Consider the following 54,892-nt stretch of genomic DNA (forward strand, 5'->3'; position numbering starts at 1 on the left):
GAGGATATAACGAGCGTCCTCGTTGGGAACACCCATTGTCTGTAACTCTTTATAATTGGGGGCAACAAACGTAGTCATATAATCCTTGTAGTGGTCAAGCTCCTCGTCCTTCTCAATGCTCGGAGGAGTCACAAACCCGAACCCGTCCTCGGAGCAGTACCGCTGACTGCGCTGAGTGAAGCTACAGTGCCTATGCCGCACGAGCTGGTGAGAACAGGCACGAGAAATACCCTCGATTTTGAAGGTGAAGTAGATATGCTCAAACACGCTATGGTGTCCGTTTCGGTACAGGTGCTTTACCAGCCCCATAGGGTTTTTCAGGTCGCTGTCGTAGCAGATACTCGCTATGAGAGCGATAGTCTCAATGGGGTTCGGTGTCGCTTGAATCAAAGTCACGTTCATTTCTTAATCCTCCTATCAGGTCTTTACCAACATTCTGTCAAGCAGTTGCTCATACAGGGTCTTGTATAGGTTTCTTTCTGTCTCAATGGTCTGCGTAGATTCCTGAGTCCCCCCCCGATTGCTTTCGGGGCTTCCATTCCAAGTGAAATCAGCAGGGCATTGTCAATCTTCTTCATTTCTGAGGTGGTGCAGGAGCGGATAAAGTCACCAAGCCGTTCCTTTGCCACGGTCTGAATGTTCTCACAGAGGGCAGTGGAGGGTACTTTGCAGACCACTTCAACGTGTGTGGGAAGGGGCTTCTTCTCCTGTGAAGTCAGGAACACGACTTCCACGTTGGGAGAGTGCTTGTTTGCGGTGTCGTTGGAGACGATAATGCCGGGTCTTCCGGCTTTCTGCTCTGAACCGACATAACCGCCAGTAGCTATGTAGAAAATGTCCCCTCTGTAAACTTCGGTGTCTCTCTGAAATGTCATGGTTATGACCTCCTTATCGTTTGTATCGGGTGACGCTGTTTACGATGGTGCGTATCTCGCTCCTGTCGATAGGCGGGTCACAGGCAACAGCGTTGCAGTAAACCAGCTCGTCATATATCTGCCCCTTGCTGTAGCCCTGATTGTGGAGCATACCAGCGAGAGAGGTGAGACAGATGTTGCGGCTTCCGTCAGGTATTCTCGGATATACAGGACGGAGCTTGATACGGTTGTTTTCGGGTAGCTCCCAAGCGGGAGAGTAAATGCGGCTTCCGTAGTCGGGAGAGTCCTTTTTCTGCCGGGTCTTCGGGAAATACTTCTCCACGACATAATCAATGGCTTCCTGATTTTCCTCAATGGTGCGGTAGAGGAGGGTGTTGCCCGTCATGATGAAGTATCGTGCGGACTTGTATATCTCCACCCCGGCGAGGTTGTTCTTGCCCTTAAAGGGGAGCGTACCTCTCAGGAGGATATGGAAACCTCTGCCGCTCTTGGATTTCTCCGTGTAGCTCTTGCACTTTCCGATGATGTCTGCGGCAGTCTGTGAGAGAAATCCGTCTTGGTCATAACCCGTGTCGATGTCTATACCAACGTAGCCGTTGTCGGCAAACACAAAGCCGCAGTAGTCGTAGAACCCCTTCGACACAGCGTTGTTCGCTATGTCGAAGGTAGCCCACGTCTGAGGATTGGTCGATGAAGCGGCTTCGTTCTCAAATGCTTTCATCGGCACTTTGCTGTCGCTACGAGTACAGACCCACTGATTTAGCCTTTTCAATTCAACGGGAATGTTTTCGTAGTGAATCACACCAGTTTCCTCCTTTTCGCAACCTTGCGTTCCAGCTCATTGATGAGCTTCCAAATGAAATCCTGCTTGATGTCGAGAGCCACAGACAGGTTGTAGACGTTATCGGGAATGGTATCGCCCTCCCTGTAGACCGTCAGAAGGATTTCCTGCTCCTTGTCTGTAAAGCCCTTCATGGCGTTGTCACAGGCGTACCAGTTCAGTTTGTCAGCGTCACTCCGAAACTTCGGGTTTGGGTGTCTCGCATAAAACCTCATGCAGTGTTGCACGTATTCGGAGTAAAAGGTTTTCATTCAGCGTCCTCCTCTGCCTTGGGTGCGGGGGTCTTGCAAATCTCGCCCTCGAAATACCACTTGTTGTCTACGTTGATGGGGTAGCCCTCCTTGGTGGACTTCTTGAGCTTACCCGTGTCAATGATGTGTTGTGCAGACGCAACCGACATCTGATTTTTTACGAAATCCTTGCCCGTGTGGAGCAGGAAAGTAACCTTGCCGTCCTTGCTTTTGAGCTTGTAATTCATGATTTTTCCTCCTATTTCTTCTTTTCGAGTTTGATTCCAGCTTCTTCCCATAAGCACTCTGCCAAATCGTCAAGCGATACGTACCCTTGATTGAAGGACTCGTACAGGTCGATACAGAGGTCGGCAAAGCGTTCCTCCCTCGACTTACCATCTACCACCCTCCTCATAATCTGCGGGTACTTGTCGTGTATGACCATGACAGGGATAGCCAGCATGAGGAAAAATGCTATGTCAGCGGCAGTGTGGGTAGCGTCCTCTTTTATCTGTTGAATGTCACTCGCCTTAACATTCAACACGGGTTCTTTGACAGCGGGAAGACCCTGTTTTTGTCTCCGTCTGCGTTCCGCTCTGTTCATGGTCAGATACCGCAGACATGAGAAGCGAGCATATCTGCATGGTGCGTCCAAAGGACGTTTGCATAGCGGTGTACAGCGTTGGTGTAGTCACTCCACTCGTCTTTCTCTGTGAAAGCTCCCATGTGGTATCGAATACACATGACTTCCTCCTCCGTCAGCTTCATGTGCTGACACAAGAGAAGAATGGATTTATCGCCGTGACCCTTGAAATCGGTGTTGGTACGGTGCTCATAGCGGGTCGCTTCACCTACAGTGTAGGGTTCGCTGTTGTCAATACGGTACTGGTCGATTTTACAAAGGTCATGGAACATACCCACGATGAAGGGGCTTTCCGCTCTCTGCCATTTGAGATTGTTTTTCGCTGACAACTCCACAAGAATGTTCATCACCGTAAAGGAGTGGTCGAACAAACCTCCCTCATAATTACCGTGATACTTTGTGCTTGCCGGAGCGGAGAAAAACCCGTTTGCCAACAGATAGGTCTCAAACTCCTTGTCAACGAACTTCCCAATCCCCGTACCCATAAAAAGGTCATGTCGTTCTTTCTCTGTCATGGTCTACCTCCTCACTGAATGGTAAATCGCAGAACTCCGGGAGATTGTTGTGCGTCCAAACCGCTCCAAGCATATTCCACAGGAAAGCCCTGTCATGGGGTTCATCGGTATCGCCCCTTTTCCACTTGATGTAGTGCCTTACGCCGCTGTCGATGTAGCAGTGAAGGGGGATTCCTTTTTCCCAATTCCTCTCGCCATATTTCTGACAGCCGTCCTCATAGTGCTTGGAGACCTCCAACATAGCTGTTGCGAGGTTGCCGTACTGCAACGCTGAGAACTCTTTGACGGCTTCAACGATGAACATTTTCTGCCCTGTGCGAATATACTTGTTGATAGCGGTCAGGATAGGACTGTCATACAGCTCTCCAAGGACATCGAGGGGAAGGAGGTCGCACCTCCCTTTACCCTCGTTGATGTCCCTTACAGCCCCGGAAGAAAACTCTCTGCGATTGCCGCTGTCTTTAAGCTCCATCTTGTTTCCTCCTTAAAGGTCTCCCAACAGTGCGTTCAAATCGAGACCCTTCTTAGGTTCTGTCGCAGGAGCAGGAGCAGGAGCGGTAGCGGGAGCGGCGGGTGCTTTCGGAGCGGGAGCAGTGCCGCTCTCCTTGCCAATCGTCAAAGCCCTTGCCACGGGGTCAGTGTCGAAATACTCCGCAGGGGACTTGTCCCCAAGGTTGGCGAAAGTGACCGTCTTGTTCGGGTCTTTGTTGGACGGGAGCTTGGTATGGACAACCTCTGCACAGATAAAATGGTCGATAAGCTCCTCCGGGTCGATGTCCTCCAAGGTGAAATCGCCCATAGCGGTCTTTGCAAAATACGAGAACGCATTGAGAGCCTTTTCGTTGAGTTCATCGTTTTTGTCCTTAATCGAGAAGCGTTCCGTGTGGGTCATGCCAGCCGCATTGACCAGCTTGATTTCGATTTTGCCGAACTCCTCATCGTATTTTGCGTCATAGATACGGAACACGTATGTTCCTTCGGGAATGAGAGTGAAACCACTCGTCATAGGGATTCTTGCCATTGTCTTTTTCCTCCTAATTACTTTTTGGTGGTGTTGAAGATTGCTACGCCTATGAGGATTACCAGCTCTACCATGATGGTAGCCAGCACTCCTGCGACAAATGGGTTAATGTACATATTTGCCACCTCACTCCTCGTAATCAGTCGGGAAAATCAGACCGACAACTTCCTCGTCAGAAGTAAAATCGGAAGGACGCTTGATAACAAGAGCTTTCCCTTCGCTGGTCTCATCGTCAGAATTGTACTTGCAGAACATTTCCACGATGTCCTTACGCTCGATGAGCGCATAGGAACTGTTGTCGATAGCTACCGTATTCAGTGCGTTTTCCGTAGCATAGATACGCACACAGTCTTTAATGACTCCATCGGCATAAGGCATGACCGCCTTGTGAAGCTCACAAGGGTCAGTGAAGCGGTCGAAGTTGATAATGCCCTCTACAGAGTCAGTGAAGCTGTCGAAGTTGATAATGCCCTCTACAGAGTCAGGCATATCCGTAATCTCCGAAGCGGTGATACTGCGAATGTCTTCCGGGATTTTCATAAACACCCTGTCGGAAGCAAGCCAGCGTTCGCCGTTCTTGCGGTTGAACACGATACCGTCAGAGCCAATAGCCTTTACAAACTTCTGAAATTTCATAATCCAAATCCTCCTTATTTCACAGTCATGCGGAACTGCTCAGATTTCTTCTGATACTTCTCAAGCAGACCGTCTGCTTCCAATGCCTTTTTGTCGATTGTGGTGGTCTCAGAGCGGGAGATAGACCATGTGTAGGTCGCTCCCTTGACCTCAACCTTCTTATCGCCGGGACGGAACTGCTTCATGGCGTGTTCCTTGATAATGTCGTTGATTTCATCGAGCCGCTTTTTTTATCGGCAATTGCAGAAACGGCAGTGTCAACTTCCTTTTTGAGACCTTCTGCTTCGGAAATGAGAGCGTTGATGTCGGTGTCGGGAGTGAGGTTGTGGGTGCGGAGAGCGGCAAGAATGTCAGCGTCCTTCTTCTCGTCATACACAGGGGAGATACCGCCTGTCACATACTCTCCCCACCAAGACGTGACCTCTGCAATCATTCTCTCGAAATCGGGGTAACGCTCACTGACCTTGAACTCTACCGTAATCGTGTTCTTCACGTTTGGCGTGAACTTGGAGGGGTCAGCGTAGTCCTTTTCTTCGAGAAAGGAAGCTACCATTACTACGTTGTCCACACCAAGAAGATAAGCGTAGAGAGCCGCCTGTAGTGCGTAGTATTCGGGTACATCGTCCTGCCAGTCCTCAATGCGCTTGGTGGTCTTCATTTCGAGTACGGTGTCTACAACGCCGTTCTCATCTATCCCAAGGTAGTCCCACATACCGCCGAAGTACGGGTTTTCCGGGAAGAAGTCACCCCACGTTTTGTTGAAGTAATCTGCGCCGTAGCGGTCGGTAGGACTGATTAAATCCATACCGTAAGACTTCTTCATGTAGTCAGCCTGTTTGGGTTCGATGGTCTTACCAGCGATTGTGTAAATCGTGTCCTCAAACGGGGTTTCGTAGGTCTTTGTGATAGCGCACCACATTTCAAACGGGGTAGACCACGGGTTCAGACCAAGGATTGTCGCAAAGCGAGTGCCTGTGATTTTCTTGGTGCGCTTGGGGGGTGTAATTTTAAGCTGATTGCTGTCAAGCCATTCCATTACTCGTCACTCCCTTCCAGCATGGTCGTAATACGGGTGATAAGGGTCTCGCAGTCGGACTTGCTGATAACGGTAAACCCTTCGGTCTGCACCGCAATCTGAGCAATCATTTCCTCCTTGGAGGGGTCAGCGTCCTTGAGCTTTTTCAGCACCGCTTTCAGCCCCTTAATCTGTAGCGGGGTAGCGTTGTCAGCCGGAGCGGTGAGTTCCTGCTTCACTTCCTGCCGCTGTTCGGGAGTAGCCGGGGCAGTGTGAGCGGTCTGAGGTGCGGCAACAGGCTTTCCGACATTTGCGTCAATACTGTCGCTCTCGCAGATGTCGAGGGCAATCATGTACAGGTAGCGGCGCATATAGGTGATGGAAGAACCAAGGGCTTGCATTTCGTTGGTAGCCTGTTTGCCCGTGTTGCTCACGATAGGAGCGATTTGATTGAAGGGAGCTTCAAACTTAATGCACTCGTCCCACGGATTGTCGGTGTTGACAATGTTCATGGTGGCGGTGTCAGAAGTGAAGTTCACGATGGCGATAAGCCCTACCTCACTGAAAATGCGAGTGGCAACAGGGACAATATCGTCCAGCTCGAAGTACTTGAAGGACAAGTGCATATTCTTTCCCGTCTTCTGCACGTCCGTCTCAAGGAACTTCGCTCTTGCAACGAGTAGCTTCTGATACACGTTGAGGGTCTTGTTTGTGGTTTCGTCTTTCTTAGCTGTGGTAGCCATTTTCTTACGTCCTCCTTTTTTCTTTTCGGGCTTGATACCCAAGAAGTCATTGATACGCTTCTTTGCCATTTCGATGTAGAAGGTCTTGTCCACATCGTCAATGCTGAGTTTGTTGTCGTTGTCGATAATGCAGTGTTCCGGGAGCATTTCAATCTTGGCGGTGGAGTCGTTTTCGGCTTTCACCTTGAACAGCTTCCCGTACCGTGTGTCCTTGGTGGCGTACACCCGGTTTACCTTCTGCACAGGTACTTTCTCACCATCGACAAGGTGATAGGCTTCACGGTACTTTACGCCAGCCTTTGCTATGAGCTGGAACTGGAATATATCGTCACAGGCGTTTATGGTCTTCTCTACAGGTGTGCCGTGTACGAAATACTCTCGCAAGGCGGTGGCAACGATACAGGCGTTGTTGTTGATGTTGAAAGCTCCTGCCGGGGCGATACCCCTCACCAAGCAGCCGCCTTTGGTCTTTACCGCTCCGCTTGGCTGAACCTCCACATAGTTGTTTACGTCCTTCTGAGCAATCATGGAAACGGAGTCTTCCTCAAGCTCAAAGCCCGTCCGGGATTGCCACTCGTTCACGATTTCAAGTACCTCGTCATACTGGTCTTCGTAGAACTCAATCATGACACCATCGGTGTTGAGCTGGACGATTCTCAAATCCTCCACGTTCTGATAGAGGTTCTGAGCCATTTCCAATAGGAACAACTGCCCTGTGATACATACAGACCGCCCCATGAGAGGGTCATACAGGTCGTTGTACTGGTTCAGCATAGCCCCGTAGGTGGTGTTCACAACGAGCTTCAATGCGTTTGCTGTGACCTTATCTCCTGCGGCTTTAGCTTTCATTCTCCGTTCCAGTACGTTCTCAAACACGTCCGGGGAAGGAATGTTGCGGGAGGTGTACCCGCATATCGTCATGAGGTGAGGGTAGTAGCTTGCTACATCGAAGTTCTTTATGATTCGTTTTCGCATGAGCTTTCCTCCCTCCACATATAATTGGGTATCGCTCCGTGAATACCGCCGTAGCCTATCGTCACAGGACACTCACCGATGGAGATTTCGATTTTGGAGGAGAACACCTCTTTATCGCTCAGTTCGGGGTTCTTCATGCGGTCAAAGAAATCGAACACCTCCTGCGGGATAAGCTCACGTTTGAGGTTTGACGGGTACTGGTACTGTCGCTCATCGTCATGGGGCTTTTTCGAGCTTTGGAGCAGAGCGGCAGTCAGCTTGGCGTTGGTCATTCCCATAGCCTTGACCTCATCAATCCCGGCGAGTTTCCCGATGTCGATTTTGGATTTAAGGTAGTTCTTCCGTAGCTCAATGAGCTTTTCCGTAGTGTCAACATCGTGCTTGCAGTAGAACACGGTCTCTCTCAACTCGTCTTCTGTGAGAGGACGGTCGATGTCAAAGGGTACGGAGGTTTCCTCCACAGACATTCCCAAATGTCCTTCGATAGCTTTTAGGGACAAGCCCATCTGCATATCGTCCTTAATGTCCACATTGTTGAAACGGAAGTATATACCCTTCAAAGGAGGGTAGTCCCAACCTTGACCGCCGCCAATGATGTAGTCATTGACCTCTTTGACTTCCCTCGGAGTGAAGTCGCTCCATATTGCCTTGATGATGAACTGGTCGTAGTGCTTCGATTTAAAGCCTACGTAGATGCACTCCTCAGACAGAGAGACTTTCAGTTCATCTATGTCGTTGTGGATTACGGTGTACTGCTTTGTCTCGATGTCCTTGAATATGACTAACCAATCATCACTGAACACCTCCACGTCATACACAATCAGTCTCATTTCTACATCACCTCGTCTTCTGGAAACTTCATGTAGCAAAGCCAGTGTGTATTGTTGTGTTTTCCGCTTCTGTGGCCAAACAATGGTTCACGACCAACGGCTTTCAATACCTCTCTCAAAGGTATTTGAACCTCAGACCACTTGAATATCAGCACCCCGTAATTATCCAAAACTCTCATACATTCTTGAAACCCATCGTGAATCATCTGTGGCCAGTTTTCTTCTAACCGACCATATTTCAACGCCATCCACGAGGACGGGCCAGCCCATGTTAGGTGAGGAGGGTCAAAAACTACGAGTTTATAGGTCTTGTCTTCAAACGGCAATTGAGTGAAATCGCAAAGCACATCGGGTTTTATTTCGATATGTCTTCCCGGATAATACTCGTGATACGGAACTTCTCTCTTGTCGCAAAAGACCACGTTTGGATTTTCTTTATCAAACCAAAACATACGGCTTCCGCAACAAGCATCTAATATTGGTTTGTTCATTTCTGCACCTCCTCAATGAAGTAGCAACCGTTCTTCCTGTAGGTCGTACAGCGTTTCTTGTAGGACTTCACGAGATAGGCGATATTGTCTACGAAGTCATAAGCGATAGGTTCTGCTTTACCCTCGCAAACACGAGCGATTCTGCCGATACTCTGCGTCACCACTGCGTAATCCTTCTGAGGGGTCGTGAGGAACAAACGCTCCAAGCATGGAATGTCGAGACCTTCCTTTGCCAGTGCGTAGGTTGCAAACAGGTATTTCTTCTTGCCCGACCGCATATCCTCAATTGCTTTCTCCCGGTCAGCCTTGCCTTTTTTGCTGGTCATTTTGCCGCTCACCATGACTGCTTTTTCTCTCATGAAGTCAGGCAACGTGTTCATAAGGAACTCCAAGTGTTCCAGCCTGTCCGAAAGAATGAGACACGAGTGACGGAACTCACTGACGATACAAGCCCGGATAGCGTCATTCCGTATCTTGCAGTTACACAGGTAGGAAATGAGTTTGGTGTAATTGAGAGTACCATCTGTATTGAGACAGCTTCGGTCTATCTCAACCCCTGTACCGACAGGGAGAATACCTACTTTCATGATTTTGTCTCCAACGGCTTCATCGGGTACGGTGTAGACCACATGACCAAGCAGAGCGTAGGTGGCTTCAATCATGCCGTCTGACCTGTGTACCGTTGCTGAGAGACCTATCTTGTGCCGAGCCGCCAAGTTATTCAGAACCTTGTAGAACTGCGTCATGGCTGTCGGTGTCCCGGAACAACGATGACATTCGTCCACAATGATTACGTCCCATAAATCCCTGTACCTTGGCAAATCCAGCTTGCACATGGTCTGAATGGTGGCGAAGGTGATACCCTTGCCGATATTGACCTTGCCCTCTGTCACCGTCCCGATAAGGGATTTATCCACATAGCGTTCTGCACGTTCTTTGCTCTGTCGCAAGAGGTCAAGCGTGTGGGTGAGCCACAAAGCACGTTTCCAGTATTTCTTGACCAACGCTATTCCCATCTGTGTCTTGCCGCTCCCGGCAGGGCTTTGGAGAATACCGTACTGTGCCTTGTACACGGCTTCTACAGCGTCTTTTTGGTAGTCATAGAGTGGAACATCAACCCCGCCGTAATCAACGCTCACAGGGGCAGGAAACGAGCTTGTAAAGGTGCTTTCTTTGGCGATACAATCCGGCAACGTCCTCAGTGTCCCGAAGGGGAGTATCAGATTGTTTCCCTCCTGCTCGTAGAGGGAGAGCTTTGACGGTGTATCCCCTACCCAAAAGTGCATACGCACCTTCTTGGCATACTCCGGGTTTGCAATCGTGAGGTTATTTTTGCACCACATCAAGGCTTCCTGTGTTGGGTTTTCGATTGTGAGAGTGTTCGATACGAGTACATTCATTCCAGCCACTCTCCAATCAATGTGCCGAAGTTCTTGATGTCAGCTTCGCTCATGTAGGACTGTCGGTTCTTGAAGCACTTCACAACGGAGTGCTTTATCATATAAACCTGACCGCCTATAAGCACTGCAAACCAACCTTCGCCATTTCCGCAGGATTTCCACAGCTCCATAGACAGGTCTTGGTTTTCCTCCATACGAGCCATCGAAAACCTGTTGGTACGGCAGACCTTACAGTCAATGAGGTACGATGTTCCGTTCTTGACGGCAATCACGTCCGCTGGTTGACCGCTTGCGTTCTGCGCCAAGTTATGCGCCCAATAGCCATGCTCATAGAGCAGTTCGCAAAGGTCAGACTCAAAGGTGTTGCCGATTTTTCTATTCGGGGTAATCATCGTACACCTCCCTATACCATTTCAGCTCCTTTACCAGCTCTCGGAAGTAATCAGCGGCTTCGTAACCCATGTGCTGTTCAATGAGATAGGCAAAATCTCTTTCATCGAAAATGGTCTCGACCTTGCCGCCTTTAAGCTCAATCACCTGTGGCATTGTTCAGCACCTCCTCATATTCCCCCATGAGGGAGAGAATTGCTTTGGTATAAGAGGTCTCTGTCACTCCGTTTTCCCACGCTTTCCTTGCACCATAGTCACCCATGTTGTACGCCATGAGAGCTTTCTGTAAGTCTCCTTCGTATCTTTCAAGGTAGCTCCCGATGATTTTCACGCCGCAGAACACGTTCTGATAAGGGTCAAGCATATCTGCACAGCGGTAATCTTCTTCAAGCCATTCGTGATTGACCACGTTAATCTGCATGAGACCGCAATCGTCAGTAGAACTCACCGCTTCGGGGTTAAATCTGCTCTCGTGTTCAATCATGGCGTATGCCAGCGTAACCGGGACGTTCTCATCTGCACAAATCTCATAGAGGTATCTCTGCAAAGAATCTGAGAGAGGTACGTCAAAGAGAAACACGTCTTTCGTCTCTACCAATTTGTCTGTCACAAGAGCAGGAACTTCCACTGTTTCGGTGATGGTCACGGTTTTGGACGGGGTAGTGATTTTTCCGATGGTCATACCCGCCGCAAAACCAATGGCCGTAACCACCAGCAGGGCAACGAATAATCTCACGAGCCTTTTGTTTGATTTCTGTTTTCTTCTACACTCAGTAGCCATTTCTGAAAGTCCTCCTCATTCTTCGGGTCTTGGTAAAATGCTTCCAAGATACCCATTAACGGTCTTGCGAGGTCTGATATTTGTGAGTCCTCAAGACTCACGCTCATATTCGCTAAGAATCCTGTCACACTCGTCAAGCACCCTTTTTGCCTTGGGATAGGTGTTGACACCACGAATAATGCTCGACATTTCGGGTGGCTGAACTACGATACCTCGCTTACGCAGTTCAATAATCAGGTCTACTTGCTTGATGTCGAGCTGTTTCATTCGCTCTTGAATCTGACTCATCATTTTTCCTCCTTTCCACAGTTCTGAAAATCGGAATTTACCTTGACAAATAGGCGAATTATTGTTATTATTCTTATAGGAGTTTTCGCCACTCAACTTCTCGAAACGGCAATTTCGAGAGGTCGGTTTCTTATTGCCAATTCGTGATTTCCGAACTTCTTGATCTTATTATAGTTCTTCTTTCACGAATTGTCAATAGGGAAATTTATATTTTCCGAATTTTAATTCTCGAAGGAGGAATCAGACTTGGCTTTCAAGGAAAACATCAATCGCATTTGTGCCGAGAGAGGTACGAACCTGACCGCCATCGTCAAAGCCGTCAAAGGGTCAAGCTCGTTTGCTACCAGTATCAATAACGGGTCTCTGCCAAAAGAACATGAAATGGTGGAAATGGCAAAGCTGTTGAATTGCTCTGTAATCGACTTCTTTTTGGACGAGGAGGACTTTGCCCCCGCAGAAGGTGAGGACGAGGACGAGCAGGACATTTTAAGAGTGTTCCGCTCCCTGTCCCGCAGAACTCGTCACGAGTTCATGAGCATGGTGTATGAGTTCGAGAACCGAGAGGAGTTACAGGGGGATAAAGAAGATACTACGGCAGTCTAAGCTAATTTCCATAGACTTGCTCAGACGCAAGAAACACTTGGAGGTGATACTACGAAAGCTGTGATATACGCACGATACTCAAGCCATAGCCAGCGAGAAGAATCAATAGAGGGACAGCTTCGGGAGTGTCATGAGTTCGCATTGAAAAACGGTTTTACCATCATCAACGAATACTGCGATAGAGCCATATCGGGTAAGACCGACAACCGTCCGAGCTTTCAGCGACTCATCAAGGACAGCGAGAAGGGACAGTTTGAAGCGGTAATCATGTACACCCTTGACCGCTTTGCCCGAAACCGCTATGACTCTGCCATCTACAAAGCCAAGCTCAAAAAGAACGGTGTCCGGGTTTTTTACGCTAAACAGCCCATGCCTGACACCCCGGAGGGAATTATCCTTGAGTCAGTGCTGGAAGGGTATGCTGAGTATTATTCAGAAAACCTGTCCAGGAACATCAAGAGGGGCATGAAAGAAAATGCCCTACAGTGCGTTGCCAACGGTGGAGCTGGAATGGCGTTGGGTTACACTGTAGGGGAAGATAGGCGATATGTAATTGAACCTGTCGGTGCGAAAATCGTACAGGAGATTTTTCAGATGTATGCCGATGGAATGTCGGCAACCCAAATCATCAACTACTGCAACGAGCGAGGGTATAAGACATCGAGAGGAAACGCATTTAACAAAAACAGTCTGCGGACGATGTTAAAGAACGATAAATATATTGGCGTGTACCGCTTTATGGACGTTGTTGTCCCCGATGGTGTCCCGCCAATCATCGACAAGTCACTGTTCGAGAAGGTGCAAACCATGCTCTCACACAACGCAAAAGCACGAGCAAGGACGAAAGCCAAGGAGGATTACCTACTCACTACCAAGCTGTTCTGCGGTCACTGTGGGTCTGCTATGGTGGGAGAAAGCGGTACGTCCAAATCAGGAAAGCTCCATTACTACTACAAGTGCATTGACAGAAAAAGAAATCGGAAATGTACCAAAAAGGTAGAGAAGAAAGAGTGGATTGAAGAACTCGTTACCCGGTTCACGGTTGAGCGTGTACTGACCGATGAAAACATAGAGCTTATCGCAACACGAGCTATGGAGATAATCGAGAAGGAGTCAGCCGACACGAGCTATGTTGATGGACTGAGGGAACAGGTCAAGGACATAAAGAAGAAAATCCGAAACCTCATGACCGCTATCGAGCAAGGCATCATCACTTCCACCACCAAAGAGCGGCTTGAGGAATTGGAGACTCAGAAAAACGAGGTGGAGGGGCAGATTGCCCGTGAAGAAATGAAAAAACCACTCCTGACGAAAGAGCGCATAATGTATTGGCTACTTTCGTTCAAGAGTGGTGATGTTACCAACCGAGAGTATCAACGTAGGGTCATTGATACCTTGGTCAACTCTGTGTATGTGTACGATGAAGGGAACAAGGGGAGAAGAATCGTCTTTACCTTCAACATTTCAGGACAGAACACGGCTACGCTTTCGTGTTCGGATATTGCGTGTTCCGCTCCACCAAAAAGTGCAAATCCGAACGTCGAGAGGTGTTCGGATTTTGCTTATTCCGCTCCACCACGTAAAATCCCTGCAAGCCGGCTTCATAAGCTCGTTTGCAGGGATTTTTTTGTTTTCGCTTTGAGCACAGCAATACCCCGCGTCCGCCGCTTTACAAATCAGGCTGGAAGTCATATAATAACAATAAATAATTGTTTAATGGAAAATTTGAGGTGGTGAGACCTGTGCAAACAAAACATCGACGAGGCTTTACCCTGATCGAGATGGTGGTCGTCATCGCCATCATCGGCGTGCTCCTGGCCCTCACCGCTCCCTTGTTCTCCTCCTTTTTGGAGTCCGCCCGGAAAACCGCCTGCATGGCAAACCTCACCACGGCCACCCGAACGCTCGAATTCTATGAGGTCGTCGAGAATCGTACGCTCACTCCGGATGTGATCGACACGATCATGAAGGATTCCATGGGCGCCGATCCCACTTCTTCCGGTTATCGCGGGATCTGCCCCTCAGGAGGCTTTTACAACGTTACCGTCGGCGCCAACGGCGATATCAAGGTCCGCTGCTCCAAGCACGGGATGACGGCGGTGGAGACGATCAACTCCGATAATAAGAATATCCTCGACCTGCTCCAGCTGGCCATAGAGAGCTACTTCGAAAAACGTCCGGGAAACACCCTCAATTCCACCGGGCCGAATTTCGGCGATGATATCAAGGAGCGTCTCGCCGCATCCCTGAAGATCTCCACGGATTTCGATTTTCGAATCTATAAGGTCAACAACAACGAATACAAGGTTTACATCTCCGACCCGCTGAAGGATGTGAACGTGTCGGACCAGGTGACGGTCACGGGCTACCAGATCAAAAACGGCTGGGTCGCCGGGACCGGAACGAGCCAGCTGATCTCGGTGGGAACGGAATCGGTCGACGGGGTCCCCATCAAGATCATTTCCGCCGCCGAATACCGATGGGACTGAACCGCGAAAAGGCCCCGCCCTGATGGGCGGGGCCTTTTCTATTTTTGCGTCGGACCTCATTGTCCCCCTTATCCCATCCCGCAGGCGCGGGATGATTCTCCTTGCGGCGGGAGCGGGGGCCATTTGGCCCCGGCTCCCGCCCTTTTATGTTGTTTTGCCGTCCGTCCTCAGGGCAGCTCGATCGTCCTGGCGTCCCGCGCGGCGCAGATCGTCCGGAGCCTGGTGAACCGCCCGATCTGGACCCGGTTGTCCTCGTGCAGCGGGTTCCCCGCCTCAAAGCCGTTCATCACGACCGCCAGGACGGGGAGCCCCAGCTTCGCGGCGTATTCCGCCGTGAGCACCGCCGCGTTGATCGCCCCGAGCCCCGACGGCGAGACGATCACGAGCGGCAGTCCAAGCATCGCGGCCACGTCGCCGAGCAGCAGCTGCTCCCCCTCGGTGCAGAGCGGGCAGAAAAGGCCCCCGCACCCCTCCGCGACGAGATAGTCAAACCGCGCGGCGACCTGCGAAAACCGCTCCATAATCCGCTCCCGCGTGATCGGCGGACCCTCCAGTCGCGCCGCGAGATGGGGCGACACCGCCTGCTCGTAGAGGTACGCCACATACTGCTCCGGCGGGCCGGGCAGCCCCGACATGCGGCAGACCTCCTCCGCGTCGCCGGGGATGAGCGCGCCGTCCCGCCGTCGGGCGCCGCTGAGCGCCGGCTTAAAATATCCGGCGCTGCGGCCCTGCTCCCGCAGGGTCTTGACCAGCAGCGCTGAGACGTAGGTCTTGCCCACGTCGGTGCCGGTGCCTGTGACAAAAACGCCCTCCCTCATAGCCGCGCCACCTCATATCCGAGGCCGCGCACCAGCGCGAGGTCGGTCTCGACGGTGATGCCCGCGGTGGTCAGCATGTCGCCGGTGATGGCGGCGTTCGCGCCGGAACAGAACGCCGCCCTGCCCCTGTCGGGCAGCAGCCCCCGCCCCCCGGCCAGCCGCAGCGCGGCACCGGGCAGCAGGAAGCGGAAGACCGCCACCGTCCGCAGCAGCTCCTCCGGCGGCAGCACCGGCCGGTCCTCAAAGGGCGTGCCCCTGATGGGGTTGAGCAGGTTGACGGGCACCGAGCGAACCCCCAGTTCCCGCAGCTCGATCGCCAGGTCGACGCGGTCCTCCATCGTCTCGCCCATGCCGATGATCCCGCCGCTGCACACCTCCAGCCCGGCGCGCCGCGCATTCCGGATGACCGCGCATTTTTCGTCGTAGGTGTGGGTGGTGCAGATGTTCGGGAAGTTCCTGCGGGAGGTCTCCAGATTGCAGTGGTAGCGGGTCACGCCCGCCTCGCGCAGCCGCACGAGCTGATCGTAATCCAGCAGCCCGTGGGAGGCGCAGCGGGCAATCCCGCACCGCGCGCCGATCTCCCGGTACGCTTCGCAGGCCGCGTCCGTCTCCCCCTCCGTGAGCGTCCGCCCCGAGGTCACGACCGAAAAGCGCAGTACGCCCCGTTCGCAGTCGGACCGCGCCCGCCGGGCGATCGGTTCCGCGCCGAGCAGCGGGTAGCTCTCCACCTCCGCCGGGTAGCGGGCCGACTGCGCGCAGTATTTGCAGTCCTCCGAGCAGTGCCCGCACTTTCCGTTGATGATCGCGCAGAGGTCGAACCGGTTGCCGCACATTTGGCGGCGGATGTCGTCCGCCGCCCTGCAGAGCGGCTCCAAATCCGCCTCGCACGCGAGGCGCAGCGCCTCCTCGCGGGAGACGGCCCCGCCCGCTAAAATCCGTTCCTTCAGCTTTGTAATCACAGCAGATGCTCCTTTCCCAGTGCGGCCCGCAATCGTCCGGCAAGCCCCGAGGCAACGACGCACAGCACCGCGTCGCCCGGCAGATCGAGCGGAAACGCGGAGAGGAAGACGACCGCGAACGGGGTCGTCTGGCCGAGATAGTAATTGAGAATCAGAAATTTATAGAGGAAGCCGATCGCATAGGTGACCGCCATTCCAGCGAAGGCGGCGGGCAAAAACTGCCCGAACCGTCCCGCGCCGGTCCGCTCGCAGATCCGTCCGGTGAGCCACGCGGCGGCGATGAACCCAAGCAGGTAGCCGAAGCTCGGGCGGAAGACGTACTGGATGCCTCCGCCCGCCGCGAACACCGGGATACCGGCCAGCCCGACGGCCACATAGACCGCCACGGCAAGGCTCCCCCGCCGGGAGCCGAGCAGCATCCCCGCCAGCGTGACGAACAGGAACTGCAAGGTGAAGTAATCCATGAACGGGACCGGCACCTGCAAAAACGCCCCGATCGCGATGAGGGCGGAAAAGAGCCCGCACAGCACGATCCTGCGGGTCTTCACGGTCGTTGTCATGTCGGTTCCCCCTCCATCCTGATCTCCCCGGCGCGCAGCAGCACCGTGCCCGACGGGGCTTCGACCTCGAGGCAGCCGTCGCTGTCGAGCCCGACCGCCCTTCCGCTTTGCCACGCGCCCTCCCGGTAAAAACGGACGCGCTTTCCCAATACCATCAGACGCCGCCGGTAGGGCTCGAGATAGGCCCGTCCCGGCAGGTCGGCGGCGTAGTCGAACAGCCGGTTGGCGATCTCGGCGGCCAGCCGGTTGCGTGAGACGCTCGCGGGCAGCAGCGAGCCCGCGATCTCCCGCAGCTCCGCCGGGAAAAGGGCGGGCGGCGTCTTGACGTTGACGCCGATGCCGACGATCACGCTTTCGGTCCGGCCGCTCTCAAAGTCGCTGACCGCCTCGGTGAGGATGCCGCAGACCTTCCTGCCGCAGACCAGCACGTCGTTTACCCATTTGACCTTCGTTTCCAGCCCGGTCAGCGCCTCGATCGCCTCGCAGACGGCCGCTGCCGCCGCGACGGTGATGATCGGGAGCTGCGCGCTGTCCGTTTCTGGCCGCAGCAGAAGGCTCATGTAGACGCCCGTCCGCGCCGGGGAATAGAACCCGCGTCCCATCCGTCCCCTGCCCGCCGTCTGTTCGTCTGCCAGCAGGATGGTCCGTTCGCCCGCCCCGTCCGCCGCCAGCTTTTTGGCCTGCGTGTTGGTCGAGCCGACCCGCCGCTCCACCAGCACGGTGCAGTCCCGATACGCGGGGCGCAGATGGCACCGCACCCCCTGCGCGGTCAGCACGTCGCTGGCCGCCTCGAGCTGGTAGCCCCGGTTGGTGGCCGCCGTGATGTGGTGGCCTTCCTCCTCGAGGCTCTTCACTGCCTTCCAGACCGCCGCGCGGGACACCGAAAGCCTTTCCGCGAGCAGCTGTCCCGAGACGGGCGCGTCCCTGTGCTCCTCCAGATAGCGGAGCAGTTCCTCTTTGAGCGACATCATATCCCCCCCTGTCCCGGTCAGTATAGCACGGATTCCCATGATTGTAAACTAAAATATTTATTTTGGTTTACAATCAGCGCAGAGCGATCACGCAAAGCTCCCCGCAGAGACAATCGCCGCGGGGAACTTTGCGCGCTATCTTGTCCGATTGGCGGGGTACCGTTCCGAACCGTACAGGAGCAGCTCGGACGCCAGGATGATCTGCTTACGCGGGGCGTTGCGGGCCCGCTTTCCCGACGCGATCCGCTCGAGCAGGATCTTCGAGCACTCCTCCCCGATCTGCTGCACCGGCTGCGAAACGGCGGAAATCCGCGACCCGCTCATCTCAAAAAAATCGGCGCGCCCGTAGGACATGAACGCGATGTCCGCCCCCACGCTCATCCCGCATTCCGCGATCGCCTTGAGGCTCCCCACCGACATGCGGCTGTTCGCGGTCAGGATCGCCGTGACGCGCTTTTGGGTTTTGAGGAGCTTTTTGGTCAGCGCGTAGGCGCTGGGGGCCATGAAGTCGCCGTAGAGGATGTACTCCTCCCGGATGGGGATCTGGTTCTCCCGCAGGGCCTCCAGATAGCCGTTCAGCCGTTCCAGCCCCGTCTTCGAGGTGGTCGGTCCGCAGATCATCGCGATGTGGGTATGCCCCTGGTTCACAAGCACCTGCGTCGCCTGGTAGGAGCCCTTGAAGTTGTCCAGGAAGACCCCGTCCAGCCCGCCGCCGCGCAGGTCACGGTCCAAAAGGACCACCGGAATCCCCACGTGGTTCATCTCCATCAGGAAATCGGCGTTGTATTCCACCACGTCGGACACCGGCGTGATGATCAGGCCCCCGATCTGCTTCTGGCGCAGCGCGGCCAGACAGCGGATCTCCTTGCGCGAATCCTCGTTGGAGTCGCAGACGAAGAGCTCGTACCCCTTTTTGTCGAGCGTCTCCTCGATCGCCCGGATGATCTCGGTATAAAAGCTGTTGCGGATGTCAGGAATCACCATACCGATCACGTTGCCGCCCGAGGAGGCTGGATTCCGCTTTTTATACTTTTTGGGGGCATAGTTCAGTTCCTTCGCGATCCGCAGGATTTCCGCCCGGGTGCTCTCGCTGACATATCCCTGCCCGCTGAAGACGCGGGAGACGGTCGCGGGAGAAACATGCGCCCTCCCGGCGATCTCCGTGATCGTATTCGGCATCTGGTACCAGTCCTCCTTGTATCTGGGTTCCTAACCTTAGCAGTTCCCGCACGACGCCTAAATTTCAGCCGTGCGGCGGTTGCAAAAAGCGGGGTTCCGCCCGGCGGCGAAACCCCGCGGCGACGGGCCGGCTATCCGTACACGAGGGTCGGCAGCCAGGTCGAGAGCACGGGAATAAAGGTAAAGAGCAGCATGCAGAAGATCAGCAGCCCGATGAAGGGGAGCAGCGCCTTGGAAAGCCGGGAGATTGGGATATCCAGCAGCGGGGAGACCAGGAAGATTACCATCCCGAAGGGCGGCGTCACCGCGCCGATCTGGGTGATAAAGACGATCAGCAGCCCGAAATGAATCATGTCGATGCCCAGCGCCTGCGCCGTCCCGAGCAGCAGCGGCACCATGATGATGATCGCCGCGCCCCCCTCCATGAAGAGGCCCAGCAGTACGAAGATCAGGTCTACCATCAACAGGAAGGTGACGCGGTTGAACTGGACGGTGGTCAGGTATTCGGTGATGCGGTGGGGCAGACGTTCATAGCTCAGGTAGAAGCTCAGGACGTTCGCCGCGCACATGATGACCAGCACGGTGGCCGTTCCGGTGACGGCATCCTTGAGGATCGGCCAGATGTGCTCCATTTTGAGCTCCCTATGGATGAAGACGCCGACGAACAGCGCGTAAAAGACGCACAGCGCGCCGCACTCGGAGGCGGTGACGATGCCGATGCGGATCGCCATGATGATGACCAGCGGCAGCACGAGCGCCCAGCCCGCGTCCTTGACCAGCAGCAGGAGCTCTTTCCCCTTCGCGGGCCTTGTGCGGGTGGGGACGTAGCCGCGCCGCTTGGCGATCATATGTACGAGCATCATCATCCCTACGGTCATGATGATCCCCGGGATCCATCCGGCCAGGAACATCCTTCCCACCGACACGTTCGCGACAAAGGCGAAGAGGATGAGCCCGATGCCGGGCGGGATGATCGGGGTGATCATCGACGAGGCCGCGGTCACCGCCGCGCTGAAATCCTTGTCATAACCGCGCTCCAGCATCTCCGGGACAAGGATTTTGCACTCGGTCGCCGCGTCGGACGCCGCCGAACCGGAGATCCCTCCCATCAGCGCGGAGAGCAGAACGTTGACCTGCCCGAGCGCGCCCGGCAGGTGGCCGACGATCCCCTCGCAGAGGTTCATCAGCCGCTTGGTCACGCCGGCGTAGTTAAGCACCGCGCCCGCCGTGATGAAAAAGGGCACAGCCCAAAGCGAGCTGGATTCCACCTGTGCGACCAGCCGCTGCAGGACCATCTGCGGCGGCATCGTCGGGTTGATGAATAAAAAATAGGGCAGAACGCAGGCGATCAGCGCGATCGCAACCGGAACGCCCAGCAGGAACAGGGCAAACATCAGGTAGACCGGCAGCGCGCCCATGCTCATTCCCGTCCGCCTCCTTTCGTCTCGCCCGGTCCGTCCGCCGCCGCGTCCCTTCGAAGGACGGCGGCCGACCGGCGGACCAGGTCGGTCAGCGTGTAGAACGCGATCATTCCAAAGCCGATGCAGATGGGGATGTCCAGCCAGAAATAGGGGATCGACAGGTTCGACGTCGTCCTGATCCACGCCGCGTTGGAAAAGTTCCAGCTGAGGTAGGCCACATAGGCGGACGTGACCAGTACCACCAGATCGACAAAGACGCCGATCACCCGCTGGACCGATTTGGGAAAGAGGTTGACCAGCACGTCGATCCCGAACATCATCTTCGCCTTATATCCGGCGGCCGCCCCGACAAAGATCGTCCAGGAGACGAACAGCGTCGTCAGTTCCTCCGCGCCCACCAGGACGAATTTGGTGAAAAAATAGCGTACGATGACGTTGACAAAGGTGGTGGTGCAGGCGCCCGCCAGCGCGAGTCCCGCGACCAGCAGTACCCAGTTGTCCGCCAGCCAACGCAGCCTGTCCTTGACCCGTTCCATACCAGACACGGCCTCCTCTCACAGTTGTGCCTTCCCTGTATTCCCACATGGTTTCGGCGGAACGGCGGCCGCCTGCCGGCGGCATTGAATGCCGCCGGCAGGGCCACACACACCGATCTCCGTCAGCCCGCCTCGATAATCGAGCGGATTGTATTGTAGATGTCGGGAGAAAAGCTCTGGATATTGGTGTACATATCCTTGCAGGCGTCCGCGAACGCCTGACGTTCCTCGTCGGACAGCTCGATGATCGTCGTGCCGTAATCGCGGAAGGTCTTCAGCGCCGCCTCCTCGTTGCCGTCGACCGTCGCGTTGTAGGCGAGGCAGGTCGCGTTGATCTCTTCGTCCAGGATCGCGCGGTACTGCTCGGGAATGCTGTTGTAGACGTCAGTGCTCATGATGACAACGTCGGCGCAGATGATATGGCTGGTCAGCGTCAGGTAGGGGCCGACCTCGTTGAGGCTGCTCGAAAGCAGCGTGTAGGTGGGGGCCTCAACGATGTCGATGATCCCCTGCTGAAGGCCCTGGTAGGTCTCGTTGAAGGGCAGGGTGATCGGCGAAGAGCCGAACGCCTTATACATCTCGACGAACATCAGCCCGCCGGACACGCGCGCGTTTTTCCCCACGAGGTCCTGCGGGGTCCGGATCGGGAAGGTGCTGATCATGTGGCGGTGGCCGCCGTTCCAGCCGAAGAACATCACGTGGATGTTGCTGTCGTCCAGCTGCTCCTTGAGCCCCGCATACCAGTCGGATTTGGCGATGACCTGCATGTCCTCCCAGCTGTCGTAGAGGTAGGCGCCGTTGAGCGCCGCGTGGTCGGGGCAGTAGTCCGCCAAAAAGTCCGAGCTGCAGTTGGTCATCATCGGCACGCCCTGCTGGATCATCTCCGCGATGTCGGCCAGCGAGCCGAGCTCGTTATTCGGGTACATCTCCATTGTAATGTGGCCGTCCGTCCGTTCGGTGACCCGCTTGCACATTTCGTCAAGCATCATCATGTCGGGATTCGTGGCCGCGGAAGCGCCGCTGAATTTGATCGTGATGTGGAAATCATCTCCAGGATCGGCCGCCGCGCCGTCCGCGGGCGCGGCAGCGGCGGAGGGGGCTGTCGCGGCGGGCTGCTGCCCGCAGGCGCTCAGCGCAAGCGCAAAGCAGAGCAGCACAGTGATTGCCAGGATACGCTTTTTCATATTCCTTCCTCCCAGTTCCGATTGTCCGTCGTTTTTCCGCTTCTTCCACCTGCGTGGGGCCGCTTCCCATTAAAAATCGTGGTGCCAGAACTCCTCCAGCGCGATCTTCATTTTCTCCCCGTCGACCGGCTCCATAAAGGCGCCCGTCGTCTCCTGCCACTTGGGGCTGACGGGCTTGGCCGCCTTGCGCGCCATGTCCGCCTCGAAGTCGTCGCCGAGGTATTCATAGCAGGAGAAAAGGTAGTCGCCGCAGCGGAAGATGGTGAAGTTGCGCATATTCGCCTCATGGGCGGCTTCCACAACCTCCGGCCAGATGCCGTCGTGCACCCGCCGGTACTCCTCCGCCACGCCGGGTTTGAGCTTGGTGATCGTTGCAATCCGTTTCATGGTTCTTTCCGCCTTCCGTCAGATTTCCACCGGGGCTACACCCCGAGGAGCTTATGATAAATCGCATAGGAATCCTCGATCGTGAACGGCCCGGGGTTGGTCGCGTAGGCGACCGTGTTCTGCATTGACGCCTTCGCCAGAAGGTCGATGTCCCCGCCTTTGACGCCGTAGTCGAAGAGCGTCTTTCCATAGCGGACGATCGGTCCGTATTCCCGCATCAGGCGGACGAACGCCAGCGCGTCCTGCCGGTCGTCGCCGCTCGCCCGCACACCCGGGACGCTCCGGAACAGCTCCGCGTAGGCATGACATCCGTTCCGGATGTTCACCTCCATCGTGTCGGGGAAAAAGATCGCCACCGCAAAGCCGTGCGGGACATGGAAGTGGATGCCCGGCCCATAGGACATCCCGTGGGCGGCGCCGGTGCTCGCGTTGTCGATGGCGTATCCCGCCAGGCAGCTTCCCAGCAGCATCTCCTCGCGGCATTGCAGGTTTCCCGGCTCCTCCGCGACCTTAGGGAGCGCCTCGTAGAGGCGCAGGAACGCCTCGCGGGAGAAGAGTCGCGTCAGCTCGTTGGCCTTGGGGGAGACGTAGGATTCCACCGCGTGCACGATGGCGTCCATACCGCAGCCGACCGTCAGGTCCACCGGGAGCGAGGCGCCCAGCTCCGCGCAGAGCAGCGCGTAGGTGGGCACCACGCCCGGACCCACCACGCCGCGCTTAAAGGCCGACCGGGTGTTGATGAGGACGGCCGCGCCCGAAATTTCGCAGCCGGTCCCGGCCGTGGTCGGGACGCAGATCTTTTTGACGCCGGCGGTCAACTGCCTGCCGGTGCCCTGGTAGTCCTCGATCACACCCTCGTTTTCGATCAGGGCGGAGACCGCCTTTGCGAGGTCGAGGACGCTGCCCCCGCCGATCGCGACGAACATGTCCAGCCCACGGCCCCGGTAGATCCCGGCCAGTTCGTTGACCAGGCCGGTCGTCGGCTCGCCCGACGGGATGGATCGAAGCTCGATCTTCCTGCCCGGTTCCCCGGCGGCCGAAAGCATTTTGGCGACGGCGGGGTGCTGTGCGACATGCTCGTCCGCGAACACCAGGACGTTGCGGCTGCCCTCCTTATCCAGCAGGTGGACAACACCCGCTGCGAGGTCCCTTTCCATCAGAACATCTGTTTTGACATGAAAATATTGCATTGCGGCACGACCTCCTTTGTCTTCATGTTAATTGCAAACAGATTTTGCCGCAATAAGTAAATGTGATATTTTCCTAGGCAAATTTTCATAATTTTCCGATTTTAGGAAACCTCTCCCGTCCGGACATTTCCAACAAAATATCTGCCGGCCAAAATTGAATTCTGGATAACTCGCTTACATTTTTTTGAAACCCGTTTACCTTTCTGCCGGATATGCAAATGCCCAAAAAGAAAATGTGCTGTTTTTCATCATGAAAATGACGGTTTTTCTCATTGAAACCGCACCGGACGCCATCTATGATAGCGGTGGAAGCAACATTTACCGCCTTATCGGGAGGAAACGTCATGAAGCTGTTTGATGTCAAGGGAAAGCGCGCGATCGTCACCGGCGGCAGCCGGGGGCTGGGAGGCGCGATGGCCGCCGGGCTGATGGAACACGGCTGCAAGGTCGCCGTGATCGCCGCCAGCCCGCAGACGGCCGAACGGGTCGCGGCCTTTGCGCGGCCCGGCTGGGAGTACGGCTGCGTCGCAGCGGACCTCTCCCGCCAGGAAGAACGTGAGCGCGCCTTCCGGGAGTCGCTGGAGCTGCTGGACGGCCGAGTGGACCTGCTGGTCAACGCGGCGGGCATCCAGCGCAAGCACCCCTGCGCGGAGTTCCCGCTGCCCGACTGGCAGGAGGTACTGGAGGTGAACCTCACCGCCACCTTTGCGATGTGCCAGCTCGCGGGAAACCGGATGCTCGCGCAGGGGCGCGGTAAAATCATCAACATCGCGTCGATGGGCAGCTACATTGGGAGCGTGAACGTCCCCGCCTACGTCGCGAGCAAGGGAGGCGTCGTCCAGCTCACCAAGGCCCTCTCGAACGAGTGGTCGGGGCGCGGGGTGTGCGTCAACGCGATCGCGCCGGGATACATGCACACCGACCTCACCGTCTTCCTGATGCGGGACGAAACGCGCAACCGTGAAATCCTCAGCCGTATCCCGATGGGCCGCTGGGGCGAGCCGGAGGACCTCGTCGGGACGGTCCTCTTCCTCGCGTCCGCCGCATCCGACTATATTACCGGCGCCGTCATCCCGGTCGACGGCGGATTTTTAGGGCGGTGACCGACCGCACGGAAGGAGCTGTCAAATATGAGCAAAACGCGCCTGGACTATTCCCCCAAATTTCTCCCCGGCGAGCGGCTGCGGAGGGTGATGGCGTATAACCAGCGTCTCGCCTCCACCGGCCGCCGCAACCTCTACACCGCGGACACCACCCAGCTCGTCTACCACTGGACCGACAAGAGCAACGGCATCGTGCCCCAGACGGGCGAATGGTCCTACCCCGTGGAGACGAACCTCTCGCTGGGCGACCACGCCTGCCGCGTGGACATCGGAGCCCCCTTCCCGAAATACGACGAGGTGCCCTCGCATGTCGACGGGTACGAGGAGACGCCCGAAAACTTCGCGCGCGACTACGCCTTCCTCCTCGAGCACTCCCCCGCGGAGATCCATCCGGACGAATCGATCGTCGGGGAATTCCACTGGGAGATGAACGAGATCCGCAAATACTACTTCGGCGATAAGGTGCATGAACTCGGCAGGCAGGTGCGCAAGCTGGGCGCGGGCGGCACGAGCCATGGGCACACCTGCCCCGACTATTCCATCGGGCTCAGCCAGGGCTGGGGCGGCATCCTCCGGCGGATCGAAGAAAGCCTCGCCATGTACACGAGACTCGGGCAGGAACGCAAGGCGCAGTACCTGCGCGGGGCCAAAATCACCTGCGAGGCAATCATCCGCTACATCGAGAAGCACGCGGAGAAGGCTCGTACCCTCGCCGCGCAGGCGGAAGATCCCGAACAGAAGGCGCTCTACGAGCTGATCGCCCGTGACTGCGCCCACATCGCCGCGGCCCCTCCCGAGACCTACCATCAGGCGGTGCAGTGGCTCCAGTTTGCCATCATGACCGACCGCATGGTCGGCCACGGCAACGGCTACGGCCGGCTGGACCTCTATCTGGGTGAATTCTACCGGCGGGACGTCGCGCGCGGCGTCCTCACCCGCCAGCAGGCGCGGGAATATCTGGCGGAATTCTTCTTAAAGGTGCGCGGGCAGCACTTCTCGATCGGCGGGCGGCTGCGGGACGGCAGCGACGCGAGCTGTGAGATGAGCTTCGTCGTGCTGGAAGCCTACGACATGATCGACGACTATAACAACCTCTTCCTCATGTGGCACAAGGACATGGACCCCGCCCTCTTCCGCTACGCCTGCGACGTGCTCGTCCGGCACGGGGCGAGCGTGCCGTCGCTGGCCAACTACGACCTGCTCGTCGACTGTGAGCTGCGCTCGGGGGTGGACCCCGACGTCGCGTGGACTGTCTCGGTGAGCGGGTGCCAGTGGTTCTGCATTCCCGGGCGGGAATACTGCGACCAGGACGTGAACGCCCTCGTCCTGCTCGACCCGATGTGGCGCGCGATGGACCGCGCGATCGCGGAAAACGCCCCGGACTTTGAAGTCTTCTACCGGTTCTTCGAGGAGGAGTTCCGGCGCACCGTCGAGGCGCTGCGCCTCTTCAAGGACGCGCAGTACGAGGTGCTCGACCGGGTGTGGCCGGAGATCGTCACCTCCCTCAACTGCCACGGCCCGATCGAGCGCGGAATCGACATCACGGGGCCGCGCGGCGTCGACGTGCAGTACACCTCCACCAACATCCTCGGGCTTCCGAACGTGGCCGATTCGCTGCACGCCATCAAAAAGCTCGTCTACGAGGCGGGGCGCTACACGATGGCGGAGGTGCGCGAGGCGGCGAAGGAAAACTGGAGGGGCCGCGAGGAGATGCGCCAGCGGTTTCTCAACGAGGACAAATTCGGCAACGACCTCGACGAGGTGGACGGGATGTACGTGCGCATCTGCGACATGATCGCCGACGTGCTCGACAACACCTTCAACAGCCGCGGCCAGCAATACCGCGCCTCCCTCTTCCAGTTCCAAGGGCACACCTGCGTGGACGTGCTTCCCGCGACGCCCGACGGCAGGCTCGCCGAGGAGCCCCTCGCCCACGGCTGCAACCCGACCGCCGGCAGGAATACGCGGGGGCTTTTCGCAACCGCCAACTCGCTCACCAAGGCGCACAACGTCAAGTTCCAGGGCGGCTCCCTCCAGGTGGAGCTACAGCCCCGCTTCTTCGACGGACGCGAAAATCCGACGCAGTACATCATGGACTTCGCCGAGGCGTTCTTCACGCGGGGCGGGTTCCAGATCAATCTGAACATCATCGACCTCGAGGCGCTCCGGGACGCGATCGACCACCCGGAAAAGCCCGAGTACCAGAACCTCATCATCAAGGTCACCGGCTACACCAGCCGGTTCATCTGTCTGGCAAAGCCGTTCCAGAAGGAATTCTGCGCCCGGAACAACTACTCCGGGATGTAAGCCGTTTTTCATCCGAATAGGAAAGGGAAGGTGCATTATGACAAAGCCAGCCGAAATCCCCTCCACCATGCGGGCCCTGGTCGCGTACGGCAAGCACGATTACCGCCTCGAGCCGGCCTATCCCGTACCCGGCTGCGGGGACGACGAGATGCTCGTCAAAAGCGAGGGCTCGGGCATCTGCGCGGGCGACCTCAAAAACTATCAGGGCGCGTCGATGTACTGGGGCGGCGACGGGATGGTGGGCATCTGCCGGCCTCCCTTCATCCCCGGCCACGAGTTCGTCGGTCGCATCGTCAAAACCGGGAAAAACGTCACCGGCTTCCAACCGGGAGACCGAGTGGTCGCCGAGCAGATCGTCCCCTGCGGGCACTGCCGCTTCTGCCGGACGGGAAAGTACTGGATGTGCAAAAACCGGGGCGGCTTCGGCTTCTATAAGGAGCTCAACGGCGGCATGGGGGAATATGTGCGTTTCCTGTCCGAGACGCGCGTCTACAAAATTCCGGAGGAGCTGCCCTTCGAGAAGGCCCTGCTGATCGAACCGTACGCCTGCGCCAAGCACGCCGTGGACCGCGCGGACATCCACTGCGAGGACGTGGTGGTCATCTCGGGCGCGGGCACGCTGGGGCTGGCGATGATCACCTACGCCCGCATGAAAAATCCCGCGAAGCTGATCGTGCTGGACATCAATCCTCAGCGGCTGGAGAAGGCGGCGGAGTTCGGCGCGGACCTCGTCATGAATCCGGCGGAAACCGACGCGGTGCAGGCGATCCGCGACCTCACCGACGGCTACGGCTGCGACATCTATATCGAGGCGACCGGCCACTCCGCCAGCGTGGTGACCGGCCTCAACGCGGTGCGCAAGCTGGGGGTCTTCGTCGAGTTCGGCGTCTTCGCCGAAAACACGACGGTCAACTGGTCGCTCATCGGCGACCGCAAGGAGCTCGACATCCGCGGGGCGCACCTGAGCCCCTACTGCTACCCGTTCGTCATCGAGAACATCGTAAACGGGCGCCTGAAGACCGACGGCGTGGTCACCTCCGTCTTCCCCATCGAGCAGTGGGAAAAGGCGTTTGAATACGCCGGCGGCCAATACGGCGACTATAAGGTCGCGATCAGGTTTTAACAGGACGAACGGCGCGCCGTTTTCCAGCCGGGCATGCGCCCGGAGAAAGGGAGCCTCATATGGAACCGGAACCGCGCGCGATGATCTTCGACCTCTACCGGGGCACCACCCACGACGGGCCGGGTCTGCGCTCCACCGTCTTTTTCAAGGGCTGCCCCCTCGCCTGCCGGTGGTGCCACAACCCTGAGGGCATCGCCTTTACCCAGCGGGTGTGGTGGGAGGCGCGCAAATGCATCGGCTGCCTGAGCTGCCGCGCGGCCTGCCCCACCGGCGCGAACCGGCCGCGGGAGGAGGGCGTCTTCATCGAAGAGGCGGCATGCGTTCGCTGCGGCGCTTGCGTGTCCGCCTGCCCCTCCAGGGCTCTCTCCTTCGTGGCGCGGGAGTGGGGGCTTTCGGAACTCGTGCGCGAGGTTCTCAAGGACCGGCACTACTACGGGCAGTTCGGCGGCGGGGTGACCGCCTCGGGCGGGGAGGCGCTGGCGCAGCATTCGTTTGTCGCCGCTTTTTTCCGGGAACTGAAACGGGAAGGCATCCATACCGCCCTCGACACGAGCGGGTACGCCCCCCGGGAAGCGCTCGAAGCGGTCCTTCCCTTCACCGACTGCGTCCTCTACGATGTCAAGCTGCTGGACGACGGCCGGCACCGCCGCCTGACCGGAAAAAGCAACCGGCTGATCCTTCAGAACCTGGAGGTCCTCGGCGGAGAAATCCGGTCCGGGCGCGCCCGCTGCGAGCTGTGGATCCGGACCCCGCTCATCCCCGGGGCGACGGCCGACGCGGAAAACCTCTCCGCCATCGGCGCCTATCTCGCGGGGGCGCTGGGGGACGCCGTCTCCCGGTGGGAGCTCTGCGCCTTCAATAACGCCTGCATCGGCAAATACCGGAGGCTGGGCCTGCCGTGGGAATACGAAGACATTCCGCTCCTCGGCCGGGAGGAAGCGGTGCGACTGCGGGAAGCGGCGCTGTCCGCCGGGTTCGACGAAAACCGCCTCGCCCTCACCGGAATCCTGGCCTCCGGGGAGGCGTGACCGCCCATGACGCGCAAAAGGGCCGCCGGAGCCTAACGGCTCCGGCGGCCCTTTTTTCAGAGCGTTCAGCCGAGCTGGTCGTAGAGGGACTGGTAGGCCTGCGCGCTGCTGCGCCAGGAGAAATCCTGTTCCATGCCACGCCGCACCATCTCGTCCCAGCAGGAACGGGTGTCGTAGAAGACCCGCTCCGCGTAGAAGATTGTGTCGAGCATCTCCTCCGCGTTATAATTCGCGAAGGAGAAGCCGGTGCCCGTCTGGACGTACTCGTTGTAGGGCTCGACCGTGTCCTTGAGGCCGCCCGTCTCCCGCACGATGGGCACCGTGCCGTAACGCAGGGAGATCAGCTGGGTGAGGCCGCAGGGCTCGAACAGGGAGGGCATCAGCATCGCGTCGGCGGCCGCGTAGAGCTTGTGGGCGCGGTCGTCGTTGAAGCAGATGTTGGCGGAGACCTTCTCCTTGCGCTCCCACTCGTAGCGGCGGAAGAGGTCCTCGTATTTCTTGTCGCCCGTGCCGATGATGACCAGCTGGATCCGCGAGGTGAGCAGCCAGTCCATCACCCGCTCCACGAGGTCGAGTCCCTTCTGGTCGGTGAGGCGGGTGATCATGCCGACCATCATCACCTCAGGATCCTCGGGCAGCGCCAGCTCCCGCTGGAGCGCCGCCTTGTTGGCCGCCTTGCCCTGGCGCACGCCGTTTTTGTCGTAGTTCGCGTAGAGCTTGCGGTCGGTCACCGGGTCGTAGATGTCGTAGTCAATGCCGTTGAGAATGCCGCTGAGGGTTCCGCTCTTGGCGCGCAGCAGGCCGTCCAGCCCCTCGCCGAAGGAGGGCTGCTGGATCTCCCACGCGTAGGTGCCGCTGACCGTCGTGATCCGGTCGGCGTAGACGAGCCCACCCTTAAGCATGTTGGCGTCCCGGTGGAACTCGAGCCGGTCGGGGGTGAACGCCCGGTCGGGCAGGCCGGTGAACCGCTTCATCGCCGGGATGTCCCATACCCCCTGGAAACGCAGGTTGTGGATCGTCACGACGGTGCGGATGCCGCGGTAGAAGGGATTGTCCTTGAACATCTCGTGCAGGAAGACGGGAACCAGCCCCGCCTGCCAGTCGTGGCAGTGAATGACGTCGGGGCGGAAGCCCACGGTCGGCAGGATCGAAAGGGCCGCCTTGGAGAAGAAGCAGAACTTTTCGATGTCCCACAGCAGGTCGCCGTAGGGCTTGTCGCCGCCGAAGTAGTGCTCGTTGTCGATGAAGTAGTAGGTGATGCCCTCCACCCGGCAGGTCATGACCCCCACGTAGACGCGGCCCAGGCCGCCCAGCTCCATCTGGAAGCTGTCCACGTACTGGAACTGGCCGCGGTATTTTTCGGGGATGCAGGTATAGTCGGGCAGGACGACGCGCACGTCGTAACGGCTTTTGTCGAGCGCCTTGGGCAGCGCGCCGGCCACGTCGGCCAGTCCTCCCGTCTTGATGAACGGCACGCATTCCGATGCGACAAACAGGATGTTCTTCATGTCATTTCCTCCTCCCATGTCAAAGGGGCCCGCCGGTTCTTTTTTCCAGTATACTACAATTGGCGGGAGAGATAAAGTCGCACGGAAGCGATTATACGATATATCCCAGATTTTCCCCCTCCATTTTGTGGAATAGAGCCAAAGAAAAGCCCCCGGCTCCGCCGGGGGCTTTTGGGCTGGAAATTCAGCGGTACATCCGGTAGCCCCGGATGCTGTAGAGGATCAGCAGCGGGCCGACGACCGGCGTGACCACCGCCGCGACGGCGAGGATGCTGGCCGCGTAGATGAACGCCCCGCCGATGAGCGGCATGAGCGAGAGGATGGCCAGGATGCTCACGATCGTGGGCAGGCCGGCGATGACCGTAAAAAGCACACACTGCTTGCGCGCGTAAAAATAAAAAACGAGATAGTAGACCACCAGCGTGCCCACGCTCACGAGCAGGTCGGCCAGCGTGCTGAACGGATAGCGCAGCAGCACCGCGGCGACCGAGACGATCGGCAGCGCGTATGCGAGCGGAACGCTGGCGAACACGTCGTAGACGCGGCGGTTGAGATGTTTCATCGAGTCGCCGATCTGTCCGAGCATGAAGAGCTGGAAGAAGGGGATGAACGCAAAGAAGGGATTCGGAAGGCCGCGCACGACCGCGAGCCGGTAGATCGCGTAGGACTGCAACAGATAGACGCCCAGCGCGAGCAGGCTGGTGAGGAAACTTCCGCCGATATGAAACATTGTGATTCTCCCATCGTGATAGAATGTCCGCGCCGCGCGGGCGCCCTGTCAAAAGCATGGGCATCCGGACGCGTTCCTAATCGCCCGCCGCCACAGGCAGGCGCAATTTGCCGGCGCCGATTGCCCGCGTTTATTATAGCATGCGGGCCGCCCGAAGAAAAGCAGGAGAAGGGAATTGCCCATTCGGCGCGCGGGCGCAAAAAAGGCCCGGAGCCTTCGCTCCGGGCCTTTTTCAGCTCCTACTTCTGCACCGGGCCGTGCGTCAGGAAGATCACTTCGCCCGACGGACGCTCCCTGCGGGCGCTCCAGCGCGGGCGGTAGCTTTCGCCCAGGAACCGTTCCATCCCGCGCGCGCAGAGGAACCCGACCACCCCGATGAACAGCAGTCCCGTGACAATCAGCACTTCCATGCGCCCCCTCCCCTATCTTCTGGTTCCATTATACCCCCCGGGCCGTTAGGGCGGGGTAAAGCTTTCGGGCCGGGGCGTTAATATTGTATAAAGACGGAAGGCCCGCCGCTGCGTTTGCAGCGGCGGGCCTTCCGGTCCCGGGCGGTCAGGCGTCGGCCTCCGGGCTGTTCACGATGCGGAGCATCCGGTAGCCCACGCCCACGTGGGTCTGGATGTATTTCGGCTGGGAGGGAACCTGTTCGATCTTTTTGCGCAGGGTGGCCATGAAAACCCGCAGCGAGGGGGTGTCGCTCGGCAGGACGTTGCCCCAGATTTCCTTGAGAATCATGTTGTGGGTGAGCACCTTCCCGACATTGTGCGCCAGCAGGCAGAGCAGCTTATATTCGATCGGCGTGAGGTGGACCTCCTCGCCGTCCACATAGGCGCAGCCCGCGGCATAGTCAATTTTGAGCCCGCCGTTTTCAAATACGCTGCTCTCCGCCCCCTGCCGCGCGCTGTCGTACCGGATGCGCCGCAGCGCCACCCGCACGCGGGCGAGCAGCTCGTCGGCGGAAAACGGCTTGGTCAGGTAGTCGTCCGCCCCGGCGTCGAGGGCGCTGATCTTGTCGCGGTCCTCGCTGCGCGCGCTCACCACGATGATCGGCAGGCTGCTCCAGCCGCGCACCTTTTTGATGATCTCCACCCCGTCCATATCGGGCAGACCGAGGTCGAGGATCATGATGTCCGGATGGCCGGACACCGCCTGCATCAGCGCGGACGCGCCCGTCTCGGCGGTCAGGTAGTCGTAGCCCTGCGTCTCCAGCGTGGTGGCGATCAGGTTCCGGACCGCCTTATCGTCCTCGACCACGAGGATGGAAGTCTTATTCATGGCAGTTCACCTCTTCAGCTTGCAGTGTAAAGGAAAATACGGTGCCGTGCGGGAGGTTGTCCCGCACCGTGATCGTCCCGCCGTGGGCGGTTATGATCGATTTGCAGAGCGAAAGCCCCAGCCCCAGCCCGCGGCGGCCGTCCCCCCCGCGCTTATGCTGCGCGGTGTAGAACATCTGGAAGAGCTTCTCCTTGGCCTCGTCGGGGATGCCCCCGCCGTCGTCCGCGATCTCCACCCGGACCATCTCCCCCTCCCGCCGGGCCGAGATCGTGATGCGGCTGCCGGCCGGGGTGTATTTGACGGCGTTGTCCACGATGTTGATGATCACCTGGATGATCAGCCGGGAATCCATCCGCGCCATCAGCAGGTCGTCCTCCTGCACGGTGGCGATCGTGTGCTCGCAGCTCCGGCGGCTCAGGTGCAGGAGCGCCTCCCCGATCACCTCGTCGAGCAGCTCGGGCTCCATGCGGATGTTCATCGTGCCGTTTTCGATCCGCGTCACCGACAGCAGGTTCTCCACAAGGTTGATCAGCCACATCGCGTCGTCGTAGATGTCGGTGTAGAGCTGGTGCTTTTTTTCCTCGCCGAGCTTTTCCGCGCTGCCCATCAGGATGCCGGCGTTGCCGGATATGCTCGTCAGCGGGGTGCGCAGGTCGTGGGAGATCGCGCGCAGCAGGTTGGCGCGCAGCTGTTCCTGCTCCACCTGCATGGAAATCCGCTTCTTCTGCTCGGCCTCCCGCATCTTCTCCAGCGCGAGGGCGAATTCGCCCAGCATCGCGATCAGGATGTTGCGGTCGAAGACGTCGAGCGGCGCACCGTCGTCCATCGCGATGCCCACCACCGCGAAGACGGTGTCGTGGTTGCGCACCGCAAGGTAGAGACATTTGGAACCGGGCAGCGTGTCAGTCGTCGCGCCCGCGTGCTTGTTGTTGCGGTAGACCCAGTGGGCCACCGCGCGCTCGCCCGCCGCCGTATACCGGGCGGTATCCCCCTGTGCGCCGGGCGCGGTCCAGACGCCCGGCTCCCCGGGACCCGCCGCGTCGAGCGGATAGAGGAGCACCGTCTTGTTCAGCAGGCGGATGAGTTGACCGGCCATCTGCTCAAACGCCTCCCGTTCGGTCTCGGCGCGCAGGAGCTTCTGGCTCGTTTCCAGCAGAACCTCGGTGCGGTAGGCCTTCATCGCGGCCTGCCGCGCCTGACTGCGGACCCGCATCGTCAGCGTGCTGGTCAGAAAGGAGGCCGTGAACATGACGCCGAAGGTGACGTAGTAGCCGGGGTCGTTGAAGCGAAAGGTGAGATAGGGGGCCGTAAACAGGTAGTTGAAGGCGAGCACGCTGAGCAGCGAGGCGGCCGCGCCGTAAATCCTGCTGCGGGTGCACATCGCGGCGAAGAGCACGCCGAGGATATAGACGGTGATAATGTTCGCCTCGCGGAAGTTCCAGCGGGAAAAGAGCATGGAAATCAGGGAGGCGGCCGCGAGGATCCCGAAGGTCTTGAGGGTGTCCGCACCCGAAAGCCCGGCGGACAGCTTCCGCCAGCGGCGCGCGGTGGTGTAGGGCGGGGCGTTGTCGGGGATGATGTGGATATCGATGTTGGGCGCGAGCACGGTCAGCCGTTCCACCAGGTTCTGGCGGCGGGCGAAGAGGCCCTTCCGGTTGTTCGAGCGGCCGATGACGATCTTTGAGACGCCGCTCACCTTGGCGTACTCCGCGATCTGCGCCGGGATGTCCTCTCCATAGACGGTGGCGATGTGCGCGCCGAGCTGCTCGGCCAGCCGCAGGTTTTCCCGCAGGCGGCCGCGGTTTTCCCCGTCCAGCTCGGCGGTACCGGGCGTCTCGACGAAAAGGGCGGTAAAGCTGCCGTGGAACGCCCCCGCCATGCGGGCCGCGGTGCGGATGACCTTGGCGTTGGAAGGGGAGCTCGACAGGCAGATGAGGATGTGCTCCTCGGTGTAATAGTCGGCGCCCAGCGGCTTTCCGCGCTCCGCGATGCGGTTCACCCGGTCGGCGGTGCGGCGCAGCGCGATCTCCCGCAGGGCCACGAGGTTCTCCCGCGTGAAGAAATGCCCGAGCGCCCGGTGCGCCTGGTCGGACGCGTAGATCTTCCCCTCCGACAGCCGCTCGATCAGGTCGTCCGGCTCGATGTCCACGAGCTTGACCTGGTCGGCGGAGTCAAAGACGCTGTCGGGCACCCGCTCCCGCACGATCACTCCGGTGATCGAGGCCACGATGTCGTTGAGGCTTTCGATGTGCTGGACGTTCACCGTCGTGTAAACGTCGACGCCCGCCTTAAGGAGCTCTTCGATGTCCTGGTACCGCTTGCGGTGGCGGCAGCCCTCGGCGTTCGTGTGGGCCAGCTCATCCACCAGGATGAGCTGTGGGCGCCGCGCGATCGCGCCGTCGAGGTCGAACTCCCGCAGCGCGACCCCCTTGTAGGAGAGGGTGAGCGGCGGCAGCCGCTCGAGCCCGTCGAGCAGCTCGAGCGTGGCGGGCCGGGTGTGCGGCTCGATATAGCCCGCCACCACGTCCACGCCCGCGTCCTTCGCGGCGTGCGCGGCTTCGAGCATCGCGTAGGTCTTGCCGACCCCCGCGGCATACCCGAAAAAGATTTTGAGGCGGCCCCGGCTTTCTTTGGGCTTCTCCCCCTTGATCCGGGTGAGGAGCTGGTCGGGGTCGAGGCGTTGTTCGTCCATTTCCGCGCACCTCCGTTTCCTTCCCCAGTTTACCACAAAGATCGTTAGAAGAACATTACGATATCCGCGCCCGATGTAAAGATTCCGTTAAGATTCCATTAAGGGCCCTTCCGTTTACGGAACCTTAACGCCGGCCCCCCAAAGCCTAACGCCGCGTTTACGGCATCCGTGCTATAAATAGAGCGTTGAGCAAAACACCCCAACACGAAAGAAAGAGGTGACCAACGCAATGAGTGCCGTAATCGCCGCCATCGGCGCCGCATCGGTCCTGATGCTCGCTTATCTGGTTTATATTCTGTTCAGAGGTGATGAAAAATGACCAACCACATCCTGCAATATGTCCTTTATCTTTTGATTCTGGTTCTGCTGGGCGTCCCGCTGGGCAAATATATGTACCACGTCATGACCGGCGAAAGGACCTTCCTCTCCCCCCTGCTGCGGCCGGTCGAAAAGGGGCTCTGCAAACTCATGCGCATCGACCCGGCCCAGGAGATGACCTGGAAGCAGTACGCGCTGGCCGCCGTGATGTTCAGCGCCTTTGGATTTCTCTTCCTGTTCCTTCTCAATCTCTTCCAGGGCGTTCTTCCCCTCAACCCCGAAGGACTGCCCGGCTGCTCGTGGCATCTCTCCTTCAACACGACGGCCTCCTTCGTGACCAATACCAACTGGCAGTCCTACTCGGGAGAGAGCACCCTCTCCTACCTCACGCAGATGCTCGGGCTGACGGTGCAGAACTTTGTCTCGGCCGCGACGGGAATCGCCGTGATGTTCGTGCTCATCCGGGGGTTCACGCGGGTGAAATCCACCGGGCTCGGCAGCTTCTGGACCGACCTCGTGCGGGTGACCCTCTACATCCTCATCCCGCTGTCCATCGTGGTCGCGCTCGTCATCGCCTCTCAGGGCGTCGTGCAGACGTTCGCGCCCTATGACACCGTCGACCTGCTCCAGCCGGTCGTGCTGGAGGACGGCGCCGCCGTTACCCGGCAGGTCGTCCCGCTCGGCCCCGCCGCCAGCCAGATCGCGATTAAACAGCTGGGGACCAACGGCGGCGGCTTCTTCGGGGTCAACTCGGCGCACCCCTTTGAAAATCCGAACGCGCTTTCCAACCTCTTCGAGATGATCTCCCTGCTGCTCATCCCGGTGGCCTGCTGCTTCACCTTCGGGTACGGCGTCCGGGACAAACGCCAGGGACGCGCGCTCTTTTTGGCGATGCTCATCCTGCTGGTGGCCTTCCTCGGCATCGCAGCGGCCTCGGAGGCGGGCGCCACGCCGCAGCTCGCGCAGGAGGGCGCGGTGGACATCTCCGCGTCCGGCGCGCAGGCGGGCGGCAACATGGAGGGCAAGGAGTCCCGCTTCGGCATCGCGGCCTCCACGACGTGGGGCGTCTTCACGACCGCGGCCTCCAACGGCTCGGTCAACTCGATGCACGACAGCTACACCCCCTTCGGCGGCATGGTGGAGATGCTACAGATGGAGCTCGGCGAGGTCGTCTTCGGCGGCGTCGGCTGCGGGCTCTACGGCATGGTCGGCTTTGCCATTCTCACCGTCTTCATCGCCGGGCTGATGGTCGGGCGCACGCCCGAATACCTCGGCAAAAAGATCGAGCCGCGCGAGATGAAGATGGCGGTGCTCGTCTGTCTGGCCACCCCCGTCGCCATCCTGATCGGCACCGGGCTCGCCGCCGCGCTGCCCGCCACCGCCGATTCCCTCAACAACGCCGGCGCGCACGGCTTCTCCGAAATCCTCTACGCCTACTCGTCGGCCGGCGGGAACAACGGCTCCGCCTTTGCGGGCTTCAATGCGAACACCCCCTTCCTGAACGTCTCGATCGGCCTCGTTATGCTCTTTGTGCGGTTCGTGCCGCTCATCGCGACGCTCGCGATCGCGGGCTCCCTCGCGGGCAAAAAGAAGGTCGCGGAGAGCGCCGGGACCCTGCCCACCCATAACGCCCTCTTCATCGGGCTGCTGATCTTCGTGGTCCTGCTCGTCGGCGCGCTGAGCTTCTTCCCGGCGCTCGCGCTCGGACCCATCGCAGAGTTCTTCCAGATGATTGCTTAAAGGAGTGAACCTCATGAATCAAAAACAGACGGCCTTTGTCACAAAAGAGCTGATGATCCGGGCGGTGAAGGACTCCTTCGTCAAGCTGGCCCCCAAGACCCAGCTGCGCAACCCGGTCATGTTCCTCGTCTATGTCTCGGCGGTCCTGACCACCGCCCTCTATGTCTGCTCCCTCTTCGGGGTAGCGGACGCGCGCCCCGGCTTTATCCTCGCCGTGGCGGTCATCCTCTGGTTCACCGTCCTCTTCGCCGACTTCGCCGAGGCGATCGCCGAAGGGCGCGGCAAGGCGCAGGCCGACGCGCTGCGCGCCGCCAGACAGGACGTGACCGCCAACAAAATCCCCTCCCCCGACCGCCGGGACGAAATCACCCGCGTCAAGAGCGCCTGCCTCCGGAAGGGCGACCTCGTCCTCGTCGGCGTGGGCGAACAGATCCCCGCCGACGGCGAGGTGATCGACGGCGCGGCGTCGGTCGACGAAAGCGCGATCACCGGCGAATCCGCGCCGGTCATCCGCGAATCGGGCGGCGACCGCAGCGCGGTCACCGGCGGCACCACCGTCACCTCCGATCAGCTCGTCATCCGCGTCACAAGCGAGGCGGGTGAGAGCTTTCTGGACAAGATGATCGCGATGGTCGAGGGCGCCTCCCGCAAGAAGACCCCCAACGAGATCGCGCTGCAGATCCTGCTCGTCGCTTTGACGATCATCTTTCTGCTCGTCACCGTCTCCCTCTATCCCTTTTCCGCCTTCTCCGCCGGCCAGGCCGGGATGGCCAATCCCACCTCGGTGACCGCGCTGGTCGCCCTGCTCGTCTGCCTCGCGCCCACCACGATCGGCGCGCTGCTCTCCGCCATCGGCATCGCGGGCATGAGCCGCCTCAACCAGGCCAACGTCCTCGCGATGAGCGGCCGCTCGATCGAGGCGGCGGGCGACGTGGACACCCTGCTGCTCGACAAGACGGGCACCATCACCCTCGGTAACCGGCAGGCGTACGAGTTGATCCCCGTCGACGGCACCGACATCCACGAGCTGGCCGACGCGGCGCAGCTCTCCTCGCTCGCCGACGAGACCCCCGAGGGGCGCAGCGTCGTCGTGCTCGCCAAGGAGCAGTTCGGTCTGCGCGGGCGGAACCTCGGCGGCCTGCACGCCAGCTTCATCCCCTTCACCGCCAAGACCCGGATGAGCGGCGTGGACTACGCCGGCAACGAAATCCGCAAGGGCGCGGCCGAGGCGGTCAGGGCCTACGTCGCCGGGCAGGGCGGCGCCTACTCCAAACAGTGCGAGGAGGCCGTCGAGCAGATCGCCCGCCAGGGCGGCACCCCCCTCGTCGTCGCCAAAAACGGGCGGGTGCTCGGCGTCATCCACCTCAAGGACATCATCAAGCAGGGGGTTAAGGAGAAGTTTGCCGACCTGCGCAAAATGGGCATCCGCACCGTCATGATCACCGGCGACAACCCCCTCACCGCCTCCGCCATCGCGGCGGAGGCCGGGGTGGACGACTTTCTGGCCGAGGCCACCCCGGAGGGCAAGCTGCAGATGATCCGGGACCTGCAGGCCAAAGGACACCTCGTCGCAATGACGGGCGACGGCACCAACGACGCGCCCGCGCTCGCGCAGGCGGACGTGGCCGTCGCGATGAACACCGGCACGCAGGCGGCCAAGGAGGCGGGCAACATGGTCGACCTCGACTCGTCGCCGACCAAGCTGATCGACATCGTGCGCATCGGCAAGCAGCTCCTCATGACCCGCGGCAGCCTGACCACCTTCTCGATCGCCAACGACGTGGCCAAATACTTCGCCATCCTGCCCGCCCTCTTCATGGGGCTCTACCCCGGGCTTTCCGCCCTCAACATCATGGGCCTGCACAGCGCCGAAAGCGCCATCCTCTCGGCGATCATCTACAACGCGCTCATCATCGTGGCGCTCATCCCGCTGGCCCTCCGGGGCGTCCGCTACCGGGAGGTGCCCGCCGCGAAGCTGCTCTCCCGCAACCTCGTCGTCTACGGCCTCGGCGGTATCATCGCCCCGTTTATCGCCATCAAACTGATCGACATGCTGCTCGTCCTCTTCGGGCTCGTGCTCTAAAGAAAGGCGGTTATCACATGAAAACCCTGAAAGAATATACGGTCAAGGCGCTTGTGATCTGCGTGGCGCTCACCATTCTCTGCGGCGTCGTCTACCCGCTCGCCGTCACCGGAATCTGCCAGCTCGCCTTCCCCAAACAGGCGAACGGCAGCATCATCGAGATCGACGGGAAAAAGTACGGCAGCACCCTGCTCGCGCAGGAATTTACCGGCGACGAGTACCTCTGGGGCCGCGTGATGGTCCTCAACACCGGCACCTTCTTCGATGATGACGGCAGCCCGCTCTTATACGCGGGCCCCTCCAACAAAAGCCCCGCGAGCACGGAATACGGGCGGATGATCGCCGAGCGGGTCGAAAAAATCCGCGCCGCCCATCCCGAGCGCGCGGACGAACCCATCCCGGTGGACCTCGTGACCGGTTCCGGCTCGGGGCTTGACCCGCACATCTCCCCCGCCGCGGCCGAATATCAGGTGGAGCGGGTCGCGCGGGCGCGCGGCGTCACCGCCGATGAGGTGCGCGCGGTAATCGCGGAATACACCGACGGGCGGCTGCTCGGCGTATTCGGGGAACCGACCGTCAACGTGCTCGAGGTGAACCTCGCCCTCGACGGGATTTTAAAGTAAGATTCCCAAATGATAAGGCCCGCCGCAACTGCGGCGGGCCTTATCATGTTCCTTTTCGCTTGTAAAAAGGACCCGAAAAACGCCTGCGGGATTGGACTTTTCGCCGCTTTTAAAAAGCCGGCAACCCATTTAAAGAACCGCTTCCGCGAAGCCGCCGCTCTCACGCAGCGACCCGTCGGGCATCACCCACAGCGCCTCGGTGTCCTCCATCCCCTCCACGAGCGCCAGCCCCTCCTCATAGGGCATGTTGTAGAGCGCCGTCGACAGCGCGTCCGCCACCCCCGAGTCGGGCGTCAACACGCTCACCGCCGTATAATAAGCGGCGGGCATAAGCGTCTCCGGGTCGATGATGTGGTGGTAGGTCTTTCCGTCCACCGTGTAATACCGCTGGTAGCTGCCGCTCGTCACAAGCGAGCGGTCCCGAAGCCCCACCGTACAGAGGAACTGCGGGCCGCCCTCCCCCATATCGGAGTTCTGCACTCCCACCTTCCAGGGGGAGCCGCGCCCGTCCATGCTCCCGATCGCGCGCACGTTGCCGCCCACGCTCACGAGCAGGCTTTCGATCCCCTTTTCCTCCGCCGCCCGGCAGGCCCGCTCGACCGCGTAGCCCTTGGCGACCGCTCCCACGTCGAGGCGCATCTCCGGGTCCGCGAGATAGACGGTCGAGGCCGCCTCGTCGATCATGACCTTGTCGATGTCGGTGTGCGCCGCCGCCTCCCGCAGCTTTTCCATCGGCGGCAGCTTGGCGGAAAGCGGGTCGTCGATCCCCCGTTCCCGGTAGTCGTGCCAGATGGACAGCACGCTCCCGAACGCGACGTTCACCTTCCCGCCCGTGAAGGCGTAGAGCTCCTTCGCCTCAAGCAGCAGGTCGATCACCGGGCGCTCCACCACGACCGGCGCGACGCCCGCGCGGTCGTTGATCGTCTTGATGTTGTGGACGCCCTCGTAGTCGTTATAGATGTCGTAGAGCCGGTGGTAGCGTTCCAGCTCGTCGTGAATGAACTGCGCCTCCTCGGTAAACGCCGCCTTGTCGTCGGTGTAGCCGACGATCGTCGTCACCGTATCGAAGAGGGTCAAAAAGGTCGCCTCATACCGCGGCGTCTCCGCCTCCGGCCGCCCGCAGGCGGGCAGCGCCGCCAGCAGCAGCGCGAGCAGGCATGCCGTCCATTTCCTCATCCGTTTGCACTCCCGAAAAAGGAAGGGACGGTCCCCGTCCCTTCCTTTTCATTTTATTCCGTTCAGCCCGCGTTTTCGGCGGCCTTCTGAAGGATCGTGTTAAAGTCGCCGATGCCGATCGTCACCGAGGCGGCCAGCTCCGCGTCCGTCGGGGAGCCGTGGTCGTTCACCGCCAGACCGGAAAGCTCCGCAGGGGTCTTGCCCAGCGCGTACTGCGCGTAGTTCTCCGCCTGCTGGTACCACTCCAGCCCGATCCCCGAGGCCTTCTTCATGCCGTAGGCCTCCTTGAGCTCGTTCTTCGTCTGCGGCGCGACCGTCAGATCGGTCGTGATCTTGCCCGTTTTGTCGAAGTTCACGTTGCTCTGCGAGCCGTCGAGGACGCAGCTCGTAATCCGGCCGTCCGGCCCAAACGTCGCCGCCGTGTACATCGAATACGCCTGCGCCAGGCCGTCCTCGTCCCCCGCGTCGGTGGATTTCGACATGTTCGTCTCGATCCCCAGCCCGAGCCTGTCGCCCGCCTTCGCGCCCATCGGCTTCGCGTTCGCGACCGCCTTCTCCACCGTCTCGAGCCAGCCGCCGACCGACATCGTCACCGACGACGCAAGCTCCGCGTCGCCCGCGTGCCCGTCCTCCGTCACCGCGATGCCCTTAATTTCATCCAGCGTCTTTCCGGTCACATAGGAGGCCAGCGCGTCCGCCTGCTCGTTCCACTCCCTGCCGATGCCGGAGGCCTTCTTCATGCCGTAGTCTTCCTTAAGCTCCTGCTTGGTCCGGAACATCGTGTCCGTCCCCACGAGCAGCTTGCCCTCCTTCGAGAAGGGGATCTTCGCCTGCACCCCGTCGATCTTGCAGTCGACGATGCGGCCGTCCGCGTCGACGAGCACCGCCACGACGTTCGAGTCCGCCTGCGCCAGGCCGTCCTCCTCGCCCGCGTCCTTCGAGCTGCCCACCGAGTTGATCACCGCCAGCCCGGTCATAAGGCCGCCCTCGCTCAGGGAGGCGGCGCCCGCGTTTTCGGCGGCCTTCTGAAGGATCGTGTTAAAGTCGCCGATGCCGATTGTCACCGAGGCGGCCAGCTCCGCGTCCGTCGGGGAGCCGTGGTCGTTCACCGCCAGGCCAGAAAGCTCCGCAGGGGTCTTGCCCAGCGCGTACTGCGCGTAGTTCTCCGCCTGCTGGTACCACTCCAGCCCGATCCCCGAGGCCACCTTCATGCCGTAGGCCTCCTTGAGCTCGTTCTTCGTCTGCGGCGCGACCGTCAGATCGGTCGTGATCTTGCCCGCTTTGTCGAAGTTCACGTTGCTCTGCGAGCCGTCGAGGATGCAGCTTGTGATCCGGCCGTCCGGCCCAAAGGTCGCCGCCGTGTACATCGAGTAGGCCTGCGCCAGGCCGTCCTCATCCCCCGCGTCGGCGGACTTGGACATGTTCGTCTCGATCCCCAGCCCGAGCCTGTCGCCTGCCTTCGCGCCCATCGGCTTCGCGTTCGCGACCGCCTTCTCCACCGTCTCGAGCCAGCCGCCGACCGACATCGTCACCGACGACGCAAGCTCCGCGTCGCCCGCGTGCCCGTCCTCCGTCACCGCGATGCCTCTGATCTCATCCAGCGTCTTGCCCGTCACGTAGGCGGCCAGCGCGTCCGCCTGCTCGTTCCACTCCTTACCGATGCCGGAGGCCTTCTTCATGCCGTAGTCTTCCTTCAGCTCCTGCTTGGTCCGGAACATCGTGTCCGTTCCGACGAGCAGCTTCCCCTCCTTCGAGAAGGGAATCTTCGCCTGCACCCCGTCGATCTTGCAGTCGACGATGCGGCCGTCCGCGTCGACGAGCACCGCCACGACGTTCGAGTCCGCCTGCGCCAGGCCGTCCTCGTCGCCCGCGTCCTTTGAGCTACCCACCGAGTTGATCACCGCCAGTCCGGTCGAAAGCTCCGCGCCCGCCGGGACCTGCACCGGATTCTCCGGGGCGGGGTTCTCCTGCGGCTGCTGGGCCCCGCCCTCGGACGAAGCCTGCGGTCCGAAGGGGGAATACCCCTTCGGCAGATTGGAACTGCATCCCGCCAGCAGCGAAGCCGCCAAAGCGAGGCTGAGCGCCGTCGCAAAAAATCGTTTCATATCGATCCTCCTTTGATCGTCATCGGCCGGACTTCGCCGCCGGCTGTAGCTTGAGGCCGTAAAATGCCCTGTCCAGAATCTCCGTGAGCCGCCGCCGCTTTTCCTCGGGAGCGCCGAGCTCCCCGAGCAGCTTGGCCGCGCGGTCGTAATAGCGTTTGGAAAGCCGGCGAGCGTCGTCCAGCCCGCCGCTCGCGCGGACCCGTTCGTCCACCTCGGCGCGCGCGAGTTTCCCTCTCCGCGCGCGCTCGAGAAAGGCGGGGTCCTGCTCGAACGCCCGGATGAGCGGCAGTGTGACGACCCCCTGCTCGTAGTCCGACCGCACCGGCTTTTTGGCCGTCGCCTCGTCAGATTCAAAATCGATGCAGTCGTCGGTGAGCTGGAAGATCATGCCGATCTGCCGCCCGAGCCGCGCGTACCGGCGGATGAGCCGCTCCTCCTCTGTAAAGAAGAGCGCGCCCGCGTAGAACGCCGCCTCAAAGAGGGCGGCCGTCTTGCCCCCGATGATCTTGAGGTAGCGGTAGGCGGTCAGCTCGAGGTTGCCGTTATTGAGGTGCTGGCCCAACTCCCCGAGGCAGATGCGCCCCACATAGTCGGGCAGCCGCAGGTCAAGGTAACGTTCCCGGTCGCCCACCTGCGCCGCGAGCCGCAGGGAAGCGGCGAGCAGGTAGTCGCCGCAGATGACCGCCGTGCGCCTGCCGTACATGCGCTGGAGGGTGGGGATGCCGCGCCGCAGGTCGGCGTCGTCGATGACGTCGTCGTGCACGAGCGTCGCGAGGTGGAGCATCTCGACGGCGGCGGCCAGCTCCGCCGCGTCGGCGGGAATCCCGCCGTCCTCCCCCTGTGCGCAGGCGAGCAGGGCGGCGGCGCGGATCATCTTGCCCCGCGCGCCCGCGAGGTGCGCGGTATAGCTGCGGATCAGACCCGGCGAGCCGGTGAGGGCCCCGTCGATGCGTTCCTTCACCGCCTCGAACGCCGCGTCAAATCCGGGGTAGCAGGCGGCCTGGGGGCGCGCCTGATTTTGTGTCGCGTCAATCATTGTAGAGATACCACTTTCTGACAAACCTGACGTTTTTCCAGTGTTTTTTTAGGGCGGGCATGACGTAGTAGTCGAGGCCCAGCGTCCTGCCGCCGCCGACGAGCACCGCGATCGCGGCGAAGATCATCCAGAAGGTGTTGAGGTAGAGCCCCGTCGTGGTGACGAACATGAACTGGAGCACGAGCGAGGCGGCGGAGGCGGGGAAGTTGAAGAGCCCGCCGATCAGCGCCAGCCCGATGAGGATCTCAAGCACCACGATGGTGATCTGCATGAACATCTGCATCCCGTCGCTGGCAAGCACCACATGGTCGACGAACCAGTTGATAAAGGGGATGTCGATCTTGAAGGCGTAGTCCGCCAGCGTGGAATGGGCCAGGTCGGTGCCGCTGACAAGCGTCACGTCCATAAATCCGAGCAGCCGGTAGCTGAACACCGCCACGCCGCTGGCCACCGCCTCGCCGACCTCGGCGGTCGCGGTGGCGACCGCGTCGACGGCCCCGGAGGTCGCGCCCGCGACCGCGTTGACCATATCGGTCACGTTGCGCGCGCCCGCGGCGGAGAGGATCTTGTTGAAGAAGCCGGTCGCGCCGCTGAAGAAGCCGGTGAGCTGCGGGGTCTGCATCCAGCCCTCGACGACCTTCATGACGCCCTCGAACACCCAGCAGACGCCCAGCCAGACGCGCAGCGGCACGAGCAAAAAGCTCGGGGTGCGGTTGGAAAAATGCCCGCCCACAAAGCTGCGGCAGTTGCGGATGGTGAAGAACTCGTGCTTGAGGTAGCTGATGACCTTGTTCCAGCCGAGCACCTGCACGAAGTAGACGACGTTGATGAAATGCTTGGTAAACATCGCTAAGAAGGAGGGCAGGCAGATCATGTGGTTGGGGGTGCCCACCTGCGCGACGCCGTACCTGCCGCCGACCGACACCATGACCCCGTGGAACTTGGGACGGTAGTCCTCCAGCTCCCCCTGCCCGGTGAGCTGCACCGTCAGGTTGTGGGCGATCGTGTCGGCGCTCTGCTCGCAGTTTTCGACCATCTGCGGGACGGGGTTCTCCTCCCCCTCGGGGACGTACATGATGTTGTCGCCCGCGATGAACACGTCCTCGTGGTCGACTGCGCGCAGATATTTGTCAGTGACGACCCGGCCGCGGCGGGCGGTCTGGAGGGCCTTGGCCGCCTCGGAGACGATGTCGCTCGACTCGATGCCCGCCGTCCAGATGACGGTGCCAGCCTGGTGGCACTCGACGGTGTCCCCCTGCTTGAGCTCGATGTAGTCCTTGCCGATGCCCGCGACGCCGGTTCCGAGCATGACCTGCACGCCCATCTTCGTGAGCCTGCGCTCCACCTTGTCGGAGAGCTTCTTCGGCAGGATGGGCACCGTGCGGTCGAGCACGTCGACGTCGAACATCGACACCTCGTCCCGGTCAATCTCGAATTTCTCGCAGAGCAGCGGCACCAGCTCGGCCAGCTCGCCCGCCATCTCGACGCCGGTGAAGCCCGCGCCGACCACATAGAAGGTCAGCAGCCTGCGGCGCTCGGCCGGGTCGGTCTCGCGCGCGGCGCGGCGGAAGACGTGGAGCAGGTGCTCGCGCAGGACGACCGCGTCGTCGTAGGACCACAGGGTATAGGAGATCTCCTCCGCGCCCGGCACGCCGAAGAAGGTCGGCTTGGAGCCGGTCGCGAGGATGAGATAGTCGTAGGGGTAGGTGCCCACGCGCCCTTCGAGCACCTTGCCGTCAAAATCGATCGAGGTGACCGTGTCAAGCACCACATGTACGTTGCGTCCCGCGAAGACCCGTTCGAGGCTGATCTTGATGCTGTCCTCGTCCACGCGGTGGGCGGCGACCTCGTGCAGCTCGGTGTACATGGTGTGGAAGGGGTTTTTGTCGATGACGGTGATCTGCACGTCCTCCTGTTTTTTCAGCCGTTTCGCCAGTTTTTTGGCGGTCAGGACGCCCGCGTAGCCCGCGCCGACAATGACAATGTTTTTCAATGCTTTCATCTCCTAAATGTGAACTCCGCCAGTTCGCTCCCGGCGTGGAATCATTTGCGCTCGTTCGTTTCGCCGTCCGGGGGCATCCCCGCCGCGGCCTTCAGCAGGAAGATCTCCTCGACCGTTTCGATCAGCCGGATCGCCCGCTGGTCGACGATCTTGTAGACCATGCTCTGTCCCTGCTTGTCGCACTCAACAATCCGGTTGGCCCGTAGCAGCGTCAGGTGCTGGGAGAGCGCCGACTGGGTGATCCCCTTGAGGCGCTTGTGCAGCTGCCCGACGTTCATGGGGCCGGTCATCAAATGGCAGAGGATGACCATGCGGTTTTCGTTCGCCAGCAGCGCGCAGAGCGCCGCCGCGTCCTTCGCTGGATTCGCCATTGATTCCCCCCCGTTTTTCGTGTATAATATTAAGGAAATTAGTAATTAAGCAATTTCTAATATAATTATATCTTTGGTATTTGTCAAGTATTTATCAATGGTTTTTTGCCATTTTATATAATGTGTCCAACTTCCTCGCCATCTATTTAACAAATTACCCGATAACCGTTTTTTCCAGAGAAAGGAGGCCGTCCAAATTGGCCTACCGGGACTTGCAGGCATTCATCGCCGCGCTCGAAAAGCGCGGCGAACTCATGCGGATTTCCGCGCCCGTCTCCCCCATCCTGGAGATCACCGAAATCGCCGGCCGCGTCATGAAGCGGGGCGGCCCGGCCCTTCTCTTCGAGCGGGTCGAGGGCTCCGATTTCCCCTTGCTCATCAACGCGATGGGCTCCGACGCGCGCATGGCGCTCGCGCTGGGCGCCGAAAGCCTCGACGAAATCGGCGGCGACGTGGCCCGCTATCTCGATTTCGGCAACTACACCTCCCTCGGAAACCTCATCCGCTTCGCCCCTCGTCTCCCGCGCCTCGCCGCCTGCTTTCCCCACCGGCGCCGCCTGCGCCTTACCCGCCCGCCCTGCCAGCAGGTGATCGAGCGGGAGCCCGACCTCTCGGCGCTGCCGGTGCTCCACTGCTGGCCGCAGGACGGCGGCCGCTTCTTCACCCTGCCGCTCGTCTTCACCAAGCTGCCCGGCGCGCGGACGCAGAACTGCGGCATGTACCGGATGCAGGTGCTTGACAGGACCTCCACCGCCATGCACTGGCACAAGCACAAGGACGGCTCTGCCATCTATGAGGCGTGGCGGGAGCACGGCGGGAAAATGCCCGTCGCGGTCGCGCTCGGCTGCGGCCCCGAGATCACCTACGCCGCGACCGCGCCGCTGCCGCCCGGTCTCGACGAGATGCTGCTCGCGGGCTTCCTGCGCAGGCGGCCCGTCGCGCTGACAAAATGCGTCGCCAGCGACCTGTGGGTGCCGCGGGACGCGCAGTTCGTGCTCGAGGGATACGTCGACACCGAGGAGCCCCCCGTGTGGGAGGGCCCGTTCGGCGACCACACCGGCTACTACTCGCTGGCCGACTGGTACCCCCGCTTCCACGTCACCTGCGTCACCCGCCGGAGAAACCCCGTCTACCTGGCGACCGTCGTGGGCAGGCCCCCGATGGAGGACTGCTATCTGGCGAAGGCCACCGAACGCATCTTCCTGCCCGTTCTGAAGCTGCAGATGCCCCAGCTGTGCGACCTCTGCCTCCCCTTCGAGGGGGTATTCCACAACTGCGCGGTCGTCTCGGTCAAAAACGACTTCCCCGGCGCGGCGCGCACCGTCATGAACGCGATGTGGGGGATGGGACAGATGCGCTACACCAAGCTGATCGTCGCGGTGGACGCGTCGGTCGACCCGCGCGACACCGGCGCGGTGCTCGCGGCGGTGCTCCAAAACGCCGATCCCGCGTCGGACTACCTCCTCTCGGACGGCCCGCTCGACGCGCTCGACCACTCGTCCGACCGCGCCCTCTACGGCGCGCGGCTGGGCGTCGACGCAACCGCGAAACCGGGCGTAACGCCCCGGACGGGGCGTTACGCCCTCCTGCCGGTCCAAAAGCGCGCGCCGGGCGACGGCCGGGAGGCCGCGCTGGCCGCGCTCGAGGCGGAGGGCGTCTCGTTCGCCGTGGCGCTCGACGACACGGTGAACCTCGCCGACCGCTCGGAGGTGCTCTGGCGGATCTTCAACAACATCGACGCGGGGCGCGACCTCGTGGTGAAGGACGGGAAAATCGCGCTCGACGCGACGAAAAAGCTGCCGGGGGAGGGGCTCACCCGTCCCTGGCCGGACGACATCACGATGTCGCCGGAAATGACCGCGCGGGTGGACGCGCGGTGGGAAGAATACGGATTCTGACGTGGAGGCGCCTTCGATATGGAACTCGCTCATAAACTGATTCGGAAGCTGCGCGCCTACGGGACGCTTGTGATGTTCAGCCACACGATCTTCTCCCTCTCGTTCGGCGCCGTCGCCTTCCTCGCCGCGTCGAACGGCAGGCCGCGACTCTGGACGGCGGCGTGGGCCGCGCTCGCCTTCCTGTCGGCGCGCACGGGGGCCAACGCCCTCAACCGCGCGATCGACGCGAGGATCGACGCGAAAAACCCCCGCACCGCCGGACGGCAGATCCCGCGCGGCGAAATCTCCGTGCGCGAGACGGTCGCGCTTTCAGCCGCCTGCTTCGCGCTGCTCGTCGTAAGCGCCGCGATGCTGAACCCCCTCTGCCTGGTCCTCTCCCCCCTCGCCCTTCTGATGATGGCCTTCTACTCCTACACCAAGCGGTTCACCTGGCTCTGCCACCTCTTTCTGGGCGCGACCTGCGGCATCGCGCCGGTCGGCGCGTGGCTCGCGGTGACGGGGCGGTTTTCCCTGCCGCCGCTGCTGCTCGGCGCGGCCAACTGCCTGTGGACCGCCGGCTTCGACGTCATCTACGGCTGCCAGGACTATGACTTCGACCGGCAAAACGGCCTTCATTCGATCCCCGTGCGGTTCGGCGTGGCGGGCGCGCTGCATATCAGCACCGCGTTTCATGCCGCGGCGCTCGTCTGCCTCGCGGCCTTCCTCCTGCTGGAGCCGCATATGGGACTTCTCTTCGGCGCGGGGCTGCTCGCCGCCGCCGCCCTCATGGCGGTGCAGCACACGATGGTCTCCCCCCGGCGGCTCGAGGGAGTCAACGTCGCCTCCTACAGCATGAGCCAGCTCACCAGCCTCGCGCTGCTGGTCTTCGGCATCCTCGACATCTACCTCTGAAAGGAGGGCTTCTATGGAAACCTACATCATCGGGATCACCGGCGCGAGCGGGAGCGCCTATGCGCTGCGCATCTCGGACGCCCTGCTGGAAAGCGGCGCGGCCCTGCGGGTCGTCGCCACCGATACCGGCCGCCGGGTGCTGGAATATGAGACGGGCGTCTCGCTCGAACGCTGGGCCGGGGAACGCCCCAACGCCGTGCTCGAGGACAACGCCGACCTCTTCTCCCCGCTCGCGAGCGGCTCGCGGCGGTTCGCGGGGATGGTGGTCGCGCCCTGCTCGATGTCGACGCTCGGCAGGCTCGCGTGCGGCGTCACGACCGACCTGCTCACCCGGGCGGCGGACGTCATGCTCAAGCAGCGGCGGCCCCTCCTGCTGGTGCCGCGCGAAACGCCGCTCACCTCGATCCACCTGCAGAACATGCTGACGCTCAGTCAGTGTGGCGCGACGATCCTGCCCGCGATGCCCGCGTTTTACCACCGCCCCCGGACGGTCGACAACCTTGTCTCCTTCGTGGCAGGCCGGGCGCTCGACTGCCTGGGCGTTGAAAACCATCTATATCAGCGTTGGAGGGAAGAACCATGAAAAAAACCATTTTGAAGCGCGCCGCGGCCCTGTTGCTCGCGGCGCTCGCCGCGGCGGGGCTCGCCGCGTGCGGCAGACAGCCCGAGCCCGATACGCTGCGCATCGGCGTCATGTATTCGTCCGACATCATCCCGCTGGCGGTCATGAAGGACCAGAAGCTCGATGAAAAGCAGGGCGTCGTCCTCGACATGCAGGTCTTCTCCTCCGCCAAGGACCGCGACGCGGCGCTGCAGGCGGGCGAGCTCGACGGGGTGTTCACCGATTTCATCGGCGTGTGCATCTACCAGAACGCCGGGCTCGACGTGAAGATCACCGGCATGACCGACGGCGACTACCTGCTGCTCGCCGGTCCGGATTCCGGCGTCACGACGCTCGCGGACGCCGCCGGGAAATCGATCGCGATTTCGGAAAACACGCTGATCGAATACGCGCTTGACTACATCCTTACGCAGGAGGGGTACGGCGCGGACTACCTCAAAAAGGCGGTCGTCCCCCGCATCCCCGACCGCCTTGAGATGCTGCGCAGCGGCGAGGTCGACCTCTGCCTGCTGCCCGAGCCGTTCGCGACCCTCGCCCTCACCGACGGCGCCGTCGAGCTCGGCAGCGCCAACACGGCGGGGCTCTATCCCGCCGTCTCCGCCTTCACCCAGTCGGCGATCGACGGGAAGGCCGGCGCGATCAGAAAGTACTACGCCGCCTACGACGAGGCGGTCGACTACGTGAACAACACCCCCCTCTCGGAATACGAGCCGGTCGTGATCGCGGGCGCGGGCTTCCCAGAGGAGCTCGCGGGCAGAATCGAGCTGCCCGTCTTCCGCAAAAACGCGCTGCCCGACGCCGCCGTCCTCTCCGACGCGGTCGCCTGGGCCTCGGGCAAGGGGCTCTGCCCCGCTTCCCTCACCCCAGCCGACCTGCTCGGCGACCTCGGATAAGCGCGATGCTGGAAGTTGAAAACCTCACGGCGCGCTACCCACGCGCGAGCCGCCCGGTCATCGACGGGCTCTCCTTCTCCCTCGGGGAAGGAGGGCTGCTTGCGCTGCTCGGGCCGTCCGGCTGCGGCAAGACGACCCTCGTGAACCTGCTGGCCGGCGTGCTCCCGCCCGCGGGGGGGCGCGTCCGCTTCTGCGGCGCGCCCCTCTCCCCGCGTGATACCGCCATCGGCCTCATCCCCCAGAGCTACGGCCTGCTCCCCTGGAAGACGGTGCGGGAGAACTGCCTTTTCTGCGCGCGGCTGCGCGGCGCGTCCGGCGAAAGGGAGCTTGACGCCCTCTGCGCGCGGCTGGGCATCGGCGGCCTGCTCGACCGCCACCCGCGCGAATTAAGCGGCGGGCAGGCGCAGCGGGCGGCGCTCGCGCGCGCGCTGCTCATGAAGCCGCGCCTGCTGCTGATGGACGAACCCTTCGCCGCGCTCGACGCGGCGGCGGCCGACCGCGCCAGACGGCTCTGCTTCGAGCTCTGGCGGGATTCGGGCGCAACGGCGGTCGTGGTGACCCATCGCCCGGAGGAGGCGCTCTACCTCGCGGGCCAGATCGCCGTCATGGGAAAGGGCGGGCGCTTTGCCCGCCTCCTGGAGAACCCCTGGCAGGGCCTGCCCGAACCGGGCGGCCCCGATTTCGAGGCGTTCTCCCACGAGCTGCGGCGGGAAATCCTGCTCGCCGCCGGAGAGGAGGCCGCGTCATGAAAAAGACGGGCGCCTTCCTGCTCGGCTTCGCGGCGGTCAACCTGCTCTGGCTGGCCGCCGCCGCGCTGCTCGACACCCGCGCGCTGCCCGGCCCCGTGGATGTATATGCCCACTTTGGGGACGTGCTCGCCGCGGGCGTCTTCCGCCACATCGGCGCGAGCCTCTGGCGGGTGTTCGCGGGGCTCTTCCTCGCGCTCGCGGTCGGGGTGCCGGTCGGCCTGCTGATGGCCGCCTCCCCCCGTTGGAACGCCCTGCTCCACCCGGTCGTCTACTTCTCCTACCCCGTCCCCAAGACCGCCCTGCTGCCCGTCGCGATGCTCCTCTTCGGCCTGCGGGACGGCTCGAAGATCCTCATCATCCTGCTGACCGTCCTCTTCCAGGTGATCGTCGCCACGCGGGACGCGGCCCGGGCCGTCGACCCCGGCCTCTACCAGGTGGCCGTCAGCGCAGGGGCCTCGCGCGGCCGCCTGCTCGGGCAGATCACACTTCCCGCCGTGCTGCCCGAGCTCTTCACCAGCCTGCGCATCGGCGTGGGCACCGCGCTGGCCGTCCTCTTCATCGTCGAGGCGTACGGCACCCGCGCAGGGATCGGCTACTACATCCTCGACGCATGGAGCCGCATCGACTACCTCGAAATGTACGGCGGCATCGTCGTGATCTCGGTGGTGGGCGCGGCGCTCTTTCTGGCAGTCGACCTGCTCGCCCGCCGCCTCTGCCGCTGGAAGGAGCCGTCCTGACGGCGCTCCACCGGAAACTCCACCAGCCGTTTACCCCGGTCGACCGTCATTCGCGTGCCAAACCCGGCGGCTTCTGGTATCATGAACACAATTACCAAAGGAGGGGCGCGGATGGATTATAACCACATGGGGGACCTCATCAGCAGCGTTCGGAAATCGAAAAACATGACGCAGAAGGAGCTCGCCGACCTGCTACACGTGACGGACAAGGCGGTGTCCAAATGGGAGCGCGGAATCTCCTGCCCCGACATCGGCACCCTTCCCGCGCTCGCGGACATCCTCGGGATCTCGACCGACGAGCTGCTGCGCTGCCGCGGGCAGGCTCCCGCCGAAAACCGCGGCGCGCCCGCGGGCCGGGAGCTCCGCCGGACGGCCCTGCTGGTCCTCCGGGCGGTCGGCCTCGCGATGGGCGTCGCCACACTGGTGCTTTCCGTGCTCGGGAAGCTGGACGGCCGGACGGCGGTCACCCTGCTGTCCGTCGGCGTCACCTGCATCGGGATCGTGCAGCTGTCGGAGTAATGTTATACAGTTGGTAATATATTCTATCATTTATCCCATAAAAAGGGACGCAGCGGCAAGCCGCTGCGTCCCTTTTTATGGGATATGAGGAGGTCAAAAGAAATCAGGCGAAGAGGTCGTTGAGCGCCTCGCTCATCGTCGGGTGGGTGAAGACCTGCCTGCCGAGCACGGTATAGTCGGCGTCGAGGTCCATCGCGAGCTTGACGATGTTGATCATCTCGTAGCTCTCCTCGCAGAAGAGCATCGCGCCCAGGATCTTGTTGGTGTCCGCGTCGACGACCGCCTTGAGCAGGCCGACGGGGTGCTTTAGCACCTGCGCCTTGGGGATGGCGGCGGCCGGCAGGGTGAGGACCTTCACATTGCGGCCCGCCTCGCGCGCCTCCCTTTCGTTGAGGCCGACGCGGGAGAAGGAGGGGTCGATGAAGACGCTGTAGGGGACGTTTTTGCGCCTGGCGGCGTCGTAATCGCCGCCCGAAAGCTGCGACCAGACGATCCGGAAATCGTCGAGAGAGACGTAGGTGAACTGCAAGCCGCCCACAACGTCCCCCATCGCCCAGATGTTCGGGGCGGTGGTGCGCAGCTTTTCGTCCACCTTGACCGCGCCGCGCGGAGTCAGCTCGACTCCCGCCTCGGCCGCGTTGAGGCCGTCGGTGTTGGGGCGGCGGCCGGTCGCGACGAGCACCGCGTCCGCCGCGAGCGTCTCCTCCGCGCTCTCCCGCGCGAAGGTCACCTCCGCGTGGTCGCCCGCGTCCGCGACCTTTTTGACCGCCGCGCCGATCTGGAAGGCGACGCCCTTTGCTTCGAGCGCCTTTTTGATTTCGGCGGCGATATCCGCGTCCTCGCGGGGCAGGAACACGGGCGCGCCCTCGAACACCGTGACCTGCGAGCCGAAGCCCGCGTAGATCGAGGCGAACTCGAGCCCGATGTAGCCTCCGCCGATGATCGCCAGCCGGCGGGGGAGCTTTTCAAGGTCCATGAGCCCCTCGCTCAGGTAGACGAACGGGTTCTCCCGGAGCCCCTCGATGGGCGGGACGACGGGGGTGGAGCCGGTGTTGATGAAGATCTGCTTCCCCTCGAGGACGAGCGTCTCCCCCCGGTCGGACACGACCTGCACCTGCGTCGGCGAAAGGAAGCTGCCCATGCCGTTGAAAACGGTGACGTTGGGGTTGCCGTCGAGCTTGTCAAAGTTCTTTTTGCGCAGCATGGCGGTCAGGCGGCGTTTCTCCTCGATGGCGGCGGCGTAGAACGCCTGCTTCTTCTCAAAGTCCGCGTTTCGGTGCCCATGGGAGATGCCCGAACTGCGCACCAGCGATTTGGAGGGGATGCACCCCACGTTGATGCAGGTGCCCCCATACATCCTGTCGGATTTTTCGATCATCGCGACGGTTT

The 54,892-nt window shown here is 60.7% G+C and carries 58 protein-coding genes (2 of these 58 cut by a window edge); 17 read left to right on the forward strand and 41 right to left on the reverse strand.

Going from position 1 to position 54,892, the window contains the following annotated elements; all coding sequences use genetic code 11:
• The 20 genes from thyX to NE609_RS03460 all read right to left on the reverse strand — a co-directional run.
• On the reverse strand, nt 1-402 hold the 5' portion of the coding sequence (thyX, locus tag NE609_RS03365; RefSeq protein ID WP_256151711.1) for an FAD-dependent thymidylate synthase. Its footprint begins 222 nt before the window's first position; only the first 402 of its 624 coding nucleotides appear in the window; it begins with the start codon at nt 400-402; its stop codon lies off the left edge, out of view.
• A 23-nt stretch (nt 403-425) separates the two neighbouring features.
• Nucleotides 426-875, reverse strand: coding sequence for a type II toxin-antitoxin system PemK/MazF family toxin (locus tag NE609_RS03370; protein ID WP_256151712.1), 450 nt, complete (start codon nt 873-875; stop codon nt 426-428).
• Nucleotides 876-888: 13 nt separating this feature from the next.
• On the reverse strand, nt 889-1,677 hold the full coding sequence (locus NE609_RS03375) for a primase C-terminal domain-containing protein (protein WP_256151713.1): 789 nt from the start codon (nt 1,675-1,677) through the stop codon (nt 889-891).
• Complete coding sequence (locus tag NE609_RS03380; RefSeq protein WP_256151714.1) at nt 1,674-1,967, reverse strand: hypothetical protein; 294 nt, start codon at nt 1,965-1,967, stop codon at nt 1,674-1,676. Before NE609_RS03380 ends, NE609_RS03375 begins: the two co-directional genes overlap by 4 nt.
• The gene (locus tag NE609_RS03385; RefSeq protein ID WP_256151715.1) at nt 1,964-2,194 is read right to left on the reverse strand and encodes a hypothetical protein; all 231 of its coding nucleotides are present in this window, start codon (nt 2,192-2,194) and stop codon (nt 1,964-1,966) included. Before NE609_RS03385 ends, NE609_RS03380 begins: the two co-directional genes overlap by 4 nt.
• A gap of 11 nt (nt 2,195-2,205) precedes the next feature.
• The gene (locus NE609_RS03390; RefSeq protein WP_256151716.1) at nt 2,206-2,550 is read right to left on the reverse strand and encodes a hypothetical protein; all 345 of its coding nucleotides are present in this window, start codon (nt 2,548-2,550) and stop codon (nt 2,206-2,208) included.
• Nucleotides 2,551-2,552: 2 nt separating this feature from the next.
• The gene (locus NE609_RS03395; RefSeq protein WP_256151717.1) at nt 2,553-3,104 is read right to left on the reverse strand and encodes a hypothetical protein; all 552 of its coding nucleotides are present in this window, start codon (nt 3,102-3,104) and stop codon (nt 2,553-2,555) included.
• On the reverse strand, nt 3,082-3,576 hold the full coding sequence (locus tag NE609_RS03400) for a dATP/dGTP diphosphohydrolase domain-containing protein (protein WP_256151718.1): 495 nt from the start codon (nt 3,574-3,576) through the stop codon (nt 3,082-3,084). Before NE609_RS03400 ends, NE609_RS03395 begins: the two co-directional genes overlap by 23 nt.
• 12 nt (nt 3,577-3,588) lie before the next feature.
• On the reverse strand, nt 3,589-4,125 hold the full coding sequence (locus NE609_RS03405) for a hypothetical protein (RefSeq protein ID WP_256151719.1): 537 nt from the start codon (nt 4,123-4,125) through the stop codon (nt 3,589-3,591).
• A 126-nt stretch (nt 4,126-4,251) separates the two neighbouring features.
• The gene (locus NE609_RS03410; protein ID WP_256151720.1) at nt 4,252-4,761 is read right to left on the reverse strand and encodes a hypothetical protein; all 510 of its coding nucleotides are present in this window, start codon (nt 4,759-4,761) and stop codon (nt 4,252-4,254) included.
• Between the two features lie 14 nt (nt 4,762-4,775).
• The gene (locus NE609_RS03415) at nt 4,776-4,946 is read right to left on the reverse strand and encodes a hypothetical protein (protein ID WP_256151721.1); all 171 of its coding nucleotides are present in this window, start codon (nt 4,944-4,946) and stop codon (nt 4,776-4,778) included.
• Nucleotides 4,943-5,797 (reverse strand): YqaJ viral recombinase family protein, encoded by an 855-nt coding sequence (locus NE609_RS03420; RefSeq protein ID WP_256151722.1) that lies wholly within the window; start codon nt 5,795-5,797, stop codon nt 4,943-4,945. The genes NE609_RS03415 and NE609_RS03420 overlap by 4 nt, the downstream gene beginning before the upstream one ends.
• Nucleotides 5,797-7,494: an ERF family protein gene (locus NE609_RS03425; RefSeq protein ID WP_256151723.1), complete on the reverse strand. Its 1,698-nt coding sequence runs from the start codon at nt 7,492-7,494 to the stop codon at nt 5,797-5,799. The genes NE609_RS03420 and NE609_RS03425 overlap by 1 nt, the downstream gene beginning before the upstream one ends.
• A complete protein-coding gene (locus NE609_RS03430; protein WP_256151724.1) occupies nt 7,476-8,324 on the reverse strand; it encodes a hypothetical protein in 849 nt (282 codons plus the stop codon). Before NE609_RS03430 ends, NE609_RS03425 begins: the two co-directional genes overlap by 19 nt.
• Before the next feature lie 2 nt (nt 8,325-8,326).
• A complete protein-coding gene (locus NE609_RS03435; protein ID WP_256151725.1) occupies nt 8,327-8,815 on the reverse strand; it encodes a class I SAM-dependent methyltransferase in 489 nt (162 codons plus the stop codon).
• The gene (locus NE609_RS03440) at nt 8,812-10,215 is read right to left on the reverse strand and encodes a DEAD/DEAH box helicase (RefSeq protein ID WP_256151726.1); all 1,404 of its coding nucleotides are present in this window, start codon (nt 10,213-10,215) and stop codon (nt 8,812-8,814) included. Before NE609_RS03440 ends, NE609_RS03435 begins: the two co-directional genes overlap by 4 nt.
• Complete coding sequence (locus NE609_RS03445) at nt 10,212-10,607, reverse strand: hypothetical protein (protein WP_256151727.1); 396 nt, start codon at nt 10,605-10,607, stop codon at nt 10,212-10,214. Before NE609_RS03445 ends, NE609_RS03440 begins: the two co-directional genes overlap by 4 nt.
• Nucleotides 10,591-10,761 carry a hypothetical protein gene (locus NE609_RS03450; RefSeq protein WP_256151728.1) on the reverse strand — a complete coding sequence of 57 codons (171 nt, stop codon included), beginning with the start codon at nt 10,759-10,761 and terminating at the stop codon, nt 10,591-10,593. The genes NE609_RS03445 and NE609_RS03450 overlap by 17 nt, the downstream gene beginning before the upstream one ends.
• Nucleotides 10,745-11,386, reverse strand: coding sequence for a lytic transglycosylase domain-containing protein (locus tag NE609_RS03455; protein WP_256151729.1), 642 nt, complete (start codon nt 11,384-11,386; stop codon nt 10,745-10,747). The genes NE609_RS03450 and NE609_RS03455 overlap by 17 nt, the downstream gene beginning before the upstream one ends.
• A gap of 90 nt (nt 11,387-11,476) precedes the next feature.
• The gene (locus tag NE609_RS03460) at nt 11,477-11,674 is read right to left on the reverse strand and encodes a hypothetical protein (protein WP_256151730.1); all 198 of its coding nucleotides are present in this window, start codon (nt 11,672-11,674) and stop codon (nt 11,477-11,479) included.
• A 246-nt stretch (nt 11,675-11,920) separates the two neighbouring features.
• Here NE609_RS03460 and NE609_RS03465 point away from each other — a divergent pair, with 246 nt between their 5' ends.
• The 3 genes from NE609_RS03465 to NE609_RS03475 are packed head-to-tail and all read left to right on the forward strand — an operon-like array spanning nt 11,921 to nt 14,766.
• Nucleotides 11,921-12,277, forward strand: a complete 357-nt coding sequence (locus NE609_RS03465) for a hypothetical protein (RefSeq protein ID WP_256151731.1) — start codon at nt 11,921-11,923, stop codon at nt 12,275-12,277.
• Between the two features lie 60 nt (nt 12,278-12,337).
• Entirely contained in the window at nt 12,338-14,014 is a 1,677-nt protein-coding gene (locus NE609_RS17730; RefSeq protein ID WP_256151732.1) for a recombinase family protein, read from the forward strand.
• 5 nt (nt 14,015-14,019) lie between these two features.
• Entirely contained in the window at nt 14,020-14,766 is a 747-nt protein-coding gene (locus NE609_RS03475) for a prepilin-type N-terminal cleavage/methylation domain-containing protein (protein ID WP_256151733.1), read from the forward strand.
• A 167-nt stretch (nt 14,767-14,933) separates the two neighbouring features.
• On the opposite strand, the gene bioD is transcribed toward NE609_RS03475, so the two are convergent.
• From bioD to NE609_RS03525, 10 genes are all read right to left on the reverse strand, one after another.
• On the reverse strand, nt 14,934-15,584 hold the full coding sequence (gene bioD / locus NE609_RS03480; protein ID WP_256151734.1) for a dethiobiotin synthase: 651 nt from the start codon (nt 15,582-15,584) through the stop codon (nt 14,934-14,936).
• On the reverse strand, nt 15,581-16,543 hold the full coding sequence (gene bioB, locus NE609_RS03485; RefSeq protein ID WP_256151735.1) for a biotin synthase BioB: 963 nt from the start codon (nt 16,541-16,543) through the stop codon (nt 15,581-15,583). Before bioB ends, bioD begins: the two co-directional genes overlap by 4 nt.
• Nucleotides 16,540-17,103, reverse strand: a complete 564-nt coding sequence (locus NE609_RS03490) for a biotin transporter BioY (RefSeq protein ID WP_256151736.1) — start codon at nt 17,101-17,103, stop codon at nt 16,540-16,542. The genes bioB and NE609_RS03490 overlap by 4 nt, the downstream gene beginning before the upstream one ends.
• Nucleotides 17,100-18,071 carry a biotin--[acetyl-CoA-carboxylase] ligase gene (locus NE609_RS03495; RefSeq protein WP_256151737.1) on the reverse strand — a complete coding sequence of 324 codons (972 nt, stop codon included), beginning with the start codon at nt 18,069-18,071 and terminating at the stop codon, nt 17,100-17,102. The genes NE609_RS03490 and NE609_RS03495 overlap by 4 nt, the downstream gene beginning before the upstream one ends.
• A gap of 138 nt (nt 18,072-18,209) precedes the next feature.
• A complete protein-coding gene (locus NE609_RS03500; protein WP_256151738.1) occupies nt 18,210-19,253 on the reverse strand; it encodes a LacI family DNA-binding transcriptional regulator in 1,044 nt (347 codons plus the stop codon).
• Between the two features lie 131 nt (nt 19,254-19,384).
• Nucleotides 19,385-20,677 carry a TRAP transporter large permease gene (locus tag NE609_RS03505; RefSeq protein WP_199724021.1) on the reverse strand — a complete coding sequence of 431 codons (1,293 nt, stop codon included), beginning with the start codon at nt 20,675-20,677 and terminating at the stop codon, nt 19,385-19,387.
• On the reverse strand, nt 20,674-21,210 hold the full coding sequence (locus NE609_RS03510; RefSeq protein ID WP_121586450.1) for a TRAP transporter small permease: 537 nt from the start codon (nt 21,208-21,210) through the stop codon (nt 20,674-20,676). Before NE609_RS03510 ends, NE609_RS03505 begins: the two co-directional genes overlap by 4 nt.
• Before the next feature lie 122 nt (nt 21,211-21,332).
• Nucleotides 21,333-22,394, reverse strand: a complete 1,062-nt coding sequence (locus NE609_RS03515) for a TRAP transporter substrate-binding protein (protein WP_256151739.1) — start codon at nt 22,392-22,394, stop codon at nt 21,333-21,335.
• A gap of 69 nt (nt 22,395-22,463) precedes the next feature.
• Nucleotides 22,464-22,781 (reverse strand): L-rhamnose mutarotase, encoded by a 318-nt coding sequence (locus NE609_RS03520; protein WP_121586452.1) that lies wholly within the window; start codon nt 22,779-22,781, stop codon nt 22,464-22,466.
• A gap of 35 nt (nt 22,782-22,816) precedes the next feature.
• Nucleotides 22,817-23,971, reverse strand: a complete 1,155-nt coding sequence (locus NE609_RS03525; protein ID WP_256151740.1) for an iron-containing alcohol dehydrogenase family protein — start codon at nt 23,969-23,971, stop codon at nt 22,817-22,819.
• A 344-nt stretch (nt 23,972-24,315) separates the two neighbouring features.
• Here NE609_RS03525 and NE609_RS03530 point away from each other — a divergent pair, with 344 nt between their 5' ends.
• Genes NE609_RS03530 through NE609_RS03545 form a run of 4 tightly spaced genes read left to right on the forward strand, consistent with a single transcriptional unit; the run spans nt 24,316 to nt 29,532 of the window.
• Nucleotides 24,316-25,074: an SDR family oxidoreductase gene (locus NE609_RS03530; RefSeq protein WP_256151741.1), complete on the forward strand. Its 759-nt coding sequence runs from the start codon at nt 24,316-24,318 to the stop codon at nt 25,072-25,074.
• 27 nt (nt 25,075-25,101) lie between these two features.
• A complete protein-coding gene (locus NE609_RS03535; protein WP_256151742.1) occupies nt 25,102-27,381 on the forward strand; it encodes a pyruvate formate lyase family protein in 2,280 nt (759 codons plus the stop codon).
• Between the two features lie 37 nt (nt 27,382-27,418).
• Nucleotides 27,419-28,504, forward strand: coding sequence for an alcohol dehydrogenase catalytic domain-containing protein (locus tag NE609_RS03540; protein WP_256151743.1), 1,086 nt, complete (start codon nt 27,419-27,421; stop codon nt 28,502-28,504).
• A 59-nt stretch (nt 28,505-28,563) separates the two neighbouring features.
• Complete coding sequence (locus NE609_RS03545; RefSeq protein ID WP_256151744.1) at nt 28,564-29,532, forward strand: glycyl-radical enzyme activating protein; 969 nt, start codon at nt 28,564-28,566, stop codon at nt 29,530-29,532.
• 65 nt (nt 29,533-29,597) lie between these two features.
• On the opposite strand, the gene glgA is transcribed toward NE609_RS03545, so the two are convergent.
• The 5 genes from glgA to NE609_RS03570 all read right to left on the reverse strand — a co-directional run bounded on the left by glgA (nt 29,598) and on the right by NE609_RS03570 (nt 35,740).
• Nucleotides 29,598-31,040 (reverse strand): glycogen synthase GlgA, encoded by a 1,443-nt coding sequence (gene glgA / locus NE609_RS03550; RefSeq protein WP_256151745.1) that lies wholly within the window; start codon nt 31,038-31,040, stop codon nt 29,598-29,600.
• Between the two features lie 184 nt (nt 31,041-31,224).
• Nucleotides 31,225-31,770: a hypothetical protein gene (locus NE609_RS03555; RefSeq protein WP_256151746.1), complete on the reverse strand. Its 546-nt coding sequence runs from the start codon at nt 31,768-31,770 to the stop codon at nt 31,225-31,227.
• A 239-nt stretch (nt 31,771-32,009) separates the two neighbouring features.
• Complete coding sequence (locus NE609_RS03560; RefSeq protein WP_158595595.1) at nt 32,010-32,180, reverse strand: hypothetical protein; 171 nt, start codon at nt 32,178-32,180, stop codon at nt 32,010-32,012.
• A gap of 145 nt (nt 32,181-32,325) precedes the next feature.
• Nucleotides 32,326-33,048, reverse strand: a complete 723-nt coding sequence (locus NE609_RS03565) for a response regulator (protein WP_121586459.1) — start codon at nt 33,046-33,048, stop codon at nt 32,326-32,328.
• Nucleotides 33,041-35,740, reverse strand: a complete 2,700-nt coding sequence (locus NE609_RS03570) for a sensor histidine kinase KdpD (protein ID WP_256151747.1) — start codon at nt 35,738-35,740, stop codon at nt 33,041-33,043. Before NE609_RS03570 ends, NE609_RS03565 begins: the two co-directional genes overlap by 8 nt.
• Nucleotides 35,741-36,055: 315 nt before the next feature.
• Between NE609_RS03570 and kdpA the strand changes: the two genes are divergently transcribed.
• The 3 genes from kdpA to kdpC are packed head-to-tail and all read left to right on the forward strand — an operon-like array spanning nt 36,056 to nt 40,504.
• A complete protein-coding gene (gene kdpA, locus NE609_RS03575; RefSeq protein ID WP_256151748.1) occupies nt 36,056-37,798 on the forward strand; it encodes a potassium-transporting ATPase subunit KdpA in 1,743 nt (580 codons plus the stop codon).
• Between the two features lie 13 nt (nt 37,799-37,811).
• Nucleotides 37,812-39,881: a potassium-transporting ATPase subunit KdpB gene (kdpB, locus tag NE609_RS03580; protein ID WP_256151749.1), complete on the forward strand. Its 2,070-nt coding sequence runs from the start codon at nt 37,812-37,814 to the stop codon at nt 39,879-39,881.
• Between the two features lie 17 nt (nt 39,882-39,898).
• Nucleotides 39,899-40,504 carry a potassium-transporting ATPase subunit KdpC gene (gene kdpC / locus NE609_RS03585; RefSeq protein ID WP_256151750.1) on the forward strand — a complete coding sequence of 202 codons (606 nt, stop codon included), beginning with the start codon at nt 39,899-39,901 and terminating at the stop codon, nt 40,502-40,504.
• A 129-nt stretch (nt 40,505-40,633) separates the two neighbouring features.
• Here kdpC and NE609_RS03590 read toward each other — a convergent pair whose 3' ends face one another.
• The 5 genes from NE609_RS03590 to NE609_RS03610 form a co-directional block, all read right to left on the reverse strand.
• Entirely contained in the window at nt 40,634-41,680 is a 1,047-nt protein-coding gene (locus NE609_RS03590) for an FAD:protein FMN transferase (protein ID WP_256151751.1), read from the reverse strand.
• Nucleotides 41,681-41,742: 62 nt separating this feature from the next.
• A complete protein-coding gene (locus tag NE609_RS03595) occupies nt 41,743-43,785 on the reverse strand; it encodes a hypothetical protein (protein WP_256151752.1) in 2,043 nt (680 codons plus the stop codon).
• A gap of 19 nt (nt 43,786-43,804) precedes the next feature.
• The gene (locus tag NE609_RS03600; RefSeq protein ID WP_256151753.1) at nt 43,805-44,821 is read right to left on the reverse strand and encodes a polyprenyl synthetase family protein; all 1,017 of its coding nucleotides are present in this window, start codon (nt 44,819-44,821) and stop codon (nt 43,805-43,807) included.
• Nucleotides 44,814-46,814, reverse strand: coding sequence for an NAD(P)/FAD-dependent oxidoreductase (locus NE609_RS03605; protein ID WP_370867128.1), 2,001 nt, complete (start codon nt 46,812-46,814; stop codon nt 44,814-44,816). The genes NE609_RS03600 and NE609_RS03605 overlap by 8 nt, the downstream gene beginning before the upstream one ends.
• A 50-nt stretch (nt 46,815-46,864) precedes the next feature.
• Complete coding sequence (locus tag NE609_RS03610) at nt 46,865-47,194, reverse strand: helix-turn-helix transcriptional regulator (RefSeq protein ID WP_242970865.1); 330 nt, start codon at nt 47,192-47,194, stop codon at nt 46,865-46,867.
• A gap of 197 nt (nt 47,195-47,391) precedes the next feature.
• Between NE609_RS03610 and NE609_RS03615 the strand changes: the two genes are divergently transcribed.
• From NE609_RS03615 to NE609_RS03645, 7 genes are all read left to right on the forward strand, one after another.
• The gene (locus tag NE609_RS03615; RefSeq protein ID WP_256151755.1) at nt 47,392-49,092 is read left to right on the forward strand and encodes a menaquinone biosynthesis decarboxylase; all 1,701 of its coding nucleotides are present in this window, start codon (nt 47,392-47,394) and stop codon (nt 49,090-49,092) included.
• A gap of 18 nt (nt 49,093-49,110) precedes the next feature.
• Nucleotides 49,111-49,983, forward strand: a complete 873-nt coding sequence (locus NE609_RS03620; RefSeq protein ID WP_121587464.1) for a 4-hydroxybenzoate octaprenyltransferase — start codon at nt 49,111-49,113, stop codon at nt 49,981-49,983.
• A 13-nt stretch (nt 49,984-49,996) separates the two neighbouring features.
• Entirely contained in the window at nt 49,997-50,566 is a 570-nt protein-coding gene (locus NE609_RS03625) for a UbiX family flavin prenyltransferase (RefSeq protein WP_256151756.1), read from the forward strand.
• Entirely contained in the window at nt 50,563-51,498 is a 936-nt protein-coding gene (locus NE609_RS03630; RefSeq protein ID WP_256151757.1) for an ABC transporter substrate-binding protein, read from the forward strand. Before NE609_RS03625 ends, NE609_RS03630 begins: the two co-directional genes overlap by 4 nt.
• A gap of 5 nt (nt 51,499-51,503) precedes the next feature.
• The gene (locus tag NE609_RS03635; RefSeq protein WP_256151758.1) at nt 51,504-52,247 is read left to right on the forward strand and encodes an ATP-binding cassette domain-containing protein; all 744 of its coding nucleotides are present in this window, start codon (nt 51,504-51,506) and stop codon (nt 52,245-52,247) included.
• Entirely contained in the window at nt 52,244-52,984 is a 741-nt protein-coding gene (locus NE609_RS03640) for an ABC transporter permease (protein WP_256151759.1), read from the forward strand. The genes NE609_RS03635 and NE609_RS03640 overlap by 4 nt, the downstream gene beginning before the upstream one ends.
• 111 nt (nt 52,985-53,095) lie before the next feature.
• A complete protein-coding gene (locus NE609_RS03645; RefSeq protein WP_256151760.1) occupies nt 53,096-53,503 on the forward strand; it encodes a helix-turn-helix domain-containing protein in 408 nt (135 codons plus the stop codon).
• Nucleotides 53,504-53,606: 103 nt separating this feature from the next.
• On the opposite strand, the gene NE609_RS03650 is transcribed toward NE609_RS03645, so the two are convergent.
• On the reverse strand, nt 53,607-54,892 hold the 3' portion of the coding sequence (locus NE609_RS03650) for an FAD-dependent oxidoreductase (protein ID WP_121587470.1). It continues 79 nt past the right edge of the window; the window shows 1,286 of its 1,365 coding nt (coding positions 80-1,365); its start codon lies beyond the right edge, outside the window; the stop codon is at nt 53,607-53,609.

Source organism: Anaerotruncus sp. DFI.9.16 (assembly GCF_024461615.1).
Classification (GTDB): Bacteria; Bacillota; Clostridia; order Oscillospirales; family Ruminococcaceae; genus Anaerotruncus; species Anaerotruncus massiliensis.

Excerpts from the sequence above, each read along its gene's own strand:
- NE609_RS03370 (WP_256151712.1), bottom strand. The coding sequence starts at position 875 with ATGACATTTCAGAGAGACACCGAAGTTTACAGAGGGGACATTTTCTAC.
- NE609_RS03380 (WP_256151714.1), bottom strand. The coding sequence starts at position 1,967 with ATGAAAACCTTTTACTCCGAATACGTGCAACACTGCATGAGGTTTTAT.
- NE609_RS03385 (WP_256151715.1), bottom strand. The coding sequence starts at position 2,194 with ATGAATTACAAGCTCAAAAGCAAGGACGGCAAGGTTACTTTCCTGCTC.
- NE609_RS03390 (WP_256151716.1), bottom strand. The coding sequence starts at position 2,550 with ATGAACAGAGCGGAACGCAGACGGAGACAAAAACAGGGTCTTCCCGCT.
- NE609_RS03395 (WP_256151717.1), bottom strand. The coding sequence starts at position 3,104 with ATGACAGAGAAAGAACGACATGACCTTTTTATGGGTACGGGGATTGGG.
- NE609_RS03400 (WP_256151718.1), bottom strand. The coding sequence starts at position 3,576 with ATGGAGCTTAAAGACAGCGGCAATCGCAGAGAGTTTTCTTCCGGGGCT.
- NE609_RS03405 (WP_256151719.1), bottom strand. The coding sequence starts at position 4,125 with ATGGCAAGAATCCCTATGACGAGTGGTTTCACTCTCATTCCCGAAGGA.
- NE609_RS03410 (WP_256151720.1), bottom strand. The coding sequence starts at position 4,761 with ATGAAATTTCAGAAGTTTGTAAAGGCTATTGGCTCTGACGGTATCGTG.
- NE609_RS03415 (WP_256151721.1), bottom strand. The coding sequence starts at position 4,946 with ATGAAGCAGTTCCGTCCCGGCGATAAGAAGGTTGAGGTCAAGGGAGCG.
- NE609_RS03420 (WP_256151722.1), bottom strand. The coding sequence starts at position 5,797 with ATGGAATGGCTTGACAGCAATCAGCTTAAAATTACACCCCCCAAGCGC.
- NE609_RS03425 (WP_256151723.1), bottom strand. The coding sequence starts at position 7,494 with ATGCGAAAACGAATCATAAAGAACTTCGATGTAGCAAGCTACTACCCT.
- NE609_RS03430 (WP_256151724.1), bottom strand. The coding sequence starts at position 8,324 with ATGAGACTGATTGTGTATGACGTGGAGGTGTTCAGTGATGATTGGTTA.
- NE609_RS03435 (WP_256151725.1), bottom strand. The coding sequence starts at position 8,815 with ATGAACAAACCAATATTAGATGCTTGTTGCGGAAGCCGTATGTTTTGG.
- NE609_RS03440 (WP_256151726.1), bottom strand. The coding sequence starts at position 10,215 with ATGAATGTACTCGTATCGAACACTCTCACAATCGAAAACCCAACACAG.
- NE609_RS03445 (WP_256151727.1), bottom strand. The coding sequence starts at position 10,607 with ATGATTACCCCGAATAGAAAAATCGGCAACACCTTTGAGTCTGACCTT.
- NE609_RS03450 (WP_256151728.1), bottom strand. The coding sequence starts at position 10,761 with ATGCCACAGGTGATTGAGCTTAAAGGCGGCAAGGTCGAGACCATTTTC.
- NE609_RS03455 (WP_256151729.1), bottom strand. The coding sequence starts at position 11,386 with ATGGCTACTGAGTGTAGAAGAAAACAGAAATCAAACAAAAGGCTCGTG.
- NE609_RS03460 (WP_256151730.1), bottom strand. The coding sequence starts at position 11,674 with ATGAGTCAGATTCAAGAGCGAATGAAACAGCTCGACATCAAGCAAGTA.
- bioD (WP_256151734.1), bottom strand. The coding sequence starts at position 15,584 with ATGAGGGAGGGCGTTTTTGTCACAGGCACCGGCACCGACGTGGGCAAG.
- NE609_RS03490 (WP_256151736.1), bottom strand. The coding sequence starts at position 17,103 with ATGACAACGACCGTGAAGACCCGCAGGATCGTGCTGTGCGGGCTCTTT.
- NE609_RS03495 (WP_256151737.1), bottom strand. The coding sequence starts at position 18,071 with ATGTCGCTCAAAGAGGAACTGCTCCGCTATCTGGAGGAGCACAGGGAC.
- NE609_RS03500 (WP_256151738.1), bottom strand. The coding sequence starts at position 19,253 with ATGCCGAATACGATCACGGAGATCGCCGGGAGGGCGCATGTTTCTCCC.
- NE609_RS03505 (WP_199724021.1), bottom strand. The coding sequence starts at position 20,677 with ATGAGCATGGGCGCGCTGCCGGTCTACCTGATGTTTGCCCTGTTCCTG.
- NE609_RS03510 (WP_121586450.1), bottom strand. The coding sequence starts at position 21,210 with ATGGAACGGGTCAAGGACAGGCTGCGTTGGCTGGCGGACAACTGGGTA.
- NE609_RS03515 (WP_256151739.1), bottom strand. The coding sequence starts at position 22,394 with ATGAAAAAGCGTATCCTGGCAATCACTGTGCTGCTCTGCTTTGCGCTT.
- NE609_RS03520 (WP_121586452.1), bottom strand. The coding sequence starts at position 22,781 with ATGAAACGGATTGCAACGATCACCAAGCTCAAACCCGGCGTGGCGGAG.
- NE609_RS03525 (WP_256151740.1), bottom strand. The coding sequence starts at position 23,971 with ATGCAATATTTTCATGTCAAAACAGATGTTCTGATGGAAAGGGACCTC.
- NE609_RS03530 (WP_256151741.1), top strand. The coding sequence starts at position 24,316 with ATGAAGCTGTTTGATGTCAAGGGAAAGCGCGCGATCGTCACCGGCGGC.
- NE609_RS03535 (WP_256151742.1), top strand. The coding sequence starts at position 25,102 with ATGAGCAAAACGCGCCTGGACTATTCCCCCAAATTTCTCCCCGGCGAG.
- NE609_RS03540 (WP_256151743.1), top strand. The coding sequence starts at position 27,419 with ATGACAAAGCCAGCCGAAATCCCCTCCACCATGCGGGCCCTGGTCGCG.
- NE609_RS03545 (WP_256151744.1), top strand. The coding sequence starts at position 28,564 with ATGGAACCGGAACCGCGCGCGATGATCTTCGACCTCTACCGGGGCACC.
- glgA (WP_256151745.1), bottom strand. The coding sequence starts at position 31,040 with ATGAAGAACATCCTGTTTGTCGCATCGGAATGCGTGCCGTTCATCAAG.
- NE609_RS03555 (WP_256151746.1), bottom strand. The coding sequence starts at position 31,770 with ATGTTTCATATCGGCGGAAGTTTCCTCACCAGCCTGCTCGCGCTGGGC.
- NE609_RS03560 (WP_158595595.1), bottom strand. The coding sequence starts at position 32,180 with ATGGAAGTGCTGATTGTCACGGGACTGCTGTTCATCGGGGTGGTCGGG.
- NE609_RS03565 (WP_121586459.1), bottom strand. The coding sequence starts at position 33,048 with ATGAATAAGACTTCCATCCTCGTGGTCGAGGACGATAAGGCGGTCCGG.
- NE609_RS03570 (WP_256151747.1), bottom strand. The coding sequence starts at position 35,740 with ATGGACGAACAACGCCTCGACCCCGACCAGCTCCTCACCCGGATCAAG.
- kdpA (WP_256151748.1), top strand. The coding sequence starts at position 36,056 with ATGACCAACCACATCCTGCAATATGTCCTTTATCTTTTGATTCTGGTT.
- kdpB (WP_256151749.1), top strand. The coding sequence starts at position 37,812 with ATGAATCAAAAACAGACGGCCTTTGTCACAAAAGAGCTGATGATCCGG.
- kdpC (WP_256151750.1), top strand. The coding sequence starts at position 39,899 with ATGAAAACCCTGAAAGAATATACGGTCAAGGCGCTTGTGATCTGCGTG.
- NE609_RS03590 (WP_256151751.1), bottom strand. The coding sequence starts at position 41,680 with ATGAGGAAATGGACGGCATGCCTGCTCGCGCTGCTGCTGGCGGCGCTG.
- NE609_RS03595 (WP_256151752.1), bottom strand. The coding sequence starts at position 43,785 with ATGAAACGATTTTTTGCGACGGCGCTCAGCCTCGCTTTGGCGGCTTCG.
- NE609_RS03600 (WP_256151753.1), bottom strand. The coding sequence starts at position 44,821 with ATGATTGACGCGACACAAAATCAGGCGCGCCCCCAGGCCGCCTGCTAC.
- NE609_RS03610 (WP_242970865.1), bottom strand. The coding sequence starts at position 47,194 with ATGGCGAATCCAGCGAAGGACGCGGCGGCGCTCTGCGCGCTGCTGGCG.
- NE609_RS03620 (WP_121587464.1), top strand. The coding sequence starts at position 49,111 with ATGGAACTCGCTCATAAACTGATTCGGAAGCTGCGCGCCTACGGGACG.
- NE609_RS03625 (WP_256151756.1), top strand. The coding sequence starts at position 49,997 with ATGGAAACCTACATCATCGGGATCACCGGCGCGAGCGGGAGCGCCTAT.
- NE609_RS03630 (WP_256151757.1), top strand. The coding sequence starts at position 50,563 with ATGAAAAAAACCATTTTGAAGCGCGCCGCGGCCCTGTTGCTCGCGGCG.
- NE609_RS03635 (WP_256151758.1), top strand. The coding sequence starts at position 51,504 with ATGCTGGAAGTTGAAAACCTCACGGCGCGCTACCCACGCGCGAGCCGC.
- NE609_RS03640 (WP_256151759.1), top strand. The coding sequence starts at position 52,244 with ATGAAAAAGACGGGCGCCTTCCTGCTCGGCTTCGCGGCGGTCAACCTG.
- NE609_RS03645 (WP_256151760.1), top strand. The coding sequence starts at position 53,096 with ATGGATTATAACCACATGGGGGACCTCATCAGCAGCGTTCGGAAATCG.